The 56,744-nt window shown below is 72.0% G+C and carries 51 protein-coding genes and 1 tRNA gene; 25 read left to right on the top strand and 27 right to left on the bottom strand.

The window, feature by feature from the left end; genetic code table 11:
- Window positions 1-18 precede the first annotated feature (18 nt).
- Window positions 19-1,527, bottom strand: coding sequence for an FAD-dependent monooxygenase (locus AB0I49_RS35030; RefSeq protein WP_363231244.1), 1,509 nt, complete (start codon window positions 1,525-1,527; stop codon window positions 19-21).
- Window positions 1,528-1,600: 73 nt separating this feature from the next.
- Here AB0I49_RS35030 and AB0I49_RS35025 point away from each other — a divergent pair, with 73 nt between their 5' ends.
- Window positions 1,601-2,281 carry a TetR/AcrR family transcriptional regulator C-terminal domain-containing protein gene (locus AB0I49_RS35025; RefSeq protein WP_363231243.1) on the top strand — a complete coding sequence of 227 codons (681 nt, stop codon included), beginning with the start codon at window positions 1,601-1,603 and terminating at the stop codon, window positions 2,279-2,281.
- A gap of 104 nt (window positions 2,282-2,385) precedes the next feature.
- Here the strand turns inward: AB0I49_RS35025 and AB0I49_RS35020 are convergent, their stop codons facing one another.
- From AB0I49_RS35020 to AB0I49_RS35005, 4 genes are all read right to left on the bottom strand, one after another.
- Window positions 2,386-3,954 (bottom strand): hypothetical protein, encoded by a 1,569-nt coding sequence (locus tag AB0I49_RS35020; protein ID WP_363231242.1) that lies wholly within the window; start codon window positions 3,952-3,954, stop codon window positions 2,386-2,388.
- Window positions 3,954-5,993, bottom strand: a complete 2,040-nt coding sequence (locus tag AB0I49_RS35015; RefSeq protein ID WP_363231241.1) for a hypothetical protein — start codon at window positions 5,991-5,993, stop codon at window positions 3,954-3,956. The genes AB0I49_RS35020 and AB0I49_RS35015 overlap by 1 nt, the downstream gene beginning before the upstream one ends.
- Before the next feature lie 314 nt (window positions 5,994-6,307).
- Window positions 6,308-6,535, bottom strand: a complete 228-nt coding sequence (locus tag AB0I49_RS35010) for a DUF397 domain-containing protein (RefSeq protein WP_363231240.1) — start codon at window positions 6,533-6,535, stop codon at window positions 6,308-6,310.
- Complete coding sequence (locus tag AB0I49_RS35005) at window positions 6,519-7,364, bottom strand: helix-turn-helix transcriptional regulator (protein ID WP_363231239.1); 846 nt, start codon at window positions 7,362-7,364, stop codon at window positions 6,519-6,521. The genes AB0I49_RS35010 and AB0I49_RS35005 overlap by 17 nt, the downstream gene beginning before the upstream one ends.
- 214 nt (window positions 7,365-7,578) lie before the next feature.
- On the opposite strand from AB0I49_RS35005, the gene tgmA reads away from it, so the two are divergent.
- The 3 genes from tgmA to AB0I49_RS34990 are packed head-to-tail and all read left to right on the top strand — an operon-like array spanning window position 7,579 to window position 9,906.
- Window positions 7,579-7,806, top strand: coding sequence for a putative ATP-grasp-modified RiPP (gene tgmA, locus AB0I49_RS35000; protein WP_363231238.1), 228 nt, complete (start codon window positions 7,579-7,581; stop codon window positions 7,804-7,806).
- Between the two features lies 1 nt (window position 7,807).
- Window positions 7,808-8,755: an ATP-grasp ribosomal peptide maturase gene (gene tgmB / locus AB0I49_RS34995; RefSeq protein ID WP_363231237.1), complete on the top strand. Its 948-nt coding sequence runs from the start codon at window positions 7,808-7,810 to the stop codon at window positions 8,753-8,755.
- Entirely contained in the window at window positions 8,752-9,906 is a 1,155-nt protein-coding gene (locus tag AB0I49_RS34990; RefSeq protein ID WP_363231236.1) for a methyltransferase domain-containing protein, read from the top strand. Before tgmB ends, AB0I49_RS34990 begins: the two co-directional genes overlap by 4 nt.
- Before the next feature lie 72 nt (window positions 9,907-9,978).
- Here the strand turns inward: AB0I49_RS34990 and AB0I49_RS34985 are convergent.
- The 4 genes from AB0I49_RS34985 to AB0I49_RS34970 form a co-directional block, all read right to left on the bottom strand.
- Window positions 9,979-10,050, bottom strand: a tRNA-OTHER gene (locus AB0I49_RS34985).
- A 39-nt stretch (window positions 10,051-10,089) separates the two neighbouring features.
- The gene (locus tag AB0I49_RS34980) at window positions 10,090-11,250 is read right to left on the bottom strand and encodes an acyltransferase (protein WP_363231255.1); all 1,161 of its coding nucleotides are present in this window, start codon (window positions 11,248-11,250) and stop codon (window positions 10,090-10,092) included.
- A 127-nt stretch (window positions 11,251-11,377) separates the two neighbouring features.
- Complete coding sequence (locus tag AB0I49_RS34975) at window positions 11,378-12,787, bottom strand: polysialyltransferase family glycosyltransferase (protein WP_363231235.1); 1,410 nt, start codon at window positions 12,785-12,787, stop codon at window positions 11,378-11,380.
- Window positions 12,787-13,764: a glycosyltransferase family 2 protein gene (locus AB0I49_RS34970; protein ID WP_363231234.1), complete on the bottom strand. Its 978-nt coding sequence runs from the start codon at window positions 13,762-13,764 to the stop codon at window positions 12,787-12,789. Before AB0I49_RS34970 ends, AB0I49_RS34975 begins: the two co-directional genes overlap by 1 nt.
- Before the next feature lie 187 nt (window positions 13,765-13,951).
- Between AB0I49_RS34970 and AB0I49_RS34965 the strand changes: the two genes are divergently transcribed.
- The 12 genes from AB0I49_RS34965 (at window position 13,952) to AB0I49_RS34910 (ending at window position 28,294) form a co-directional block, all read left to right on the top strand.
- Complete coding sequence (locus AB0I49_RS34965) at window positions 13,952-15,289, top strand: DUF6716 putative glycosyltransferase (protein ID WP_363231233.1); 1,338 nt, start codon at window positions 13,952-13,954, stop codon at window positions 15,287-15,289.
- A gap of 23 nt (window positions 15,290-15,312) precedes the next feature.
- Window positions 15,313-16,608 (top strand): acylneuraminate cytidylyltransferase, encoded by a 1,296-nt coding sequence (locus AB0I49_RS34960; RefSeq protein WP_363231232.1) that lies wholly within the window; start codon window positions 15,313-15,315, stop codon window positions 16,606-16,608.
- 65 nt (window positions 16,609-16,673) lie between these two features.
- The gene (locus AB0I49_RS34955; protein WP_363231231.1) at window positions 16,674-17,600 is read left to right on the top strand and encodes an N-acetylneuraminate synthase family protein; all 927 of its coding nucleotides are present in this window, start codon (window positions 16,674-16,676) and stop codon (window positions 17,598-17,600) included.
- A 110-nt stretch (window positions 17,601-17,710) separates the two neighbouring features.
- Window positions 17,711-18,874, top strand: a complete 1,164-nt coding sequence (locus AB0I49_RS34950; RefSeq protein ID WP_363231254.1) for a hypothetical protein — start codon at window positions 17,711-17,713, stop codon at window positions 18,872-18,874.
- Window positions 18,875-19,099: 225 nt separating this feature from the next.
- On the top strand, window positions 19,100-20,329 hold the full coding sequence (locus AB0I49_RS34945; RefSeq protein WP_363231253.1) for an amidohydrolase: 1,230 nt from the start codon (window positions 19,100-19,102) through the stop codon (window positions 20,327-20,329).
- Between the two features lie 130 nt (window positions 20,330-20,459).
- On the top strand, window positions 20,460-21,488 hold the full coding sequence (locus tag AB0I49_RS34940) for a BMP family ABC transporter substrate-binding protein (RefSeq protein ID WP_363231230.1): 1,029 nt from the start codon (window positions 20,460-20,462) through the stop codon (window positions 21,486-21,488).
- 300 nt (window positions 21,489-21,788) lie between these two features.
- Window positions 21,789-23,399, top strand: a complete 1,611-nt coding sequence (locus AB0I49_RS34935; RefSeq protein WP_363231252.1) for an ABC transporter ATP-binding protein — start codon at window positions 21,789-21,791, stop codon at window positions 23,397-23,399.
- Window positions 23,396-24,502, top strand: a complete 1,107-nt coding sequence (locus AB0I49_RS34930) for an ABC transporter permease (protein WP_363231229.1) — start codon at window positions 23,396-23,398, stop codon at window positions 24,500-24,502. Before AB0I49_RS34935 ends, AB0I49_RS34930 begins: the two co-directional genes overlap by 4 nt.
- A complete protein-coding gene (locus tag AB0I49_RS34925) occupies window positions 24,499-25,785 on the top strand; it encodes an ABC transporter permease (RefSeq protein ID WP_363231228.1) in 1,287 nt (428 codons plus the stop codon). Before AB0I49_RS34930 ends, AB0I49_RS34925 begins: the two co-directional genes overlap by 4 nt.
- The gene (locus AB0I49_RS34920; protein ID WP_363231227.1) at window positions 25,785-26,210 is read left to right on the top strand and encodes a cytidine deaminase; all 426 of its coding nucleotides are present in this window, start codon (window positions 25,785-25,787) and stop codon (window positions 26,208-26,210) included. The genes AB0I49_RS34925 and AB0I49_RS34920 overlap by 1 nt, the downstream gene beginning before the upstream one ends.
- A 115-nt stretch (window positions 26,211-26,325) precedes the next feature.
- Window positions 26,326-27,603, top strand: coding sequence for a thymidine phosphorylase (locus AB0I49_RS34915; RefSeq protein WP_363231226.1), 1,278 nt, complete (start codon window positions 26,326-26,328; stop codon window positions 27,601-27,603).
- Between the two features lie 97 nt (window positions 27,604-27,700).
- Window positions 27,701-28,294: a Uma2 family endonuclease gene (locus AB0I49_RS34910; protein ID WP_363231225.1), complete on the top strand. Its 594-nt coding sequence runs from the start codon at window positions 27,701-27,703 to the stop codon at window positions 28,292-28,294.
- Window positions 28,295-28,368: 74 nt separating this feature from the next.
- On the opposite strand, the gene AB0I49_RS34905 is transcribed toward AB0I49_RS34910, so the two are convergent.
- Complete coding sequence (locus tag AB0I49_RS34905; protein WP_363231251.1) at window positions 28,369-29,538, bottom strand: MFS transporter; 1,170 nt, start codon at window positions 29,536-29,538, stop codon at window positions 28,369-28,371.
- Between the two features lie 284 nt (window positions 29,539-29,822).
- Here AB0I49_RS34905 and AB0I49_RS34900 point away from each other — a divergent pair, with 284 nt between their 5' ends.
- Window positions 29,823-30,809, top strand: a complete 987-nt coding sequence (locus AB0I49_RS34900) for a LysR substrate-binding domain-containing protein (RefSeq protein ID WP_363231224.1) — start codon at window positions 29,823-29,825, stop codon at window positions 30,807-30,809.
- A 107-nt stretch (window positions 30,810-30,916) separates the two neighbouring features.
- Here AB0I49_RS34900 and AB0I49_RS34895 read toward each other — a convergent pair whose 3' ends face one another.
- On the bottom strand, window positions 30,917-32,005 hold the full coding sequence (locus AB0I49_RS34895; protein ID WP_363231223.1) for a YncE family protein: 1,089 nt from the start codon (window positions 32,003-32,005) through the stop codon (window positions 30,917-30,919).
- A 267-nt stretch (window positions 32,006-32,272) separates the two neighbouring features.
- Window positions 32,273-33,097 carry an alpha/beta hydrolase gene (locus tag AB0I49_RS34890; RefSeq protein ID WP_363231222.1) on the bottom strand — a complete coding sequence of 275 codons (825 nt, stop codon included), beginning with the start codon at window positions 33,095-33,097 and terminating at the stop codon, window positions 32,273-32,275.
- 102 nt (window positions 33,098-33,199) lie between these two features.
- On the opposite strand from AB0I49_RS34890, the gene AB0I49_RS34885 reads away from it, so the two are divergent.
- Window positions 33,200-34,354 carry an adenosine deaminase gene (locus AB0I49_RS34885; RefSeq protein ID WP_363231221.1) on the top strand — a complete coding sequence of 385 codons (1,155 nt, stop codon included), beginning with the start codon at window positions 33,200-33,202 and terminating at the stop codon, window positions 34,352-34,354.
- Between the two features lie 134 nt (window positions 34,355-34,488).
- Entirely contained in the window at window positions 34,489-34,914 is a 426-nt protein-coding gene (locus AB0I49_RS34880; protein WP_363231220.1) for an ATP-binding protein, read from the top strand.
- A 35-nt stretch (window positions 34,915-34,949) separates the two neighbouring features.
- On the opposite strand, the gene AB0I49_RS34875 is transcribed toward AB0I49_RS34880, so the two are convergent.
- Window positions 34,950-36,089 (bottom strand): WYL domain-containing protein, encoded by a 1,140-nt coding sequence (locus AB0I49_RS34875; RefSeq protein WP_363231219.1) that lies wholly within the window; start codon window positions 36,087-36,089, stop codon window positions 34,950-34,952.
- A 115-nt stretch (window positions 36,090-36,204) separates the two neighbouring features.
- Here AB0I49_RS34875 and AB0I49_RS34870 point away from each other — a divergent pair, with 115 nt between their 5' ends.
- On the top strand, window positions 36,205-36,603 hold the full coding sequence (locus tag AB0I49_RS34870) for a VOC family protein (protein ID WP_363231218.1): 399 nt from the start codon (window positions 36,205-36,207) through the stop codon (window positions 36,601-36,603).
- Between the two features lie 113 nt (window positions 36,604-36,716).
- Here AB0I49_RS34870 and AB0I49_RS34865 read toward each other — a convergent pair whose 3' ends face one another.
- The 5 genes from AB0I49_RS34865 to afsQ1 form a co-directional block, all read right to left on the bottom strand.
- Window positions 36,717-36,923 carry a PspC domain-containing protein gene (locus tag AB0I49_RS34865; protein WP_363231217.1) on the bottom strand — a complete coding sequence of 69 codons (207 nt, stop codon included), beginning with the start codon at window positions 36,921-36,923 and terminating at the stop codon, window positions 36,717-36,719.
- Window positions 36,924-37,010: 87 nt separating this feature from the next.
- Window positions 37,011-37,574 carry a VanZ family protein gene (locus AB0I49_RS34860; protein WP_363231216.1) on the bottom strand — a complete coding sequence of 188 codons (564 nt, stop codon included), beginning with the start codon at window positions 37,572-37,574 and terminating at the stop codon, window positions 37,011-37,013.
- 158 nt (window positions 37,575-37,732) lie between these two features.
- A complete protein-coding gene (locus AB0I49_RS34855) occupies window positions 37,733-38,455 on the bottom strand; it encodes a hypothetical protein (RefSeq protein WP_363231215.1) in 723 nt (240 codons plus the stop codon).
- A complete protein-coding gene (locus AB0I49_RS34850; RefSeq protein WP_363231214.1) occupies window positions 38,452-40,074 on the bottom strand; it encodes a HAMP domain-containing sensor histidine kinase in 1,623 nt (540 codons plus the stop codon). The genes AB0I49_RS34855 and AB0I49_RS34850 overlap by 4 nt, the downstream gene beginning before the upstream one ends.
- Before the next feature lie 130 nt (window positions 40,075-40,204).
- Complete coding sequence (gene afsQ1 / locus AB0I49_RS34845) at window positions 40,205-40,882, bottom strand: two-component system response regulator AfsQ1 (RefSeq protein WP_363135135.1); 678 nt, start codon at window positions 40,880-40,882, stop codon at window positions 40,205-40,207.
- 298 nt (window positions 40,883-41,180) lie between these two features.
- On the opposite strand from afsQ1, the gene AB0I49_RS34840 reads away from it, so the two are divergent.
- Complete coding sequence (locus AB0I49_RS34840; protein ID WP_363231213.1) at window positions 41,181-41,951, top strand: SigE family RNA polymerase sigma factor; 771 nt, start codon at window positions 41,181-41,183, stop codon at window positions 41,949-41,951.
- 373 nt (window positions 41,952-42,324) lie between these two features.
- Here the strand turns inward: AB0I49_RS34840 and AB0I49_RS34835 are convergent, their stop codons facing one another.
- Window positions 42,325-42,990: an ATP-binding protein gene (locus tag AB0I49_RS34835; protein ID WP_363231212.1), complete on the bottom strand. Its 666-nt coding sequence runs from the start codon at window positions 42,988-42,990 to the stop codon at window positions 42,325-42,327.
- A gap of 127 nt (window positions 42,991-43,117) precedes the next feature.
- Here AB0I49_RS34835 and AB0I49_RS34830 point away from each other — a divergent pair, with 127 nt between their 5' ends.
- On the top strand, window positions 43,118-43,579 hold the full coding sequence (locus tag AB0I49_RS34830; RefSeq protein ID WP_363231211.1) for a hypothetical protein: 462 nt from the start codon (window positions 43,118-43,120) through the stop codon (window positions 43,577-43,579).
- Window positions 43,580-43,724: 145 nt separating this feature from the next.
- Here AB0I49_RS34830 and AB0I49_RS34825 read toward each other — a convergent pair whose 3' ends face one another.
- Together AB0I49_RS34825 and AB0I49_RS34820 are read right to left on the bottom strand one after the other, a co-directional pair.
- Window positions 43,725-45,200: a DHA2 family efflux MFS transporter permease subunit gene (locus tag AB0I49_RS34825; protein ID WP_363231210.1), complete on the bottom strand. Its 1,476-nt coding sequence runs from the start codon at window positions 45,198-45,200 to the stop codon at window positions 43,725-43,727.
- Window positions 45,197-45,700: a MarR family transcriptional regulator gene (locus AB0I49_RS34820; RefSeq protein ID WP_363231209.1), complete on the bottom strand. Its 504-nt coding sequence runs from the start codon at window positions 45,698-45,700 to the stop codon at window positions 45,197-45,199. Before AB0I49_RS34820 ends, AB0I49_RS34825 begins: the two co-directional genes overlap by 4 nt.
- A gap of 98 nt (window positions 45,701-45,798) precedes the next feature.
- On the opposite strand from AB0I49_RS34820, the gene AB0I49_RS34815 reads away from it, so the two are divergent.
- Together AB0I49_RS34815 and AB0I49_RS34810 are read left to right on the top strand one after the other, a co-directional pair.
- Window positions 45,799-46,491: an isochorismatase family protein gene (locus AB0I49_RS34815; protein WP_363231208.1), complete on the top strand. Its 693-nt coding sequence runs from the start codon at window positions 45,799-45,801 to the stop codon at window positions 46,489-46,491.
- Between the two features lie 163 nt (window positions 46,492-46,654).
- Window positions 46,655-47,329 carry an L-threonylcarbamoyladenylate synthase gene (locus AB0I49_RS34810; protein WP_363231207.1) on the top strand — a complete coding sequence of 225 codons (675 nt, stop codon included), beginning with the start codon at window positions 46,655-46,657 and terminating at the stop codon, window positions 47,327-47,329.
- A gap of 780 nt (window positions 47,330-48,109) precedes the next feature.
- Here AB0I49_RS34810 and AB0I49_RS34805 read toward each other — a convergent pair.
- The 4 genes from AB0I49_RS34805 to deoC form a co-directional block, all read right to left on the bottom strand.
- Window positions 48,110-49,048: an NADP-dependent oxidoreductase gene (locus AB0I49_RS34805; RefSeq protein ID WP_363231206.1), complete on the bottom strand. Its 939-nt coding sequence runs from the start codon at window positions 49,046-49,048 to the stop codon at window positions 48,110-48,112.
- 169 nt (window positions 49,049-49,217) lie between these two features.
- A complete protein-coding gene (locus AB0I49_RS34800; protein ID WP_363231205.1) occupies window positions 49,218-50,081 on the bottom strand; it encodes an aldehyde dehydrogenase family protein in 864 nt (287 codons plus the stop codon).
- Window positions 50,071-51,504 (bottom strand): aldehyde dehydrogenase family protein, encoded by a 1,434-nt coding sequence (locus AB0I49_RS34795; RefSeq protein ID WP_363231204.1) that lies wholly within the window; start codon window positions 51,502-51,504, stop codon window positions 50,071-50,073. Before AB0I49_RS34795 ends, AB0I49_RS34800 begins: the two co-directional genes overlap by 11 nt.
- A gap of 7 nt (window positions 51,505-51,511) precedes the next feature.
- Complete coding sequence (deoC, locus tag AB0I49_RS34790; protein WP_363231250.1) at window positions 51,512-52,513, bottom strand: deoxyribose-phosphate aldolase; 1,002 nt, start codon at window positions 52,511-52,513, stop codon at window positions 51,512-51,514.
- Between the two features lie 316 nt (window positions 52,514-52,829).
- Here deoC and AB0I49_RS34785 point away from each other — a divergent pair, with 316 nt between their 5' ends.
- On the top strand, window positions 52,830-53,480 hold the full coding sequence (locus AB0I49_RS34785; protein ID WP_363231203.1) for a PH domain-containing protein: 651 nt from the start codon (window positions 52,830-52,832) through the stop codon (window positions 53,478-53,480).
- A 9-nt stretch (window positions 53,481-53,489) separates the two neighbouring features.
- Here the strand turns inward: AB0I49_RS34785 and AB0I49_RS34780 are convergent, their stop codons facing one another.
- Window positions 53,490-54,674 (bottom strand): mannosyltransferase family protein, encoded by a 1,185-nt coding sequence (locus tag AB0I49_RS34780; RefSeq protein WP_363231249.1) that lies wholly within the window; start codon window positions 54,672-54,674, stop codon window positions 53,490-53,492.
- A gap of 222 nt (window positions 54,675-54,896) precedes the next feature.
- Window positions 54,897-56,555 (bottom strand): phospho-sugar mutase, encoded by a 1,659-nt coding sequence (locus AB0I49_RS34775; RefSeq protein ID WP_363231202.1) that lies wholly within the window; start codon window positions 56,553-56,555, stop codon window positions 54,897-54,899.
- Between the last annotated feature and the right edge of the window lie 189 nt (window positions 56,556-56,744).

Raw genomic sequence — 56,744 nt, 5'->3', positions numbered from 1 at the left:
GGACCGCGCGGAAGCCAGTCAACCCCCGATCGGCCAGTACCCCGTCACATCCCCCGCCTCCTCCGTAGCCAGCCCCACATAGCCGTCCGGGCGGATCAGGAACAGGCCGTGTTTCGCGTACGCGCGCGCCGCGTGGCCGTCCGGGTCCAGGAGGTCCGGGGTCGGTCCGCCGACGCGGTACGTGTGGATCGTCGAGGCCAACTCTGCGTTCAACAAGGGGAGTTCCGTGTTCCCCAGAGCCAGCAGCGTGAAGTGCGGCCCCCGGAACACGTCGAACAGTCGCCTCATCTCGCCCGTACCCGCGTCCTCGCACGGCGCGTCCGGGGCGCGGTCGCCCGCTCGCAGCGCACCCTCCTCAAGTCCCTCCCGCCGCTCCACCGACAGCGGGCTCTCCCGGTAGCCGAGGCCCAGTTGGTGGTTGTCGGGGCCGCGGTGGCCGGAGAGGGGGCCGGCGGTTCCGCCGCGGTGGATGCGGGTGCTCAGGCCCAGGACGCCGGCGGCTACGGGGAGGCGTTCCGCCTCGTACGAGTCCAGGAGGGCGTCCGGCGCGCCCTGCCGCAGCACGGCGGCGATCTTCCAGCCCAGGTTGTAGGCGTCCTGGATGCTGGTGTTGAGGCCCTGGCCGCCGGCGGGGGAGTGGATGTGGGCGGCGTCGCCGGTGAGGAAGACGCGGCCCTCGCGGAAGCGTTCCGCCATCGCCGCCCGCGTGCGGAACACCGATGACCAGTGGACCTTCCCCGCCTTCAGGCCCGTCCGCTCGCCGACCAGGCGCCGCACGGCCTCGGGGTCGGGGTCCGGCTCGCCCGCATCGAAGCGGACGTAGGTCTGGAAGAGGTTCGAGTGCGGCAGCGGGCACATGGCGATGGTGCCGTCGGGGTGGGTGTTCCAGGTGTGCCAGTGAGTACGAGGCAGGTCCGGCACCTCCATGTCCGCGGTCAGCATCGGCGTCGGGTCCACCGTCTCGCCCGTGAACGGCGTGCCGAGCGCCGCCCGTACCGTGCTGCGGCCGCCGTCCGCCGCCACCAGGTAGGACGCCCGTACGCGTTCCGTCGTGTCCCCCGGACCGGTCAGTTCCGCCGTCACGCCGCCCTCGTCCTGCTCGAACTCCGTCAGCCTGACCCCGAACTCCACCTTTCCGCCCAGCTCCCGAAGCCGGTCGCGCAGCACCTCCTGGGTGCGCGACTGCGGCAGCAGCCACGGCTCGGCGTACGGAGTGTTCGGCGTCGGCTCGCCGCGCGTCATCATTTCCCAGTCGCAGCCGGGCTCGCCGTTCTCCCAAGAGGTCATCGGCGGGTACGGGGAGCCCTTGGCGTGAATCGCCTCGATGACACCCAGGTCGTCGAAGACCTCTCGCGTGCGCGGTTGCAGCCCCTTCCCCTTGGAGCCGGGGAAGGGGGCGTCCGCCGCGTCGATCAGGCGGTGCGGGACGCCGCGCCGGCTCAGTTCCAGGGCCATCACCAGGCCGGCCGGGCCTGCCCCGACGACGAGGACAGTTCCGGCGGCGGCTTCGGATATCGCTTCGGGCATGGCTCGCACCTCTCCTTAACGACGTTCAATTTAACGTCGTTAAGGGTGCGCTGAACGCCGTTAAACTGTCAAGGTGGCAACTCGAATCGATCGCGAACAGGTAGTGGGCACTGCCCTGCGCGTCCTCAATGACGTCGGCCTGGAAGGGCTGACCCTGCGCCGCATCGCCGGCGAGCTGGGCGTGCAGGCCCCCGCCCTGTACTGGCACGTCAAGAGCAAGCAGGACCTGCTCGACGAGATGGCCACCGAACTGCTGCGCCGCGCCGCCGCCGACTTCGACGCGGTGCGAGACAGCTCCGACGCCGCGCCAGACAGTTCGGGCCCAGCCGACGCCACCTGGCAGGAGACGCTGAGCGAGGCCATGCGCTCCACGCGGCGCGTACTCCTCCGCTACCGCGACGGGGGGAAGGTGTTCGGCGGTACGCGTTTCCAGGGCACCGAGTACGCGGCGCACCTGAACCGGCAGTTCGCCGCCCTCACGGAGGCGGGGTTCGCGCTGGCCGCCGCCGCGCGGGCGGTCATGACGTCGTACGCCTACACCATCGGGTACGTCGTGGAGGAGCAGTCGACGCGGGGCGACCTGTCCACCGGGGAAGGGGCGTACGACGTGGACGAGCGGGCCGAGCGGCTGCGGGAGCACCCGCTCGCCGCGGCGGCCGGTTATGAGATGTTCGCCGAGTACGACGAGGGGTTCGAGGCCGGGCTGGCCGCGATCGTCGCCGGGGTCGAGGTCACGCTGCTGCGGGGCGACTGATCACCCGGTCACCCGGTCACCCGGTCGCCCGGCCGCCCGGTCATCCGGTCGCCCAATCGCCCAATCGCCCAATCGCTCGGTCATCCAGTCGCCCAATCGCCCGGTCACTCTCCGCTCGCCGTGCAGTCCTCCGGCGGCGGCTTACCGCGCTCCGGCCACGCGTGCCCCACGAAGTCCACGCTCTTCGTGCGCGGGTTGAGCCGGACCACCGGCACCGCCTTGTCGTACGGATTCCCGTAGTTGTCCAGGCAGATCCAGCCGCTCGCCCCCTGCACCTTGTCCGCGCCGTGCAGCCGCAGCCACGCGTTGCGCACCTGGTCCAGGCTGGGGATGTCCGACCCGTTGCGGGAGTTGTTGCGGATCGCCGTGATCGCGGTCCACGCCGCGTCGTGCGTCGTGACGGCCCGCGAATCCGTCAGGTCCACCCGGCCGACCGGCCCCACCGGTTTCCGCGCCGCCTCCGCCGCCAGGCCGCTGAGCTGCTCGTACGCGGCCTTGGAACCGCCCGTCGCGGGCGCGCCCGGCGCGGTCCAGGCGTCGGGATGGGCGACGGACGCGTACTCGACGGTCACACCGTCGCGCAGCGCGTCCCAGTTCAGCTTGGCGTCCGAGGAGAGGGTGGAGGCGGCGTAGCCGGACACGACGCGGTACTTCTTGTCCGTACAGGCCCTGGCCCCCAGCTCGTTGATGAACTGCCGCAGCTGTACGGGGCGCCCGGCGAAGTAGATGTCCTCGGCCGGTGAGTTGCAGATGGTGTTGACCATCTGGTGGAAATCGTTGGACGTGCTTCCCTCCTTGCTGAAGTCCGCGGGGGAGCGGAACTGCTCGGGCGCGCGCGGCGCGCCCTTCGTCAGCTGGTGGAAGGCGCGCTTGAGGGTGACGGTGTAGTTGTCGTCCTGGCGCAGGTCCTCGACGACCAGTGAGTGCGCCGGATCCATGTTTTTGTTGAACGATTTGAGGGCCGCCGCCTGGTCATGGGTGGTGGGCAGCACGCGGACGAAGCCTTTGTACGCGTCCGGGTGCGCGGCGCTGTTGCCGATGTCGCCCGCGGTGACCGCGCCCCCGACCACGGGGATGTGCCGCTCGTTCGTGAGGCGGGCGATGGCCTGCTGGGTGGCGCGGACGCTGACGTTGAAGGCGACGACCGCCCGCAGGTTCTCCTTCGTCGCGGCCCGGCGCGCCAGCTCGTCGGAGACCTCGGGCCAGTACGTATGGTCGCGGCCGGGGTTGGCGAGCAGCAGCCGGATCTTGGGGGTCTGGTCGTTGGAGCGGTGGTTGGCGCGGTACTGGGCGAGATACATGCCCTGCACCTCGGAGAGGACCTTGCGCTGCTCGAACGGCTCGGCCGCGGTCATCGGGATCATGATCGCCACGGCTACGTGCGGCACGCGGGCGACGCTGTCGTTCTCGGTCTTGATCCGCGCGCTGACCTCGTCGAGGTTCCCGGCGAAGCTGAAGCCGCCGTCGGTCACGCCGACGCACTCCCCGCCGCGCCGGTCGACGCCCGACGCGCACGTACGGTCGGGCCGCAGCCAGTCGTACAGCGCCCAGCCGCCCACGGAGAGCACCACCAGCGCCAGCAGCCCGGCCGCGCCCTTCGTCAGCGGACCCCAGGCCCGGAACCCGGCGAACCCCGTCCGCGGGCCCGAGGCCCGGCCCCTCGCGAACCTCATCAGCCTCGACCCTCCGGAATCCGCAGGTCGGGGGCGCGCGTCTGGTTCTCCAACCCCGCGGCCCACTCCTGCGCGGCATGGCGGTACGTGGTGTCCTCGGAGCGCTTGGCCTGGTGCAGCCGCTCCAGCTCCGCCCGTACCGTGCCGATGTCCTCCGGGCGCGGCGCGTACGACAGCGGGTCCGAGAGCCGCCACACCGTCGTCAGCAGCCGACGGATCGCCCAGTGCACATCGTCGGGGCCCTCGCCGGGCGGGCAGGCGGCGCAGGCCGGCGGCTCCGGGAGTTCCGAGGGCTCCGAGGGTTCGGGAGGTTCCGGCGGCTCGGGCGGTACGGCCGGATCGGGCGGTACGGGCGTGAGGGCCTCGCGCGGGTGCGGCGCGGCGCAGATCAGGTTCACGGAGGCGAGCCACCGGGCGGGCGGGGCCTCCGCGAAGCGGCGGTGCATCGCCTGCGCGACCGGCTCGACCCGGCGCAGCGCCAGGGTGTGGTGCAGATACGCGTCACAGTGCCCCGGCGCGTACTCCTCCAGGCCGTTTGGGTTGTAGCCCGCCCGCAGATTCAGGTGCACCCGGAACCACCGCGGGTCCTCCGCGAGCCGGTGCAGCAGCAGCGCCCGTACGGCCCGGTCGTCCTGGAGCCGGGCCGCGGCGAGGTGATCCATCGCCTGCTCGACGCGGGCGGCGGCGTCGCCGTCCGGGTGGAAGGCGGACCACAGCCGGACGGCCGCCGCCCGGTCGCGGGTCGCCGCCAGGAACGTCAGCGCCGCCCGTGCCTCCGCGTCCGGCAGCAGGCGCTCCAGCAGCCGGGGCGCGGCGGCGTCCAGCAGCCGCACCGGGTCCGCGCGCTCGCCGCACCGCCGCAGCCGCACCGCCTCGTCGGCGAGGAGGCGGGCGCTGCCGGTCCGGCCGCCGCTGTACCGCTCGACGACGCCCGGCAGTTCGGCGGGGTAGTCCGGGGTCGCGTTGAGCATGGCCCGGATCGCGGAACCGGTGACGGCCGGGATGCCGAGGGAGATCTTCGGCCACTGCCGGGGGAGGTCCCGCACGTCGGGGTGCGGCGGCGCGTGCTCGCGGCCGTCGCCGAGGGCCGTCACGACGACCGCCGGGCGCTCCGAACCGCCTCCGGCCCGCGCGTACTGCTCGCACAGCAGGTCCAGGAACCGTCGGCCCGCCGGAGTGTGCCCGTTGTCGAGGAGCAGCAGCGGCCGGGGGGCCTTGTTCCACTTCTGCAAGAGCCCGTAGTGCTCGCCGATGTCGTCGAGGAACGCGGCGACCAGCAGCCCCTCGGCCTCCCGCCGCCGCTCCCCGTACCGCCGGAAGTCCCATACGGACGCGAACAGCCGCTGTAGCCCGTCGCCCTGGAAGAACGGCAGATGCTCGCCCCACCAGCGCAGCGCGCCCCGGTCCGGGCGGGTCAGCAACTGGTCGGCGGCGCTCTGGAGAGTGGCGGCGATGACGGCGTCGATGCCGGGGAAGCCGGGTACGAGCGTCCCCAGGTTGCCGACCACCGCGTCCACCCACTGACGCAGCGCGGCGCGCCGCCGCCGGGGGTCGGGCTGGTCCTCCGTGATGAGCCGCAGCAACTCCTCCTGCGCGCGCAGCAGCCCCGGCGGGCCGATGCCTTCGCCGTCCGGCCGCCACGCGGTCACCACCAGCAGCCCGAGATGCAGCCGGGGAAAGCGCACCGGCCGGTGGAACGGGCCCGCCTTCAGCCCCAGTTTGTGGGAGACGAGGTAGAGCAGGTTGCTCACCGGCGAGGCGTTCGGCGCCTCCTGGTCGTGCACGCCCGCCACCAGGCCCGGTTCGCCGTACTTGCTGTCCGCCAAGTCGGCGCGTGCCAGCGGCGCCTGGTCCTTGTACGCGGCGAACAGCGCGTCCAGCAGCGCGCTCTTCCCGGTGTCCCGGCCGCCCACCAGCTCGATCACCGGATTCCCCTCGCGATACGCCAGGCCCCGGATGCCGCCACCGCGCTCGCGGCCCACCAGCCCCGGCACCAGGCCGTCGAGCACCACGTCGAGGCCGTACAGGCTCCGCACCATGGACATCCCCCATCCGCCGCCACGGACGACCACTGCCGGGCGGCGGCGCCGGTCGACCCCTTCGCGCAGGGGGAACCTAGCGGACGAGACCGGACCCGACGGCGCGGTCGCGGAAAGTACCCCTGTGGGGGTGAGGGACGACGGCCCCGGCCCGGCTCCCGGTCAGGGAACGCGAGGGCCCGTCAGGGACTTGCGGAGTATGGGCGTCACGGCTCGACCAGGAGGTTCAGAAGCCACGCCAAGGTGTGTTTCCGTGTGCTCCGCGCTCACAATCGACTGCTCGCATGGGGCTTACTGTCAGTCGACCGGCTGGTTCACGGGCACGAGCCATGAGCCTTGGCGAATTCCACCAGCCCCGCGAAGCTTTCGGCAGTCAGTGTGAGATGCGGGCCATCCGGGCGCTTGCTGTCCCGCACCAGGAACTCACTTGTGGCTGCCGCGTGCTCCGGTGCCCACTCGATGCACTCCGCACCCTGGCCGTTGCTGTAACTGCTCTTCACCCAGCCCAGGGACGACGCGTTCTCGTCAGGAGTCAAAGTCATCCTCATACTCTTTCAGGTACTTGTGGAGCAGAGCCACGCTCTCCCTGGTATCGAGGGCCTTCGACCGGGCGATGTCGAGAAGTGTTGTCAACTCCAGCACATCGGCCGGAGCGTCCACCGACGTGCCGGAGGCGAACGACTCGACGTAAGCGAAGGACACGCCATCCCGACGGGTGAGCAGGCTCAAGCTACCGCCCAACAGGGGGTGAACTCCACGAGAGAAGGGGAGCACTTGGACCCGGACCGCGCTGTTCTTCTCGATCATGCCGAGGGTGTGCTGAATCTGTTCCGCCATGATGGCCGGGCCGCCCACGGGACGGCGTAGGGCCGCCTCATCCATGATCGCCCAGTAAAGCGGGGGCGCTTGCGACTCCAGTACCGCGCGACGGTGCACCCGTGCGTTCACCTGCAATGCGACCTTCTCTGCGTCCTTGCCGGGCATCGACTCGACGAACAGAGCAGACGTGTACGACTCCGTCTGGAGCAGACCAGGCACGACGCTGCTGTTGAAGGTCTGGATGCGGGCGGCGCGCTTCTCCTCCTCCAGCACTTTCCGTCCGTATACAGGGACCTCGGCAGCTATGGCCACTGCGAGAAGGTCGGAGAACAGCCCGTCTGTCCCGTAGAAGTCGTCAAGGGCCTCGGCCAATGCGGCGGAAGGGAGCTGCTCCCCTCGCTCGACGCGGCTCAGGTATGTGTGCGGGTAGCCCAACTTCTCGGCGAGCCCGCGCAGTGAAAGACCTGCCTTCGCCCGTGCTCGTGCCGCTCGGTTGGCGAGCATTCCCGCTGGTGAAGCGGGCATCACGTCAGGTTCCAGCTCTAGCTCCACTCCGCTGCCTCCCCTAAAGAGATTGTGCACTCAGCGTACTTGGTCACGCACATTCCGTGTGCGGCAGTCGATCCTCCGGTAAGACTGAGGCGTCCGAAGTGCACCTCGCAGGTGTGGCCGGGCAGTTGGGGCGGCCGGAGTGTGAACAGCCGAGTTGGATTCCCTCGCGTCCATCCGGATCTGAGGGTTGGCAAGAGCAGAAAACGAGGACGTCATGAGCACTGCGATCGCCCTTCCATTCGGGGTCCGGCACCTGGTGTCACCGCCGGAGAGCCCCGGCGAGGCCCCGGTGATCACCTACAGCGACGCGCTCCAGATGAACGTGTCCGCCGAGGGGAACCCGTGGCACGCGATCACGGCGGAGATGCCCGAGACGCAGACCGAGACCAGCAACGGCGACAGCAGTGCCCCGGGCTCCGACAGCGGAACCGACCTGTACTGACATGGGCTCGATCCTCATCCTCACGGGCCGGGACGACCTCACGGCCGACGCTGTGGTCGAGGAGCTGGCGAAGAGAGGTGAGGAAGTCGTCAGATTCGACACAGCCGACTTCCCCACCGCTTCCCGCCTGGCCGTCTCCCTCACCGGGGACGGCTGGGCGGGGGTACTCGTCGGTTCCCGAGCGGCCGAGCTGGAATCGGTCAAGTCGGTGTGGTGGCGGCGCCCGAACGAATTCCGTACCCCCGACGACTGGCCCGGCCACGCCCGTGCGCTGGCCCTGTCCGAGGCGCGGTCCGGGCTGCTGGGCGTGCTCGGTTCCCTGCCCGTCCGGTGGATCAACCATCCCGCGGCCGACGCCGCGGCGAACTACAAGCCGAGACAGCTCGCCGTTGCCGCACGCGTCGGACTCGACGTGCCCCGGACCGTGATCACGTCCGACCCCGACCATGCCCGCGAGTTCATCGGGGCCGGTCAGGTCGTCTACAAGGGGCTCGGAGGCGGGGTGCTCGGCCCCGGAGGCAAGCGGCAGTTCCTGCCCGTGGCGCTCGTCTCCGCCGGCGAGGTGGACGACGGGGTGGCCGGCACCGCCCACCTGTTCCAAGAGCGCGTGCCCAAGGCGTTCGAGGTGCGGCTGACCGTGATCGGGGGCCGGATGTTCCCCGTCGCCATCCACGCCGGGAGCGAGGCCGCACGGCTCGACTGGCGCTCCGACTACCAGTCCCTCGCCTATGAGCCCGTGGACATGCCCCCCGAGGTGGCGAAGGGCGTCCGCCGGCTCATGGACGAGCTCGGTCTGTACTTCGGTGCTCTCGACTTCGCGGTGACACCTGATGGCCGGTGGGTGTTCTTCGAGGTGAACCCCAATGGCCAATGGCACTGGATCGCCGTAAAGGCTCGTATCCCGCTCGTTGAAGCGATGGCCGACGCGCTACAAGGAGAACCCGTATGACCGCGAAACCCCCGTGGGCCGAAGCCGCGTCGGCGCTCGCCGACGAGGTGACCGTGGGCGCGCCCGACTGGCACGAGGCGGTGAGCAGCACGCCTCGGCATCTGCTGGTGCCCCGGTGGTGGCGGCGCGTCGCCGACAGCCCGACCCAGGAGTGGGGGTTGGTCGATCTTCCCGCGGGGTCCCCGCAGAGCCTGCGCGCCGCGTACTCGGACGAGACGCTGGTGACCCGCGTCGGGCCCCTGCACGCCGACCACGCGAAGCCGGACGAGCGGGGGACCGGTGACCCCACGTCGTCGTCGACCCTGCCGGGGCTCGTCGTGTCGATGGCGGACCGGCTCGGCACCGAGCCCGGTGACCGCGTGCTGGATGTGGGCACCGGCTCGGGCTACTCCGCCGCGCTGTTCGGGCACCGCTTCGGCGACGCGAACGTGACCAGCGTGGACGTCGACCCCTACCTGGTCGGCGCCGCCCGCGACCGCCTCTCCGGCTTCGGGCGCGAACCGCGCATGGAGACGGTCGACGCGACGGGGGAACTGCCTGGCGCCTCCTACGACCGCATCATGGCGACCGTTTCGGTACGGCCCGTTCCCGCGTCGTGGCTCCGTGCGCTGCGTCCCGGCGGGAGGCTGGTGACGACCATCGCCGGCACGGCTCTGCTGATCGTGGCGGACATGGGGGAGGACGGAGCCGCCAGGGGCGCGGTGCGGCCGGAGCCCGCGACGTTCATGGAGGCCCGGCGGGAGGCGGACTACCCGCCCAAGCTGGACGAGGTGTTCGTGGCCGCCCGCGCACGCGAGGGCGACGACGTAAGGGTCCCGTACGGGCCGATCCCGGACCTGTGGCGGGAGTGGCCGCTGCGCTATCTGTTCGAGCTGGACACGCCGGGTGTCGAGACTCGCGCGGCCACCTACGACGACGGGTGCCGCGTCGTCTGGCTGCTCGCCGCAGACGGATCGTGGGCGCGCGCCGAGGACGGCCCCCGCCCGCTCGTTCATCAGGGCGGCCCCCGTCGGCTCTGGGATGCCCTGGAAGGCGTGAGCCGCAAGTGGGAGGAGCGCGACCGGTTTCCCCTGCACACCATGCGGGTCGAACTCGGCGCCGAGCGCAGCACGCTTCGCGCCCCCGGAAACTCCTGGACGTTCGACCTCTGACAGCGGGGGCAGGGGGTCGCGGGTAAGAAACCCCGAAGGCCCGTACTCAGCCATCGAGTACGGGCCTTCGTGTGGAGCGCCCGGCAGGCCTTGCACCTGCATTTCCCGCTGGATGGCGGGCGTCTTGCCTTGGACCACAGACGCGTGACTCCCGCGGCGTGCGCCGGAGTTGCGTAGATGATCTTACATGACGGGAGGGGGTCCGCTCACCGGGCCCGAGGCGGCGGGGGCCGGGCGGCGGGGGCCTGTCAGGGACTTGCGGAGTACTGGTGTCAGGCGCTGCTCGACCAGGCGGTTCAGGAGCCAGGCCAGTACGAGCATCAGGGCGAGGGTGAGGGCGAACGTCGCGTACGAGGGGATGCCCAGCTTGCGGTGGAGGGTCGCGATCACCACCCACCCCAGGTGTTCGTGGACCAGGTAGAAGGGGTAGGTGAGCGCGCCAGCGACGGTCAGCCAGCGCCAATTGGCCCAGTGGAACTTGCCGAGGGCTATGGCGGCCACGGCCGCGTACCCGGCGGCGACGATCGCGATGATGACGTACGGCGAGCGGTAGGAGAAGAAGTGCGGGTTCGGCGCGTGCCACAGGGCGGCGACCGCGTAGTGCTGGCCGATCAGGAAGCTGACGCCGACGATCCCCCAGGCCAGCGCGGAGTGGCCGAAGCGGTGGATCAGATAGAGGCCGACGCCGCCGATGAAGTACGGGGCGTACTCCGGCATCAGCACCGCCTTCAGGAACTCCTGGTGCGAGGCGTCCGCGAGCACCGCGCCCAGCGTCCACACCGCGCAGAACAGCACCACCCGGTGGCGGGTCGCCCCCGGCGCCACGACGAACAGCGCGAAGAGGGCGTAGAAGCGCAGCTCCGCCCAGAGGGTCCAGCACACGCCGAGCACCCGGTGCGCGCCGACCGGCATTTGCAGCATCGTCAGGTTCACCAGGGTGTCGCTGGGCGACACGGTCTTGTATGCGACCCAGGGCAGCGCGAAGACGACGGTGACGAGCAGGATCGCCGCCCAGTAGGCGGGGTACAGGCGCGCGACGCGGGAGGCGAAGAACGAGCGCAGCGGGCGGCCCCAGCCGCTCATGCAGATCACGAAGCCGCTGATGACGAAGAAGATCTGCACGCCCAGGCAGCCGTACGAGAAGGCCGTGGACAGCGACGGGAACTGGGCGCGCGGCGAGCTGCCCCACGCCTGGCCGACCTCGCCGGTCCGGCCGCCGTAGTGGTACAGGGCGACCATCAGCGCGGCGATCAGCCGCAGCCCGTCGAGGGCGCGCAGGCGGCCGTGCGCCCCCTTGCGGGCCGGTCCGGTGCGGGCCGGATCGGTCGGCGGGGGCGTCGGTATCGGGTCGGGCAGCCGCAGGCCCGCGCCCGAGGGGGCGGGCGGTTCCAGGGAGGCGGTGCCGGGGGAGGCCGCGCTCACCGGGCCGTCCCCGCCGCGCGGCCCGCCCGCACTCTCACGTCGTACGCGCTCACCCCAGCGCCGCCGTCCGCTTGACCAGCCGCCGCTGCATCGCCCGCGCGCGCCGTGCGACCTTGCGGACCGTCGGGTTGCGCGGCAGGAAGGCGAGCTGCGAGGGGAGCGCGCCGGGCAGCGCCAGCGAGGTGAGGCGGCGGCGCTTGAAGTACCGCCAGGTATGGGAGTTGAGGTTGGCGGCGAGATAGCGCTCGGCGGCCGGGCGCAGCTCGGGGTAGATCTGGGACTGCATGGCGAAGCCGACCGCCGAGAGCAGGCCGGTCAGCTGCTTGCCGGCGGTCTCCCCGGCCGGCGGGGTCCAGCCGGTGACGGTCTCGGGGCGGTCGAGGTCGGGGAGCAGGGCGTCCGCGATCGTCACCGGCACCCGGTTGCTGTTCTGGTACGGGGTGAGCCGCTCCAGCAGGAGTCCCGTGCCGATCCGGGCGACCGGCAGCCCGTACAGGGCGCTCGCGGTCAGCAGTGCCGTGGAGAAGCAGCCGACGACGAGTGCGGGCCGAAGGCGCTGGTAGACGACCTCTGCCAGAACGGGAGTGTCCAGGACCACCAGCTCGGCGCCGAGCCGTCCGGCCTCCTCCTCCAGCATCCGCGACCAGCGGGCCGGCGCGGTGGGGTGGGGCTTGAACACCACCGCTCGATGACCGAGTTCGACCGCGCCGCGCAGCATTCGCACATGCAGTTCCTCCTCTTCCACCGGCGTGAGGATGTCCAGTGCCGAAAGGTACTGGCCCAGCAGGAGCGCGGATCCTTTCGGTGCGGTAATTTCCGGCGCGGCGCTCTCCAGGCGGGCCAGGACCTCGGTGAACGCGGCGGTGGGGACGATCTCGGCGGGCACCTGGAACTCGGTGAGCAGCAGCGGGCGCAGCCCCGGCACCAGGTCGAGGTGGAGGAGGCGGCGGATGCGGGTGCCGATGAGCGGGTCGAGCTTGCTGCGGGTGGGCCCGTAGCTCATCAGGCCGTCGGCGTAGACCTCCACGGGCGCGTCGGGGAAGAGCTGGGTGAGCGCGAGGGCCGGGTTGACCTGGATGGACTCGACGACGAGCTCGATCTCGTCGTCGCCGAGGTCCCAGAGCATCCGCAGGTGCCGCTCCCACAGGGGGGCGTCGTCCGGCCGGGGCGACCAGCCGCCGGGGTGGAACGGGCGGATCGTCTCGTTCCAGGAGAGCAGCCCGTCGAAGCGGTCGCTCAGCAGCTCGAAGCCGGGGGCCTCCTGGCACGACGGGGTGGTCTCGGGGATGGCCGCGTTGTTGGAGACGAGCAGCAGCCGGCGGTCGGCGGGGGCGAAGCGGCCCGCGTCGAGGGCGGCGGCGAGCGTGGCGGTCCCGTACAGCGTCGAGGCGAGGAAGATCTGGGTGCGGGGGCGGGCGGGGCGGTGCGGCTCGGCACGGCGCTCGGGCTGGGCGGTCATCAGGCCGACACCTCCGCCCCGGCCGTACGGCGCCGGACCCTGCGCAGCCGTGCCGCGCGCTCGTAATCCATGGAATTCAGCGCATCCTTCAGAATGTCCTGCGGCATCCGTTTCATCGCCGCCGCGCTCATCGAGCGCAATGTCTTGGCCACGGCCGGTTCGAACCGTTCGATGGTGCCGAGCTGATGGGAGATAATCGCGCAATACGTGCGCACGGCCTTCGGCAGCAATCGGTCCGCGTCCGCGTCCCGCGCCGTTTCCTCGATGACCTGATCAAATGCGTGGATGAAATCGAGCTGCCGCACATCGCCGATCTGCGTGAGCGAGGACGCGACGCCGCGCCGGTAGAACACGCCGAGAAGTCCGGCCACCGCGAAAGTCCGCGCCTCGCGGTGCAGCCGCCAGATCCACGGCCGGTCCTCCGCGGTGCGCAGCCCGTGCTTGAAATGCAGCAGCCCGTCGTCCAGGAGCCGGCGGTGGTACATGCCCGCCCACGCGTAGGCGTAGTCCACGGACGTGGAGCGGTCGGCGGGCAGGATCGCGTCCCGCGGGTCGAGCACCACGCCGCGCCGGCCCTGCGGCACGCGGTGCACCGAGCGGGCCCGGCCGGAGCACTGGACATGGTCGGCTCGGACGAAGTCGACGCCCAACTCCTCTATGAATGACAGGAGTTCCGCGAAGTATCCGGGCGCGAGCCAGTCGTCGCCGTCGAGGAAGGTCAGATATTCGCCGCTCGCCGCGTCGAGGCCGGTGTTGCGGGCGGTGGCGAGGCCGCCGTTCTTCTCGTGCCGCACCAGCACCGCCCCCGGCAGCTCGCGTACGGCCCGCTCCAGGAGCTCCGGCGTGCCGTCGCTCGAACAGTCGTCGACGAGAATGAATTCGAAGTCCGCACGCGCATTGGCGCGCAGACTCCGCAGTGTGTCGGGGGCGTAGGTCTGCACGTTGAAGAACGGCACGATGACGGAGAGCTTAACCACCCGGGTGACGTTATGGGGCCGCCCGGCATTCGTCTTGACGCCCGGCGGGCGTGAAGGTGAACGAAGTGCGACCAATTGGTGAACCGGCCACGCCGAAAGGGCGGTTCTTCCGCCGTCATCCTGTTGTTTACCGACTGTTGCACTCCCGTTGGGCAACGAAACGGAATGAATTCCTATCGTCGGCGACGTGTCATCACGTACGCATTCCCCGCCGCGGGTAGCCGTCCTCGCCGATTCCGACACCCGGTGGAAATGGGGCGCGCTCACCGCGCACCGCATCGCCCCCGGCGGCCGGCTCGACGGGTTCCTGCTGCGCGGCCGCGCCACCCCGACGGTGCGCCAGCTCGCGGAGGTCGGCGTGCGCGCCGACGCGCTCACCGAGGTCACCGGCGCCGAGTTCGTACGTACGGCCGACCGTACCCGCTACGACGTGATCGTGCTGGCCTGCGTCGGCGGCGCCGTCCAGGCCATGGTGCACGGACTCGCCCGCTCCTGGGCCGGGCAGCGCCGCCGCCCCGCCGTCGTCACCGGCTACGTCGGCGTCGTCTACGAGAAGCTCGCGGACGGCCTCCTGCTGCGGCACGGCGCCGACGTCGTCCTCGCCAACTCCCGCCACGACGCCGAGCGGTTCCGCGACGTCTACCGCGGCGTCGGCGCGAGCGCCGACAGCGTCGTCGAGTGCGCCCTGCCCTTCCTCGGCGGCGACCGCTACGCACCCGCCGCCCCCGGCGAGGTCCAAGAACGCCCGTACACCGTCGTGTTCGCCGCCCAGCCCTCCGTGCCCGACAGCCGCGCCGGGCGTACGTACCTGCTCAAGCGGGCCGTGCAGCACGCGCGCCTGCACCCCGCGCGCGAAGTGCTGATCAAGCTCCGCAGCAAGCCCGGCGAGCACACCACGCACATCGAGGAACTGCCCTACCAGAAGCTCGCCGCCAAGCTCCCCGACGGCCTGCCCGACAACTGCCGCCTCGTCTACGGGCACATGGGCGAGGTCCTCGACCGCACCGACCTGCTGGTGACCGTCAGCTCCACCGCCGCCCTCGAATCCCTGCACCGCGCCGTCCCCACCGCCGTCCTCACCGACCTCGGCATCCGCGAGGCCCTCGGCAACCACCACTTCCTCGGCTCCGGCTGCCTCGCCTCCTGGGACGAGCTCGACGCCGGCCGCCTCCCCGAGCCGGACCCCCGCTGGACCGCGCGCCAGGGCGTCGCCGCCGACGGCTCGTACGACCGGGCCTTCGACACCGCCCGCGACCGCCTCGCCGATCTCGTCGCCGCCCCCGAACTCCCGCCCCTCGCCCCCTACTACACCCCCGTCACCGCGCCCGGCTACCTGCCCGGCATCCTCGCCCGGCACGGCCTCGACCCCACCGGCCACCCCCTGCCGCACGCCGCCGCCGAACCCCGCGAGGTCTCCGCCCTGCGCCGGGCCACCCGCAACGCCATGCGCGACGCCGCCCGCGGCGCCTACCGGCACGGCGTGCAGCGCGTGGCCCCCGTCATCCGCCGCATGGGACAGCTGTGACGACCACACCCCAAGGAGCCGCCATGCCCCCGACCGTCCTGGCCGTCATCCCCGCGCGCGGCGGGTCGAAGGGCGTGCCCGCCAAGAACCTCGCCGCTGTCGGCGGCAGGCCGCTCGTCGCCCGCGCCGTCCACGAGTGCCGGGCCGCCCGCCACATCACCGACGTCGCCGTCTCCACCGACGACCCCGGCATCGCCGCCGCCGCGCGCGGCGCGGGCGCCGTCGTCGTGCAGCGCCCCGGCGACATCGCGGGCGACACCGCCACCAGCGAGGCCGCGGTGCTGCACGCCATGGACGCGTACGAGGCGGCGCACGGCACGGCCGTCGACGTGGTCCTCCTCGTCCAGTGCACCAGCCCGTTCATCGCCCGCGAGGACATCGACGGGGTCGCGGAGGCCATCCTCACGGGCGGCGCGGACACCGCCCTGACCGTCGCCCCGTTCCACGGCTTCGTATGGCGCGCCCCCGACGCGGCGGACGACCTGCCGGCGGAGACCGCGGAGACCGCGGAGACCGCGGAGATCGCGGAGGCTGTGGAGGCCGCGGAGATCGCGGAGGCCGTGGAGATCGCCGACACCGCCGCCGGCGGCGTCGGCGTCAACCACGACAAGTCCTACCGGCCGCGCCGCCAGGACCGCCCCCAGGACTACCTGGAGACCGGCGCCGCCTACGGCATGCGCGCCGACCGCTTCCGCACCGAGAAGCACCGCTTCTTCGGCCGCACCGAGCTCGTACGGACCGACGCCGCCCGCGTCCTGGAGATCGACGACCCGCACGACCTGGCACGGGCCCGCGTCCTCGCCCCGCTGCTCGACGCGGACCGGCCGGGGGCGCTGCCCGGCCGCGCGGACATCGACGCGATCGTGCTCGACTTCGACGGCACCCAGACCGACGACCGGGTCCTCATCGACTCCGACGGGCGCGAGATCGTCGCCGTGCACCGGGGCGACGGGCTCGGCATCGCCGCGCTGCGCCGCGCGGAACTGCCGATGCTGATCCTGTCCACGGAAGTTAACCCGGTCGTCGCCGCGCGGGCCAGGAAGCTCCAACTTCCCGTCCTCCACGGCGTCGACCGTAAAGACCTGGCGCTGAAGCAGTGGTGCGAAGAGCAGGGCATCGCACCCGAGCGCGTGCTGTACGTAGGCAACGACGTCAACGACCTGCCGTGCTTCGACCTCGTCGGCTGGCCCGTGGCGGTCGCCGGAGCGCACGACGTCGTACGCGGCGCGGCGCGCGCGGTGACCTCCGCGCCAGGGGGCGGCGGGGCCATCCGGGAGATCGCCGCATGGATCCTCGGCCCGTCCCTCCAGCCCGTCTAGCCGCACGAAGACCGCACGGCACAACTCACCGCACACTCCCCCCAACAGCAAGGAACCTGCCTTCCATGAGCTCCACTCTCCGCACCCGGACCCTCGGCGCCAAGACCGCGGGCCCCGGCCACCCGGTCTACGTCACGGGCGAGATCGGCATCAACCACAACGGTGATCTGGAGAACGCCTTCGCGCTCATCGACGCGGCCGCCGACGCGGGCTGCGACGCGGTCAAGTTCCAGAAGCGCACGCCGGAGATCTGCACCCCGCGCGACCAGTGGGACGTCGAACGCGACACCCCCTGGGGCCGGATGACCTACATCGACTACCGGCACCGCGTCGAGTTCGGCGAGGCCGAGTACCGCAGGATCGCCGAGCACTGCGCCAAGCGGGACATCGCGTGGTTCGCCTCCCCGTGGGACACCGAGGCCGTGGCCTTCCTGGAGAAGTTCGACGTGCCCGCGCACAAGGTCGCCTCCGCCTCGCTCACCGACGACGAGCTGCTGCGCGCCCTGCGCGCCACCGGCAAAACGATCATCCTCTCCACCGGGATGTCCACGCCGAAGCAGATCCGGCACGCGGTGGAGGTGCTCGGCAGCGACAACATCCTCCTCTGCCACGCCACCTCCACCTACCCGGCCAAGGCCGAGGAGCTCAACCTGCGCGTGATCAACACGCTCCAGGCCGAGTACCCGAACGTGCCGATCGGCTACTCCGGCCACGAGACCGGGCTCCAGACCACGCTCGCCGCCGTCGCCCTCGGCGCCACCTTCGTCGAGCGCCACATCACCCTCGACCGCGCCATGTGGGGCTCCGACCAGGCCGCCTCCGTCGAGCCGCAGGGCCTCCAGCGGCTGGTCCGCGACATCCGGGTGGTCGAGGAGTCGCTCGGCGACGGCGTCAAGAAGGTGTACGAGAGCGAGCTCGGCCCCATGAAGAAGCTCCGCCGCGTCGCGGGCGTCGTCGCCGAGGCCGGCGACCGCGAGCCGGTCGCGGTCTGAGGCGGCCGGGCCCGGTGACACCGACAGCGGGGCCGGCAGGCCCACCCCCGGAGGCGGCGGCCGCTCCCGCCGCGCGCTTCCGGGGGCCACGGGCCGACCCGAGCGGAACCCTGGCTTTCGTGGAGAGCCCGGTCCAGCTCCTGAACGTACTGGAGTGGTCGTACGGCGGGCCGAGCGACGCGGAGGGGCGGGCGGAGGCCCCCGCGCCGGAACTCGCGCCCCCGTCCGTGCCCGCCCTCTACGACGGCGTGCCCCGGCAGCCGTACGAGACGGTGGACGCCGAGCAGGAGCTGCCGGACCCGCAGCGCCCGCCCACCGGCCTCACCGTCGTCGTGCTCGCGCCGCACGACCCCATGACGCGGGGCCAGCTGCGCCGGATGGCCGAGCTGGCGCGGCGCGAGGGGCACACGGTGCGGTGGGAGGAGGCGCGCGGCGGGGCGGGGGCTCCGGCGCAGACGATCGCGGGGCTCGCGCCCCTGCTGCGGCGCGCGAGCCGCGTCGTGATCGGGGACCCGTTCTCGCGCTACGTGCAGCTGCTGCTCACCATCGCCCGCGCCCGCGACGTCGTGGTCGTCGACGACGGCACCGCCACCATGGAGTTCGTCTCCCAACTGGCCCTCGGAACCCGGCTGGTGCGCTGGCACCGGCGCGGCGGACGCGGGGCGCGCGACCTCGTGTTCGCGCCGTTCGCCGCGTCCGCGCGCCGCAGGCTCACGCCGGGCGAGGGCCGCCGCGTGGAGGTGTTCACCTCGATGCCCGTCCAGGCGCCGCCCGGCGTCACCGTCACCGCCAACGACTTCGCGTGGACCCGCTCGGCCTTCGGCCCGCCCCGGCTGACCCGCGGCACCGACCTGGTCGGCACCTCCCTCGTCGAGACCGGCGTCGTGGACCTCGACCACTATCTGACCGCCGTCGCCTCGCTGGCCCGCACGCACGGCGCGACCCGCTACTTCGCGCACCGCCGGGAGTCCACCGACAAGCTCCACCGGATCGGCGGCGAGCTGGGGCTGGAGATCGTACGGCCCGACCTGCCGCTCGAACTGATCGCCCGGCGCGGCCCCATAGGGCGCATGATCCTGAGCTTCCCCTCGACCGTGGTGCACACCCTGCCGCTGGCCCTCGCCGGGACCGGCATCACGGTCGCGGTCTGCGACGTGGACCCCGCCTGGCTGACGGAGACCGCCTCGCCCCGCGCGGAGGACTTCCTCTCCGGCGTCACGGGGACCGCGCGCGGCATCCGCCGGGTTCCGTACGTTCCGGCCTCGACGCTCTGAGGGCGGGGGCCGGGAAGGACGCTCGGGGAGGGGGCGCGAGAGGCCGGTGGGACCAGTGGTACGGAGGAGGCGACAACTCGGCGCGTAGCGGAGTCTTCTACCCCGTATCTCTTGTGGTCATGCGACCCACGGCCTAGTTTCCCTTCCCCTATCGGGCTGAACTTTTGTTGATCGCCAAGCAGTTGCCCCGCCTGTGGCCCTAACCTTCACAGGGTGAACCAACTGATGTCCCGCGAATCCGAGCCCGAGGCAGGTACCGATCCCGAGCTGCCCGGCGCGCTGTCCGCCGGGCTGCGCGCCGAACTGATCGCCTTCCGGCGGGACTTGCACATGCACCCCGAGCTGGGCAAGTGCGAGTTCCGCACCACCGGGGCCATCAAGGCGAGACTGGAGAGGGCCGGGCTCGCGCCGCGGATCCTCCCCATCGGCACCGGACTCGTCTGCGACATCACCCCCCTGGACCACCGCGCCGCGGGGCGCCCCGTGCTGGCGCTGCGCGCGGACATCGACGCGCTGCCGATCCCGGACACCAAGACGGTGCCGTACCGCTCGACCGTCAAGGACATGGCCCACGCCTGCGGCCACGACGTGCACACCGCCGTCGTGCTGGGCGCCGGCCTCGTCCTCGCGGAGCTCGCGCGGCGAGGACTGCTGCCGCACCCGGTCCGGCTGATCTTCCAGCCCGCCGAGGAGGTGCTGCCCGGCGGCGCGCCCGACGTCATCGACTGCGGGGTGCTGGACGGCGTCGGCCGGATCATCGGGGTGCACTGCGACCCCAAGGTGGACGCGGGGCGGATCGGGCTGCGGCCCGGCGCCATCACCTCGGCCTGCGACCGGCTGGAGGTGTCGCTGAACGGCGCGGGCGGGCACACCGCGCGCCCGCATCTGACCACCGACCTGGTCACGGCCGCCGCGAAGGTCGCCACGGAGGTGCCGGCGCTGCTGGCCCGGCGGGTGGACGCGCGCTCCGGGATGGCGGTGACCTGGGGGCGACTGGAGACCGGGCACGCCTGCAATGTGATCCCGCAGCATGCCGAATTGTCCGGTACGGTCCGCTGCCTGGACCTCCAGGCGTGGCGCGAGGCCCCCGATCTGGTGCACGCCGCGATCGACGAGGTGGCCACCCTGCACCGCGCCAAATCGGAGATCGACTACATCCGGGGGGTGCCGCCGGTCGTCAATGAACCGGACGCCACCGACCTGCTGCGCCGCGCGATGACCGCGCGGCGCGGGCCGTCCTCGATCGAGGACACCGAGCAGTCCCTGGGCGGCGAGGACTTCTCCTGGTACCTGGAGCAGGTGCCCGGCGCGATGGCCCGGCTCGGGGTGCGGCGCATTGGCGACACTGTCCGACGTGACCTGCATTGCGGTGATTTCGACGTGGACGAGTCGGCGATCGCGGTGGGCGTGGAACTGTTCACCGCCGCGGCTTTGCTCGATGTCAACCGTCCGTAGGCGGCGAGGTGGGATGGGGTTCGCGACGATCCGATAACGGCTTTCTGCGACCCCTTTATCCCCCATCTACGCGCGTTACGATGCCCGCGAAACCAGCGCCGACCGTGGCGCTTCGAGTGAAGGGGCCCTCGTGCGCCGGGTATCCACAATCGCTGTCGCGGGCATCTGTTCCGCGGCCCTCGCTTTCTCGCTCACCGCGTGCGGTGAGTCCTCGACCGAGTCCGGCGGCAAGGACAAGGGCATCGGCCTGGCCTTCGACGTCGGCGGCCGCGACGACCACTCCTTCAACGAGTCCGCCGCCCGCGGCATGGACAAGGCCATGAAGGAGCTGAAGGTCGGCGGCAAGGCGATGACCGCCAAGAACAACGAGACCGAGGCGGACCGCGAGCAGCGGCTCTCCTCGCTGGCCGAGGCCGGGTACAACCCGGTCATCGGCGTCGGCTTCAACTACGCCAAGTCGATCCAGAAGGTGGCCGCGGACAACCCGAAGACCACCTTCGCGATCGTCGACTCGGTCGTGCCGGGCAAGAACGTCGACAGCATCGTCTTCGGCGAGCACGAGGGCTCGTACCTCGCGGGCGTCGCCGCGGCGCTGAAGTCCAAGACCAAGAAGGTCTCCTTCATCGGCGGCGTGAACAACGCGCTGATCCAGAAGTTCCAGGCGGGCTTCGAGCAGGGCGTGCGCGAGACCGACCCCAAGGTCAAGATCACCTCGCAGTACCTGTACCCGAACAACGACAAGGGCTTCAACGACCCCGCCGCCGCCAAGGACAAGGCGAAGGGCATGCTCGACGCCGGCAACGACGTCATCTACACCGCCGCCGGCCTCTCCGGCAGCGGCTCGATCGAGGCCATCGCGGCCCAGAAGGGCGCCTGGGCGATCGGCGTCGACTCCGACCAGTACCTGCAGTCCGGTCTGGAGAAGTACAAGTCCTCGATCCTGACCTCGGTCGTCAAGAACGTGGACGTCGCCGTCTTCGACCTGGTCAAGTCCGTCAAGGACGGCAAGCCGCTGTCCGGCACGCACCGCTACCTGCTCAAGGACGGCGGCGTCTCGCTGTCCACCTCGGGCGGCAACATCGACGACCTCAAGGACAAGATCGCGGAAGCGAAGCAGAAGATCGTCGACGGCAAGGTCAAGGTCAAGGAAAACCCGTGAGCCGAGAGCCCGCGCTCTAGGCGGCCCGGTCCGTTGCGACCAGGGGCGCGGCGCGGGCTCCGCGGCCGGGACGGCTCCCCGGCCGGTACGGAATCGGGCTCGGCGCGACGGTGTGCGGCCGCCGCGTCGGGCCCGTACGAATGAGCCAACGCTACGCGCGTAGCGACGAGTTGGCGCGGTACGTTCGCCTGTGAGGCGCGTGGACCGCCCGCGGGCAGCCCGCCGGCCGCTCGCCGTACGCTCCTCGACCCCAGCCCAGCCCGTCTCCCCAACCGCTCCCTTCCCCGAGGAGAGTGCGCCATCAAAGCGTCCACCAACAGCCCCCCGACCGCCGGCGCGCCCAGCGCCCCCGCCGTCCAACTCCGCGGCATCACCAAGCGGTTCCCGGGAGTCGTGGCCAACCACGACATCGACATCACCGTCCGCCGCGGCACCGTGCACGCCCTCGTCGGCGAGAACGGCGCCGGCAAGTCGACCCTGATGAAGATCCTCTACGGCATGCAGAAGCCGGACGAGGGCACCATCGAGTCCGACGGCGAACAGGTCAGCTTCGCCGGCCCCGCCGACGCCATCGCCCGCGGCATCGGCATGGTGCACCAGCACTTCATGCTGGCCGACAACCTCACCGTGCTCGAGAACGTCGTGCTCGGCGGCGAGAAGCTGCACGGCATCGGCAACCGGGCCCGCACCCGCATCAAGGAGATCTCCGACGCGTACGGGCTCGGCGTCCGCCCCGACGTCCTCGTCGAGGACCTCGGCGTCGCCGACCGGCAGCGCGTGGAGATCCTCAAGGTCCTCTACCGCGGCGCCCGCACGCTCATCCTCGACGAGCCGACCGCCGTCCTCGTCCCGCAGGAGGTCGACGCGCTCTTCGACAACCTCCGCGAGCTCAAGGCGGAGGGCCTCACCGTCATCTTCATCTCGCACAAGCTGGGAGAGGTCCTCTCCGTCGCCGACGACATCACCGTCATCCGGCGCGGCACGACCGTCGCCTCGGTGGTGCCGAGCGAGACGAGCCCCAAGCAGCTCGCCGAGCTGATGGTCGGCAGCGAACTGCCCTCGCCCGAGACCCGCGAGTCGACCGTCACCACCACCCCGATGCTGACCGTGGACGGGCTGCGGCTCTCCGCCGTCGACTCCGACGGCGCCGTACGGGCCGTCCTCGACGACATCGCCCTCACCATCCACAAGGGCGAAGTCCTCGGCCTCGCCGGAGTGGAGGGCAACGGCCAGGCCGAACTCGTCGAGGCCGTCATGGGCATGCGCGACCCCGACAGCGGCACCGTCACCCTCGACGGCGCCGACGTCACCCACGCGCCGACCCGCGCCCGCCGCGAGGCAGGCGTCGGCTACATCCCGGAGGACCGCCACCGGCACGGACTGCTGCTGGAAGCACCGCTCTGGGAGAACCGCATACTCGGCCACGTCACCGAGGAGCCCAACAGCAAGGGCGCGCTGCTCGACCTGAAGGCGGCGCGCGCCGACACCGAGCGGATCGTCGCCGACTACGACGTGCGCACCCCCGGCATCGAGGTCACCGCGGCCTCGCTGTCCGGCGGCAACCAGCAGAAGCTGATCGTCGGCCGCGAGATGAGCCACCGGCCCAAGCTGCTGATCGCCGCCCACCCCACGCGCGGCGTGGACGTCGGCGCGCAGGCGCAGATCTGGGACCAGATCCGCGAGGCGCGCCGCGAGGGGCTGGCCGTCCTGCTGATCTCCGCCGACCTGGACGAGCTGATCGGGCTCTCCGACACCCTACGGGTGATGTACCGGGGCCGGCTGGTCGCGGACGCGGACCCCGCCACCATCACCCCGGAGGAGTTGGGCTCGGCCATGACCGGCGCCGCAACCGGCCACCTGGAGCACGTCGACGAGAGTGCCCACGGCGCGGAAGGGGGCGAGGGAGCGTGAAGAAGCTCGACAAGAACAAGCTGATCCTCGCGGTCGCCGCGCCGCTCCTCGCCATCGTCGCCGCCCTGGTCATCACCTCGGTGATCATCGCGGCCACCGGCAAGGACCCCTTCCACGCCTACCAGGTCATGGTCGACTTCGGCTCGAAGAGCGACAGCCAGGTCTGGATCATCAACAAGGCGACCCCGTACTACCTGTCCGCGCTGGCCGTCGCCATCGGCTTCCGGATGAACCTCTTCAACATCGGCGTCGACGGCCAGTACCGCATCGCGGCCTTCTTCGCCGCCGTCGTCGGCGGCTCGCTCACCCTCCCCGGCTTCGTACAGATCCCGCTGATCATCCTGGTGGCGATGGTCGTCGGCGCGATCTGGGCGGGCATCGCGGGGCTGCTGAAGACCACCCGCGGCGTCAGCGAGGTGATCAGCACGATCATGCTGAACTCCATCGGCGCCTCGGTCATCGGCTACTTCCTCCAGGACGGGCGGCTCGCCATCAAGGAGGGCAACCTGATCCACACGCCCTACCTGCCGGACTCCTCGCACTTCTTCGAGATCCCCACCACGCCCAAGCCCGTCTACGGCTTCGTGATCATCGCGGCGCTGGCGGGCCTGGTCTACTGGTTCGTCCTCAGCCGCACCCGCTTCGGCTTCGACCTGCGCACCGTGGGCCGCTCCGAATCCGCGGCCCACGCCAGCGGCGTCAGCGTCAAGCGCATGGTCATCACCTCCATGGTGCTGTCCGGCGCCGTCGCCGGGCTCGTCGGCATGCCGACGCTGCTCGGCGTCTCGTACAACTACGGCACCGACTTCCCCGCCGGCATCGGCTTCACCGGCATCGCCATCGCGCTGCTCGGCCGCAACCACCCCGTCGGCATGGCGCTCGGCGCGCTGCTCTGGGGCTTCCTGGAGCGCACCGGCACCCAGCTCGAATTCGAGGGCTACGCGCAGGAGATCGTCGGCGTCATCCAGGGCGTCATCGTGCTGTGCGTGGTCATCGCGTACGAGATCGTGCGCCGGTACGGGCTCCGGACCCAGCAGCGCAAGGTCGGCGAGGAACTCGCCGCCCAGGCCCGCAAGAGCGACAAGGCGGAGGTGTCCGCGTGAGCAGCAACCTCACTGCCGTGCTCTCGAAGGGGCTCAGCGGCAGGAACAAACCCGAGCGGCGCAAGCTCACCTACCCGGTGGTGCTGCTGCTCCTCGCGGGCGCGCTGCTGCTGCTCGCCGTACTGCGGGTGATCACCGGCGCCGAGGACCTCACCTCCTCCGGCCAGTTCAGCGGCGCGCTCGGCGCGGCCGTGCCGATCGGGCTCGCGGGCCTGGGCGGGCTGTGGGCGGAGCGGGCCGGCGTCGTCAACATCGGCCTCGAAGGCATGATGATGCTCGGCACGTTCTGCGCCGGGTGGATGGGCTGGCAGCACGGGCCGTGGATCGCGGCGCTCGCGGGCATCGTCGGCGGCGCGGTCGGCGGGCTCATCCACGCGCTGGCCACCGTCACCTTCGGCGTCGACCACATCATCTCCGGCGTGGCGATGAACATCCTGGCCCTCGGCGTCACCCAGTACCTGGCCAAGCTGTGGTTCGGCGCGGACGGCAGCGCCGCGCAGCGCGCGGGCGGCAACGACAAGCAGTCGCCGCCGATGAGCGACATGCCGAACTTCTCGATCCCGGGCCTCTCGGACTGGCTGGCGTCCGTCGAGAAACACCACTGGTTCCTCGTCTCGGACCTCGCGGGCATCCTGGACGGGCTGGTCACGGACGTGTCCTGGCTGACGATCGCGGCGGCGGCGCTGTTCGTCGGCACGTTCTTCGTGCTGTGGCGGTCCTCCTTCGGGCTGCGGCTGCGGTCCTGCGGCGAGAGCCCGGTGGCCGCGGAGTCGCTGGGCGTCAACGTCTACACGTACAAGTACGCGGCCGTGATCGTCTCGGGCGGGCTGGCCGGGCTCGGCGGCGCGTTCCTGGCCATCGGCACGCACATGTACTCCGACGGGCAGACTGGCGGACGCGGCTACATCGGCCTCGCCACCATGATCTTCGGCAACTGGCGGCCGGGCGGCGTGGCCATGGGCGCCGGCCTCTTCGGCTTCATGGACAGCCTCCAGCTGCGCGGCGGCGGCGAGACCGTGCACGCGCTGCTGCTGCTCCTCGCGGTGCTGCTGGCCGCGCTCGCGCTGTGGAAGCTGCGGGCCAAGCAGCGCCGTATCGCGCTGATCAGCGGGGTGTTCGCGCTGCTGCTGATCCTCTGGTACGCGTTGACGGCGCGGGTGCCGCTGGAGTTCGTGGACGCCACGCCGTACGTGGTGACGCTGCTGGTGCTCTCCGTCTCCGCGCAGCGCCTGCGGATGCCCAAGGCGAACGGCAAGCCATACCGGAAGGGCCAGGGGAAGTAGTGAGCGAGACCAACGACGGGCAGTCCGCCGAACGGCAGGCCATCGCCTGGGAGGCGCTGCGGACGCGGGCCCGGGAGGCGATGTCCCGCGCGTACGCCCCGTACTCCCGGTTCCCGGTCGGCGCGGCGGCCCTCGTCGACGACGGCCGCACCGTATCCGGCTGCAACGTGGAGAACGCCGCCTACGGCGTGGCGCTGTGCGCCGAATGCGGGCTGATCTCCGAACTGTTCGCCACGGGCGGCGGCCGGCTCACGGCGTTCACGTGCTGCGGGCGGGACGGCGGGGTGCTGATGCCGTGCGGGCGGTGCCGCCAGCTGCTGTGGGAACACGGGGGGCCGGAGCTGCGGATGGACACGGCGTCGGGGGTGCGGCCGCTGTCGGAGCTGCTGCCGGATGCTTTTGGTCCGGAGGACCTGGGGCGCTGACGCGCCCGGGGGCGCGGGCGGGCGAACGCGGCCGGCCGCGCGGTTCCCCGCGCCCCCGGGCTCGGTCCGGGGGCACCCTGGCCGACACGAAGAACGAAACGAGGAAAGCGAGCCCATGGACGTCATCTCCGTCATCCGCACCAAGCGCGACCGGGAAAAGCTGAGCCCCGAGCAGATCGACTGGGTCATCGACGCCTATACGCGCGGCGAGGTCGCCCACGAGCAGATGTCGGCGCTCGCGATGGCGATCCTCCTCAACGGCATGGACCGCACGGAGATCGCCCGCTGGACCGCCGCGATGATCAACTCGGGGGAGCGGATGGACTTCTCGTCCCTGCCCCGCCCGACGGCCGACAAGCACTCCACCGGCGGCGTCGGCGACAAGATCACGCTGCCGCTCGCGCCGCTGGTCGCCGCCTGCGGCGCGGCCGTACCGCAGCTCTCGGGCCGCGGCCTCGGCCACACCGGCGGCACCCTCGACAAGCTGGAGGCCATCCCCGGCTGGCGGGCGCTGCTGAGCAACGCCGAGATGATGGACGTCCTGCGCGACGTCGGCTCCGTCATCTGCGCGGCGGGCGACGGCCTGGCCCCCGCCGACAAGAAGCTGTACGCGCTCCGGGACGTCACCGGCACCGTCGAGGCCATACCGCTGATCGCCTCCTCGATCATGTCGAAGAAGATCGCGGAGGGCACCGGCTCGCTGGTCCTGGACGTGAAGGTCGGCTCCGGCGCGTTCATGAAGAACATCGAGGACGCCCGCGAACTCGCCTCCACCATGGTCGAACTCGGCACCGACCACGGCGTACGGACCACCGCCCTGCTCACCGACATGTCCACCCCGCTCGGGCTGACCGCGGGCAACGCCCTCGAAGTCCGCGAGTCCGTCGAGGTCCTGGCGGGCGGCGGCCCCGCCGACGTCGTCGAGCTGACCCTCGCCCTGGCCCGCGAGATGCTGGAGGCGGCCGGGCTCGGCGACGTCGACCCGGCCAAGGCGCTCGCCGACGGCTCCGCCATGGACCACTGGCGGCGCATGATCCTCGCCCAGGGCGGCGACCCGGACGCCGCGCTGCCGGTCGCCCGCGAACAGCACGTCGTCCACGCCGCCGCCTCCGGCGTCCTCACCACCCTCGACGCCTACGCCGTGGGCGTCGCAGCCTGGCGGCTCGGCGCGGGCCGCGCCCGCAAGGAGGACCCGGTCCAGGCGGGCGCGGGCGTCGAACTCCACGCCAAGCCGGGCGACACCGTCGCCGCCGGCCAGCCCCTGCTCACCCTCCACACGGACACCCCGGAGAAGTTCGCCTACGCCCTGGAGGCACTGGACGGCGGCGTCCTCGTCGCCCCGGAGCACACGGAGTACGAACCGAACCCGATCATCTTGGACCGCATCGCCTGACCTGCGGTTTTCTCGTTTGGGTGAACGGGATCGGTGGACCATCGCCGGTCCCGTTCGGCATGCTGGGATCGGTGACGTACCGATAGAGGAGCACACCATGGCAGCAGGCATCGCTGCGCGCCCCCACCGAATTGAGGAATCCGTCTGGGACGAGGCACTCCGACTCTGGGAGCAGACGTCTCCTCCGGAGGGCTGCAAGGTGGAGATCATCGAGGGGATCGTCACCGTGGCACCACCGCCGGAGAGCGACCACAACGACACCGCGGACGAGCTTCAGCGTCTGCTGTACACGGCCATCCCACGGGACTGGGGGATCTACCAGACCCAGGGGCTGACCGTCCCGGGCAAGCGGGGGCTGTATGTTCCCGATCTCGCCGTCATTCCCAAGAAGCTGCTGCCGCGCCGCCAAGAGCGGCAGACAGCTGACGCGGCCCAGCTCGTCGTCGAGATCACCTCCTCGTCCAACGCGAACCACGACCGCATCGAGAAGCTGCACGGATACGCCGCCGCCGAGGTCCCCCTGTATCTGCTGCTGGACCCGTGGCATTCCGGGAAGCCGACGGCCACGCTCTACGGAGAGCCGAAGGGCGGCTCGTACCGCGTGCTCGCCTCGGTGGCGTACGGCGATGAACTGCACCTTCCCGAGCCGTTCGACGTCACGATCGACACCGCGCGCTTTCCCGTCAGCTGACCTCGCCGACAGCAGAGCGAAGGGGCCGCCCCGCCACGGCAAGTGGCGGGGCGGCCCCTTCGCCGCGTTCGGGGCTACGCGCCTGTCGCGAGGCGCCGTGCCGCCACCGCCTTGCGCGTCGCGTACAGCGTCACGGCCGCCGCTGCCGCCATCGCCAGCAGGCCCAGCGCCACCGTGCCGTTCCAGCCCATGATGTGGAAGGCGAGGGCGCCGAGGAGGGCGCCCAGGGAGCTGCCCAGGTAGTAGGTGGTCTGGTAGAGGGCGGAGGCTTGGGCGCGGCCTGTGGTGGCGGTGTGGCTGACGGAGGACGAGGCCACCGAGTGGCCTACGAAGAAGCCCGCGGTTATCAGGACCAGGCCCAGGAGCACCGCGACCAGGGAGTCGAGGACGCTGAGGAGGAGGCCGAGGGCCGCCGTGCCGATCGCGAGGTACAGCGCGCCGCGCCGGCCCACGCGCTCCACCAGCTTGCCGGCGGCGGCCGAGGTGACGGTGCCGACGAGGTAGACGAGGAAGACGGAGCCCACGATGCCCTGCGGCAGTTCGAAGGGCGCGGCGGTCAGGCGGTAGCCGATCACCGTGTAGACCGCGCCGAAGACGACCATGAAGAGCGCGCCGAGCGCGTACAGGCGGCACAGCAGCGGGTCGCAGAGGTGGCCGCGGACCGTACGGGCCAGGGAGCGCGGCGAGACGGGGCGCGGCGTGAAGTGCCGGGCCCGCGGGATCGTCGCCCGGAAGATCACCGCGCAGATGACCGCCATGAGGCCGACCACGCCCAGCGCGACCCGCCAGTTGGACGCCTGGGCGACCCAGCCCGTCACGATCCGGCCGGACATGCCGCCGATGCTGTTGCCCGATACGAACAGCCCGATCGCGGCGACCAGCGCCTTGGGGCGAACCTCCTCCGCCAGGAACGCCATCGCCGACGCCGGCAGCCCGGCCAGCGCGGCGCCCTGCACCGCGCGCAGCACGATCAGCGTCGCGAGGTTCGGCGCGAACGGCGCGGCCAGCGCCACCAGCGCCGCGACAATCAGCGAGCCCGTCATCATGGCCCGCCGCCCGTACCGCTCGGAGAGCGCGCTCAGCGGCACGACGGCCACGGCCAGCGCCCCGGTCGCCGCGGACACGGTCCAGCTGGCCTGGTCCGGGCTGACGTGGAGGTCGGCGGAGATCGCGGGGAGCAGCGCCTGGGTGGAGTAGAGGAGCGCGAAGGTGGAGATCCCGGCGGAGAAGAGCGCGAAGCTCATCTTCCGGTAGCCGGGGCCGCCCGGCGTCAGCTTGTCGGCGTCGGCCGCGGCGGCCTCGGCCTCAGTGGCCTCGGCGGCTGCGGCTGCTTCTGGGGCGGTGGACGGCTGCTGGTCGGCGTCCGCGCGCTGCGTCGCGGCGGACGCCCCCGTATCGGCAGGAGGCATGTACCGACCGTATGCACGTACCTTTCATGCGTCCAATGCATGAAACGGTCATAATTCATCCTATGGAGCATGAGCACAGGCCAGCGCCGTCCCTGTCACCTCCCCGTAGCGAAATCGACATGTCGGCGACAGCGACAGCGACAGCGACAGCGGCAACAGCGGCAGCGGCAACAGCGGCAGCGGCCACTGCCGACCTCGACGCCGACTCCTGGGCGGCGACCCTCACCCCGCGGCTCGCCCAGTTCGCCGCCGTCGCCCGCCAGGAGCACGTCACACGCGCCGCGCACCAGCTCGACGTCCCGCAGTCGACGCTCAGCCGCGCCATGGTCCGGCTCGAACGCGACCTCGGCGTCGCGCTGTTCGCCCGGCACGGCCGTACGGTCTCGCTCACCCCCGCCGGCCGTACGTTCCTCGCCTCCGTCGAACGGGCGCTGGCCGAGGTGGACCGCGCCGCCGAGTCCGTACGCTCCGACGCCGACCCGGCGGCCGGCAAGGTCGCCTTCGGCTTCCTGCACACCCTCGGCCCCGAGACCGTGCCCGGCCTGCTGCGCGCCTTCCGCGCCGACCACCCGCGGGTCCGCTTCCAACTCGTGCAGAACTACGGCGAGGCGATGATCGCCGGACTGCGCGCCGGCGAACTCGACCTGTGCCTGACCGCGCCGATCCCGGACGCCCCGGACCTCGTCGCCCGCCGCCTCGACGAGCAGAGGCTGCGCCTGGTCGTCCCCGACGACCACCCCCTCGCGGGGCGGAAGCGGGTGCGGCTGGCGGAGGCCGCGGCCGAACTCTTCGTCACCCTCGAACCCGGCTACGGACTGCGCCGCATCACGGACACCCTCTGCGCGGAGGCCGGGTTCACCCCGAAGGTCGCCTTCGAGGGCGAGGAGGCCGAGACGCTGCGCGGACTGGTCGCCGCCGGGCTGGGCGTCGCGCTGCTGCCGCCCCCGGCGGTGCCCCGGCCGGGCGTCGTGGAGCTGACGGTGACGGCGCCGCGCGCGGTCCGCGAGATCGGCGTGGCCTGGCTCGACGGGCACCCGGACTCCGCGCCGGTGGCGGCCTTCAAGCGGTTTCTGCTGTCGCGCCGGGGGCAGTTGCTGCCGCGCTGAGCGGCGGAGCCACAGGAGGTCGGGAAACCCCGATCGCCCCCACGGTGCCGGCCGTGGGGGCGATCAGGATGGGGGCGTGGCTCGGGTCAGGGGCCGCCCGCCGGGTCTCAGCGCTCGGCGCTGATGCGGTGCACGGAGTCGAGGAGCTGCTCGCCCGCCGCGGCCTTGTCGACCACGAAGGCCGTACCGCGCGCCACGGTCACGTGGTTGGGGTTCGGGCCGGTGGCCAGGGTGGCGACGACGGCGCCCTTGTGCGGGTCCACGACGGTGGTGTTGCCGGGGCCGCGGTTGGCGACGAAGACGTTGCCGGAGCGCGGGTCGGCGGCGACGGACAGCGCGCCCTCACCGGTCTTGACGGTCCGCGTCACCTTGCCCTTGCGCAGGTCGACGACGGAGAGGGTGCCGCCCTTGTTGTCGGCGGTGTAGGCGGTGCGGCCGTCGCGGGAGAGCGCGATGGAGATGGGGCCCTGGCCGGTGGGGATCAGCTTGGGCTCGTCGGAGTAGCGCGACACGGCGATGATGTCGCTGTTGGTCAGGTCGGTCGCGTACACCGTGCCGGTGCGCTTGTCGACGGCGAGCCCGGTGGTGCCGGCACCCTTGACCGTCACCCGCTTCTTCTCCTTGAAGGTGCGGGTGTCGAAGCCGACGATGCTGCCGTCGCCGAAACCGCTGGCCCAGGCCGTGTTGTGGCGCTCGTCCACGACGATCTCACGGGCGTGCTTCACGCCGGGCACCGTGGCGAGGTGCTTGCCGGTGCGCTGGCTGTAGACGGCCACCGAGTCGTTGCGGGTGTTGGTGGTCCACACCGTGTTGTGCTCGTCGTCCACGGCCACGCCGTACACCGCCTCCACGGCCTTGGTGTCGGCGTCCGTGACCGGCGGGGTGTAGGCGGCCTTGGTCTTCAGCGACTTGGGGTCGACCTTGAGCAGCTGGGACTGGGTGACCGGCGGGCGGCCGACGGCCGTGGTCGCCCACAGCACGTGGTTCCGCTCGGAGTACGAGGACTGGTAGAGGCCGCGGGCCAGCTGCGCGGAGTCGACCTTGTACGAGGCGTGGTGGTGCGGCCGGTGGTGCGCGGGAGCGGCGGGGGCCGCGGTGGCGGCACCGGCGGCGCCGAGGACGGTGCCCGCGGCGAGGACGACGGCGGCGGACCGGCGGACGAGCGTGTGGGCGGCGTGCTGGTGTCTGACGGTCATCGTCACTACTCCCCAAAGAACAGGCATGGACGCCGAAGAAGGCAGGCGTGGACGGCATCCGGGCGGTGTCGCCCCGGACGATCGTCAGCTTAGCTTAGGGTTACCTAAGTAGTCAGGGGGGTGGGTGTGACGGAAGTGACGAATCCGGTTGCCGGGGTGGGTGGGTGGATGGGCGGGTGGCCAGGTAGTCGGGCGGTCGGACCCGTACGGGCCTCGATGCTCACGTACGGGAGGCTCGGTGCGTACGGGGCTCAGTGCGTACGGGCCTCAGTGCCGCAGCGACGAACCGAACCCCGCCGCCAACGGCATCCGCAGCCCCAACGGCGGCGGCGCCGCCAGCGCGTCGGCGACCGGCCGCGAATACCCGCGCGCGAACAGCGACCCCAGCATGAAGTCCACGGCCAGCGCGGTGACTTCGGAGCGGTGCTGATGCAGGCCGTGCCCGTCCGAGTGGACCTCGAAGCGGCAGACGTCCCGGTTGATCTTCTTGGCGCGCTCCGCGAGCCGGTAGGAGAGATCCGGGTCGGTGCGCGCGTCATTGGTGCCGTGCGCGATCAGCACCTGCCGGCCGGCCAGCTGCCTGACCGGATCGGGGCCGAGGCCGGGGTCGGATTCGGGGTTGGATTCGGGGTCGAGTCCGGGGCCGAGATCGGGGCCGAGATCGGACTCGGGCTTGGGCTCGGGCAGCCAAGGCCCCAGTGCCAGCACGGAGTTGACGGCCGGATGGCCCGCGGCGCGCAGCGCGGCACGCGCGCCCATGCCCGTACCGATCAGGCAGACCGGCACATCGCCGTAGCGGCGCACGACCTCGTCGGCGGCCCACTCGGCGTCGTGCGCCGGATGCGCCGCGGCGCCGTTCCACCCGCGGAAGCGGTAGCGCACGACATGGGTGACGAGCCCCTCCGGGCGGCCCGCGCGCGCGATCCGCCGCGCGAGCGGGCGCATGGCGACGGACGGCAGGGGAGAGGGCCGACGGGTGCCGGACGCTTCGCCAGTGGGAAGTAACAGGGCGACGCCGTGCACGGTGCCGGCCGTTCCGACGGGCTTACCGAGCCGAGCTGCACCGCGCTCCGGCAGAGCTTCCTGAGCCATGCAGAAACGATGGCAGAAGGAGCGCGGGAGTCCACCCCGGCGACGGGTCACCGTTACGTATCGTTCGCCGATGTCTACGCGCGTAGGCGCTAGAGTGCCCGGATGACGAGCCAGCCCGCACTTCCCACCCCCGAGCAGATCCGCCGTGCGCCCAAGGTGCTGCTGCACGACCACCTCGACGGCGGCCTGCGCCCCGGCACCCTCATCGACCTCGCCCGCGAGACCGGCTACGACGGCCTCCCCGAGGGCGACGCCGACAAGCTCGGCGCCCTCATCCGCCAGGCCGCGGACTCCGGCTCCCTGGAGCGCTACCTGGAGAACTTCGCGCACACCTGTGCCGTCATGCAGACGCGCGAGGCGCTGGTCCGCGTCGCCGCCGAGTGCGCCGAGGACCTCGCCGCGGACGGCGTCGTCTACGCCGAGGTCCGGTACGCGCCCGAGCAGCACCTGGAGCGCGGACTGACCCTCGACGAGGTCGTCAAGGCGGTCAACGAGGGCTTTCGCGAAGGCGAACGGCGAGCCAGGGAGAACGGCCACCGCATCCGCGTCGGCGCGCTGCTGACCGCCATGCGGCACGCCGCCCGCGCCCTGGAGATCGCCGAACTCGCCAACCGCTACCGCGACCTGGGCGTCGTCGGCTTCGACATCGCGGGCGCCGAGGCCGGGTTCCCGCCCACCCGCCACCTCGACGCCTTCGAGTACCTCAAGCGGGAGAACAACCACTTCACCATCCACGCGGGCGAGGCGTTCGGCCTGCCGTCCATCTGGCAGGCGCTCCAGTGGTGCGGCGCCGACCGGCTCGGCCACGGCGTGCGGATCATCGACGACATCGAGGTCGCCGAGGACGGCGCCGTGAAGCTCGGCCGGCTCGCCTCGTACGTACGGGACAAGCGCATCCCCCTGGAACTGTGCCCGTCCTCGAACCTCCAGACGGGCGCGGCCGATTCCTATGCCGAGCACCCGATCGGGCTGCTCCGGAAACTGCGGTTTCGCGCGACAGTAAATACTGACAATCGTCTGATGAGCGGCACGAGTATGAGCCGCGAATTCGAGAAGCTCGTCACCGCGTTCTCGTACACGCTCGACGACATGGAATGGTTCACCGTCAATGCGATGAAGTCCGCTTTCATTCCTTTCGGTGAACGACTGGCGATGATCAACGATGTCGTCAAGCCGGGCTACGCCGAGTTGAAGTCCGAGTGGCTGTTCCGTCAGACGGCCGCGGAACCCGTGGTGAGCAGTGGTTTCACCGACTAGAGCGCGAGCGCCCAAATAGCCGAAGAAGGGCCGGGATTTCAAGTCCCGGCCCTTTTTCGGTGCTTGCTACCCCCCTGGCCGCATGACTACGTTGCAGTGCCGCTCCATACCCCCGTCATGAGGACAGAATTCAGATGAAGCAGGGAACCATCAAGACCCTCGGCGTCGCCGCTCTCGGCGCCGCGTTCGCCGCCACGGCCGCCGGCACCGCCAGCGCGGCCGGGCCCGTCGAGACGGTCGCCCCCACCGTCGCGGGCGCCGTGCAGGCCCTCCCCGCCGAGACGCTCGGCCAGTTCGTACCGGGCGGCGCCCAGGCCCTGCCCGCCGCCCAGGGCGCGGTCGGCACGGTCGCCACCACCGTCCCGCCGGTCGCCGACCAGGCGCTCGCGACGGCGGCCGACCGCGGCGCGCAGGAACTGCTCGGCGGCCTCCCCGCCACGCGCCACGCGGCGGGCAGCCTGCCGACGGGCGCCATCGCGAAGACCCTTCCCGGCACGGTCGGCAGCGCGGCCATGGGCGCCGTCCCCGGCGCGGGCCTGCTGGGCGGCCTGCCGCTCTGACCTCGCCGGTCCGGGGGCTCCGCCTCGCCGATCTCTCACGCGGGAGGCGGGACCCGCCGGGCCGAGGCCGCGAGTCGTTCGGCGAACTCCCCGACCAGGGTGCGGAGTTCATCCGGCCGGTCGATGACGAACGGCCGGTCGAGCGAAGCGAGTACGGCGGGGAGCCAGTCGAGCCGCTCCACGCGCAACTCCGCACGGCACCAGCGCCCGCCCTCCGCCCGTCCGCCCTGAGAGCCCCCGCGCCCCGGGCCCCCGCGCCCCGGGCCTCCGCCTTCCGGCGGCTCGCCCTTTGAGGGCTCCTCCGCGAGGGGCAGCTCCTCCACGATCGCCACGCTCGCGGGCAGCCGGGCGCGGATCTGCTCGACCGTTCCCTGGATGCGTACGGATACCTCGTGCCGGTACGGGGCCGTGGCGAGGCTGGTCAGGAGGCGTTGGGCCGGGTCGACGTCGGCTGGGGGTTCGAAGGAGCCGGGGAGGGCGCGGACGTCGGTGATGCGGTCCAGGCGGAAGGTTCGGTCCTCGCCTGCCGAGGGGTCTGTGGCCGTCACGTACCACTTGCCCGAGTGGGCGACGACCCCGTACGGATGCAGGGTCCGTTCGCTGCGGCGGCCGTCGCCCGCGGTGTAGCGGACCGAGACCGGCCGATGGTGGTGCACCGCGTCGGCAATCGGGAGGAGGACCGCCGGGTCCGGGGCGGCGGCCCTGCCGGGCGGTTCCGTGAAGGCCAGGGAGTCGAGCACGGCGTCGAGCCTGCGGCGCAGTCGCTCCGGCAGCACGCGCCGGATCTTGGCCGCCGCCGTCACGTTCGCCGTTTCGTTCGCCGTTTCGTTCGCCGTCTTTTGTGCCGTCGTGCCCGCGGCGCCCGCAGTTCCCGCGGTCCCCGCAGCCGCCGTCAGCTCCGACCGGCGGCTCATGGCCAGACCCAGCAGCACGGCGAGCGCCTCGTCGTCGCTCAGCATCAGCGGCGGGATGCGGTAGCCGGGGGAGAGCCGGTAGCCGCCGTAGCGGCCGCGCACCGATTCGACGGGGATGTCGAGATCGACGAGGTGCTGGGCGTAGCGCCGTACGGTGCGCTCGTCGACGCCGAGCCGGCCGGAGAGTTCGGAGACGGTCCGGGTGCCGCCCGATTGCAGCAGCTCCAGCAGGGACAGGACGCGGGCGATGGGTCGGGGCATGTCGAAAAGTCTGCCGCATATACCGGGCGGGTTCCGTCCGGTATTGGTCGTAGCGTCGTCGTCGCAAGCACCGAACGGCACAGCCGTGAGCACCTAACGGCACAGGAGAAAACCCATGGACTTCGTCTCCGTCCGCGTCATCACGGGCGACGTCGCCCGCCTCGTCGACTTCTACGAGCGCGTCACCGAGGTGTCCGCCGTCTGGGGCACCGAGGACTTCGCCGAGATCAGGACCGGCTCGGGCACCCTCGCGATCGGGAGCACCCGCACCGTCCCGCTGTTCGCGCCCGGCTCCGCCGAACCGGCCGCGAACCGCAGCGCCATCCTCGAATTCCTCGTCGACGACGTGGACAGCGTGTACGCGAACCTGAAGGAAACCGTGTCGGACTTCGTCAACGAGCCCACCACGATGCCCTGGGGCAACCGCGCGCTCCTGTTCCGCGACCCCGACGGCAACCTCGTCAACTTCTTCACCCCGGTCACGCCGGCCGCCATCGAGAAGTTCCGCCGCTGAGGCCGAGGGGGACAGCACGGGCGCGCGGCACGCGGCACGTGCGGCTACGACTTCGGGCCGCACCCCACAGGGGATGCGGCCCGCAGTCAGCTACGGAGAGTGACCGTGGTCATTCACCACGCCGTCTTGCGGTACTCGTCCTCGGAGGGCAGCAGCACCCAGAGCGCGAGGTAGATCAGGAACTGCGGGCCGGGCAGCAGACACGAGACCAGGAAGATCACGCGCATCGTGGTGGGCGTGGTGCCGAAGCGCCGGGCCAGACCCGCGCAGACACCGGCGATGACCTTGTTCTTGCGGGGGCGGACCAGCGGAGCGGACATGATGGCGACTCCTTGTCGTCGGTGGAACGTCGGGAGCGTTCTCCCATGTCTCCACGGTATGGCCGTGACCTGCGCGAAGCCGTCCCTCTACGGGGCCGTCTTGACCCTGGGGATCGTGGGGGCAGAGGTATGGCTCCCCTCCTCCCGGGGGAGGGGACGCCGCCGGGGGCGGTCATACCGGCGGCGGAGCCTGGCCCGTACCAGCGGCACCACCGCCAGATGGGCGACGGCGACGCCCGCCGAGTTCAGCAGCAGCTCGTCCACGTGCAGCACCTGGCCGGCGACGCCGCTCTGCACCAGTTGCAGTGTCAACGAGATCATGACCCCGGCGAACACCGTCCGGGACAGCGACATCAGCGGCGCCACCGCCAGCCGCCCGCCGGCCAGCGGCAGCAGCACGCCCAGCGGCGCGAGCAGCAGCATCGATCCGCCGATCGCGCACGTCGCCTCCCAGGCGCCGAGCGCCAGATCGGCCCGGATGGTGGCCAGCGGCTCAGGGCTCGTGGCGGTCACCCAGGGCGCGGTCAGCGGGCGCAGGGTCAGCCAGCCGACGACGAGGAGGTGGGCGGCCACGAGGACGAACCCCACGGCGCGGTAGCGGTATCGGAGGGCGGTCGAACCGCCGTAACCATGACCCTGCACGCCACACATGACGCGCGGTGCGGTGGCCGCGGTTCCGTCCGCCGCCACAGAGAGTCAGGACGCGACCGGCGGGCCGGGGCGCGATCGACGAGCTATGACGTGATCGGAGAGCCGGGACGTGACCGAGAGCCGGGACGCGACCGGCGAGCCTTGAGGCGATCGGAGAGTCAGGGCGCGACCGGCGAGCCCGTCGGCGCGGACTGCGGGCGGGAGCGCATCTCGTCGGTGCACTCGAAGCGCCGCGGCCGTTCGTCGTCCGGACCGCCCAGCACCACGCCCCGGCCGCCGTCGGCCGCCGCGGTCCCCGCGAAGGTGCATACGAGCTGACCCAGCGCGGACGGCGGCAGCTCGTCCGGCGACCGGCTCAGCCGCAGCGCCGCCGACGGGTCGCGCTCGCGCGGGCCCGAGACCGACAGCCCGGCGGGCACGTCCGTGGAGAACCCCGCCTCCTCCTCCGCGGCCAGCGGCGGCTGCCGCAACTGCTCCAGCAGCACACCGGCCACCCGTACCGGGTCCTCGGCGGCGTCGCCCTCCGGGAGCCGCACCGTGCGGGTCACCGGCAGCAGCTGCGACGCGCACACCAGGTACACCGAGACCGCCTGGCCGTCGTCCGGCGCGCTCTCCCCGCCGCCCGGCCGTACAACGCACGTCGCCCGCGACGGGGCGCTCCCCGCGTCCACGGGCACCGACGTGCCGCGGATGCCGCACCCGGCGAGCAGCAGGGCGGCGACGCCGACGGCCGAAGCCCCGGCCGCCCACCCCTTGGCCCGGCGGGGCGCCGCCGGGCCCGTACGGGCGGCAGTACGGGCGCTACTCGCGGCGGGGCCGCCGGAAGCGCCGCTACGAGCCGTATGAGCAGTACGAGCCGCACGGGCTGTGCCCAGCCTCATCGGTCGCCGCCCTTTCCCGAGCCCTCGCCCGGCCCCTCGCCGTCCTTGTCCCTGTCCCTGTCCCCGGACCTGCCCCCAGCCCCGTCCCCGGCCCCGTCCCCAGCCTCGGACCCGCCGTCGGCAGCCGCCGGGTCCGGGTCCGGGCTCGCCGCCTCCTCGTCGCCGTCGTCCTCCGGCGAGAGCCGCGACGCGTCGCGCGGCAGCGTGAGCGTGAACACCGCGCCGCCCAGCGGCGAATTGGCGGCGGAGATCTCGCCGCCGTGGATGTGCGCGTTCTCCAACGCGATCGACAGGCCCAGGCCGCTGCCCTCGGACCGGGGCCGGGACGCGCTCGCTTTGTAGAAGCGGTCGAAGACGTGCGGCAGCACCTCTTCGGGGATGCCCGGCCCGTGGTCGCGTACCTCGATGACCAGGTCGTCGCCCTCGGTCCGTACGGCGACCCGCACCGGGGAGCCGCCGTGCTTGAGGGCGTTGCCGATCAGGTTGGCGAGGATCACGTCGAGGCGGCGCGGGTCGAGGCGCGCGATGATGCCGCGCTCCGCGTCCAGCTCCACCGCGTCCAGCCAGGCCCGCGCGTCCACGCAGGCCGTGACCTGGTCCGCGACGTCGACGGAGTCCAGGACCAGGCGGGCGGTGCCCGCGTCGAAGCGGGTGACCTCCATTAGGTTCTCGACGAGGTCGCCGAGGCGGCGGGTCTCGCTCACCACCAGTTCCACGGCGGGCCGGATCATGGGATCGAGGGACTCCGCCTCCTCCTCCAGGACCTCGGTCACGGCGGTGATCGCGGTCAGCGGGGTCCGCAGCTCGTGCGACATGTCCGCGACGAACCGGCGGCTGGCCGCCTCCCGCGCGCTCAGCTCCTCGACCCGCTTCTCCAGCGACTCCGCGGTCTTGTTGAAGGTCCGCGACAGGTCGGCCAGTTCATCGGTGCCCGAGACCCGCAGCCGGGTGTCGAGCTTCCCCTCGCCGAGCCGCCGCGCCGCGTCGCCGAGCCGCTGTACGGGCCGCAGCACCGTGGAGGCGGCGGCCTGCGCGAGCAGCGCGGAGCCGACCAGCGCCAGGCCGGTGGCGATCCCCAGCGACCAGGCCAGCGAGTTGAGGTCCTGCCGCTCGTTCTCCAGGGACTTGAGCAGATAGCCGGTCGGGCCGCCGCCGATCACCTTCGCGCCGCCCACCAGGTACGGCGTGCCGTCGAGCGTGATCCGCTGCCAGTACAGGTGGTACGGGTACCGGTTGGACTCGTCCACCGGCCGCTCCCGTACGACCGCGGCGCGCAGCGACTTCGGCACGACCTTCAGCGTGAACAGGTCGCGGTTCGAGGGCGCGGCGCAGTCCCGGCCGCCCTGCGTGGAGCCGATCAGCAGCACCTCGTACTTCTGGGTGGTGTCCGCCATCCGGTCCGCGGCCTGCTGGAGCTCGGCGCAGGTCGGCGTCGGCGGCAGGGCGGCCGTGTTGTCCTGGAGGGACTTGCGGAAGTCGTCGAGCGCGGCGTCCTGGGTACGGGTGAGGACCGCGTCGCGGTTGAGCCAGTACGCGATGCCGGACGCGGAGACCGCGGCGGCCAGCGCGACGAGCGCGAAGACCAGCATCAGCCGCAGCCGCAGACTGAGCCAGCGCATGCTGCGCCGTACGAACCTACGGGCGGCCCCCCGGCCCCGTACCCGGCCGGGCTCCTCCGTCACCGTGCTCAACTGTCCGTCCCACCGCGGCATCGGCGGCCGGCGCGGTCGGCCGCGGGCGCCATCCCTGTCACGAAGGTGTGTCCAACCGGTAGCCGACCCCCCGGACCGTACGGATCAGCGTCGGGGACGACGGCACGTCCTCGACCTTGGCGCGCAGCCGCTGCACGCAGGCGTCGACGAGCCGCGAGTCGCCGAGGTAGTCGTGCTCCCACACCAGCCGCAGCAGCTGCTGGCGGGAGAGCGCCTGACCGGGCCGGCGGCTCAGCTCCAGCAGCAGCCGCAGCTCGGTCGGGGTGAGCTGGAGGTCCTCGCCGTTCTTGGTGACGGTCATGGCCGACCGGTCGATGACCAGCGTCCCGAACGACGCGGAGTCGCTGGACTCGCGCTCCCCGCGGCGCAGCACCGCGCGGATCCGGGCGTCCAGCACCCGCCCCTGCACGGGCTTCACCACATAGTCGTCCGCGCCCGACTCCAGGCCCACCACGACGTCGATGTCGTCGTTGCGCGCGGTGAGCAGGATGATCGGCAGCTGATCGGTGCGCCGGATGCGGCGGCACACCTCAAAGCCGTCGATGCCGGGCAGCATCACATCCAGCACGATCAGGTCCGGGCGCTGCTCGCGCAGCAGTTTCAGACCGTCCTCTCCCGTCGCCGCGGTCACCACACGGTGACCCTGGCGTGACAGGGAGAGTTCGAGGGCCGTGCGGATGGCGTCGTCGTCCTCGATCAGCAGCAGGTAGGGCACGTTGGTCATTCTGGCCTACGAGTGGCCGGTAGTTCGACCGTAGAAGCGCTCCCATACCGGCCCTCCCCTTGTGGTGCGCGGGTGACGGACGGCGGACGGGCCGGTTCCGTGCGCCCCCGTGTCGGGTGAATTCCCGGTGTCCCGGCCGCGCGTACCCCTGCCGGACGCCCTTGTGACGCGCCTGTGACAGACGCCGGACAGCGCGATGAAACTGGCCCGGCATTGTTTTGGCCATCGGACAGAACGACCGTCCGATACACCGACTGACCGAGCTGGCTCCAACGACGGGGGGCGCGACATGAACACACTGCACAGCACCACGACCAGCGCAGTCATTCGCACGCGCCTGCACGACGCCGTACGGAGCCCGGAGAAGTCCGGTGCCGTGAGCGGACGGGGGTGCGCTCGCGGCACCGGACGCGGACGGCCGCCTTACATGGTGGCCATCGACGCGACCGCGTACGGGGAGGCCGCGGGGGAACCGCGGGGGACCGGGACCGAGCGGGCTGCTCAGGCCGATCAGGCAGGGAAGCCTGAGCAGTCGGACGCCGAAACGGCGTTCACCGCCTACGTCCAGGAGCGCCGGGCCTCCCTGTACGCGACCGCGTACCACCTGACCGGCGACCGCTTCGAGGCGGAGGACCTGCTCCAGAGCGCGCTGTTCTCCACGTACCGCGCCTGGGACCGGATCACCGACAAGGCCGCGGTCGGCGGCTATCTGCGCCGCACGATGACCAATCTGCACATCAGCGCCTGGCGGCGGCGCAAGCTCAACGAATACCCGACCGAGGAGCTGCCGGAGACGCCGGGCGACCACGACGCGATGCGCGGCACCGAGCTGCGCGCCGTGCTGTGGCAGGCGCTGGCCCGGCTGCCCGAACTGCAGCGCACGATGCTCGTGCTCCGCTACTACGAGGGCCGTACGGACCCGGAGATCGCGGAGATACTCGGCATCAGCGTCGGCACGGTCAAGAGCAGCATCTGGCGCTCCCTGCGCCGGATGCGCGACGACGAGGCGCTGAGCCTCGGCCGTGACGAGGAAGAAGCCTTCGGCGAGCTGGTGGCCTGAGGAGAGAAAGAAGAGAAAGAGGAGAAAGCGGGGACCGGAGGGGGTACGGGGGCTCCGGGTGCTCCGGGGGAAGTACGGGTTACGGGGCTACGGGGCCTGCTCGTCGGGGGACGGCAGGTGACGCGGGTGTCGGGGGACGCCCGTACAGCCCGTACGGCAGTACAGCCGTAAGGCCCGTGCGGCAGGACCGACGGGGGTAGTCGGGGGAAACGGGAGCGGGGCCGGACAGCCGGGGGGTCTGTCCGGCCCCGCTCTCTTGGTGTCTTCCTCTTCCGCCGGGCTTCAAGCGGCTTCGGCCCGGCCGGTTCGCGGACGGGGGCGATTTCGGGCCGGGTGCGGCGGGGTCGATTTCACGCCGGGGACTGCCGGGCGCTCACGCCGTCTCCTTCATGTCTTTCATGTCTTTCACGTCCTTCATGCACGCCTTCTCGCGCCGCCCCGCCGCGGCGGACGCGATGCGTCCCATGGCCGCGTCCTTCCCGCAGGCGTACGCGCCGAGCGCCGTGTGCCGGGCGACGATCGAGCGCTCGGCGCGCAGCAGCCGCAGGCCGCGCCGGATCAGGTACGGGACGGGCTTGCGGCCCTCGCGCAGATCGCGCAGCAGCCGCCGCCGGAAGGTGGTCGAGGGGTGCCCGCGCAGGCAGATGGCGTCGGCCAGCAGCCCCAGTTCCCGGCAGGCCCCGATGATGTCGGCGGCGAAGATGCCCTCCGCTATGAACAGCGGCGTACGGCCTATGTCGAGCTGCTCCTCGCCGCGCCGCGAGCTGGTGGCGATGTCGTACAGCGGTACGGACGTACGGGACGTGCGGCACAGCTCGGCGATGGCGGCGACGGCCGCGGCCGAGTCCCAGGACCGCGGGGAGTCCCAGTCGGCCCCCGCGCCGCCCGGCAGTTGGGGCAGCGTCGGGTCGCCGGCCTCCTTGTAGAAGTCGTCGAGGTTGAGCACGGGCAGTCCGGTGCGCGCGGCCAGGGACGACTTGCCGGAGCCCGAGGGGCCGGTCAGCAGGATGACGCGGGTGCGGGGCAGGTGGGGGGTCACGGGTCACCAGTGTGCGGCATTGGGCCGGTCGGGGGACCCCTAGGGGCGGGTAAGTGCGGGGGTCGGCGTGTCTCAACTACGTTGGGTGCGCGATTGATTACAAGCTCCTACTTTCCGGCAGGTATTCATGGCCTCGTACGCCCGTCACCGCGCCCGTCCCGCCCGTTCCCCGCAGCCCCTCCTGCCACGCGTACTGCTGCGCGCCGGGCTGGGCGTGACGGCGGGCGCGGCGTGCGTCGCGGCCGGCACGACAGCCGCGAACGCCGCCGCCCTCCCGGACGCCGCGCCGCCCGACCTGCGGCCCGCGAACACCGCGGACGCGGGCACGGTACTGGCGGCGGCGGTGCCGACCGGCCCGGTCACCCGGGCCCTGGGCACCTCCCTGGACGGCGGCATCGGCCCCGTGAAGAACCTGCGCCTCGACCCCTTGGCCCGCACGGGCGCCGACCCCCTCGACAACGGCGTCGGCACCCAGATCGCCGACTTCAAGCCGATCGGCACCGACCTCGTGACGAAGCCGGTGACGGACGGCGGCAACCTGAAGGGCCTGCCGGTGGCGGGACCGGTGGTGGGGTTGCTGCCGGGGTGAGGAGCCAGTTCTGCGGGTGGTGGGTACAGGGGCCAGCGGTGGGTGTGGCCGGTTGAGCTCCCGCCACAGCTGGTGGGCGCGCTCGACTGGCTACTGGCAGGAAGGGTGCGGTTGACGCCGGCGGCGGCCTGGTGGGCGGCGGGGGTCAAGGGGTGGGGCGGTCGGGGCCTCGGTTGAGGGAGGCTATGAGGCCCAGGGCGCAGGCGGCGGCGAGGGTGAGCAGGGCCCAGCGGTAGCCGCTGGTGAGGGCGTTCATGGTGTGGGGGGCGAGGCCGTGGACGGTGCCCGCGTAGGCGGCCTCCTTGACGGGGCCCGGCAGTTGGCTGGTGGCGATGGCCAGGGCCAGGGCGGTGCTGACGGCGTAGCCGGCGTTCTGCGTGGTCTGGCGTACGCCGTTGGCGATGCCGCGCCGCCGCGCGGGGACCGAGCCCATGATGGCGCTGGTGTTGGGCGTCATGAACAGGCCGACGCCGGCGCCGACGGCCAGCAGGCAGGCGGCGAGGGCGGCGCTGTTCATGGCCGGGCCGATCAGCGCGGCTAGGGCGGCCAACCCGGCGGCGGTCAGGGCCAGTCCGGTGCTGGACAGGGCGCGTGCGCTGAAGCGGACGCGGAGCCGTCCGGCGGCGGGGGAGACGACGGCCATGGCCAGGGCCACGTACAGGACGTGCAGCCCGGCCCGGTACGCGGGCATGCCGGAGGCGGCCTGGAGGTAGAGCGACATGAGCAGGACGACGGCGAAGTACGCCATGGCCATGAGGAAGAGCGCGAGGTAGGCCATGGCTCGGGCCCGGTCGGCGAACAGACCCAGGTCGATGAGCGGGTGGCGGCGGCGCGCCTGGACTGCCACGAAGAGCGGGGTGAAGACGGCGAAGAGACCGAGGCCGGTGAGGACCACGGGGCTGGTCCAGCCGAGCGCGCCGCCTTCGTTCAGGGCCAGGACGAGGCCGCCGAGGGCGAGGGTGGACAGGCCCGCGCCCAGGTAGTCGAAGGGCTCCCGGACGGAGGCGACGGGGTCGCGGCGGAGGGTGAGCGCGGCCCAGAGCACGCCGATGACGCCTATGGGCACGTTGAACCAGAACACCGCGCGCCAGCCGAACCCGGAGGCCAGCGCCCCGCCGAGCGCCGGGCCCGCGACCTGGGCGAGGGCGGCGACGGTGACGTTGACGCCGAGGGCCGTGGGCAGCCGGCGGGCCGGGAACGCGTCGGTGATCAGGGCGGTGATGTTGCACAGCAACGCGGCGGCGCCGACGGCCTGTACGCAGCGGAAGACGATCAGCCAGGTGATGGACGGCGCGAAACCGCACAGCAGGCTGCCGCCGGTGAGCAGGGCGATGCCCGTCAGGTACATGCGGCGGCGGCCGACCAGGTCCGCGACCCGGCCGAAGACGAAGACCAGCACGGTGGTCACGAGCATGTAGGACAGCAGGGTCCAGGACGCGGCCGAGGCGGAGGCGCCGAAGTGACGGCTGACGGTGGGCAGGGCGACGTCCATGGTGGACGTGTTGACCCCGGCGAGGAAGCCGCCGAGCCCGGCGACGACCTGCACCTGCCACAGCCGCGGCGTCGGGCCCCGCGCGGGCTCACCGGCTTCGGCCGTCGTGCGGGTCAGCGGGGTGGTCATGGTCTTTCCTCCTTGTCTGCGGCGCCGGGCAGCGCCTCGGGGTCGAGACGGGCGAGGAGCGTTTCGCCGATGGCCGTGAGCTGGTCGCGGGCCTGGCCGGTCAGGGGGTCGAGTACGTGCTCGCGCACGCTCGCCGCGTACACGGGGGCCGCCTGCTCCACCCGCCGCAGCCCTTCGTCCGTGAGGACGGCCAGCCAGCCGCGACGGTCGCCCGGCGGAACCTCGCGGCGTACCAGCCCGTCCGCCTCCAGCCGGCCGACGGCGTGGGTGATCCGGCTGGACTTGGAGTGGGTGATCTCCGCCAGCCGGCTCATCCGAAGGGACCGTTCCGGCGCCCTGCGCAGCCGCCACAGGATGTCGAAGTAGCTGCGCGGCAGGCCCGCCGCGCGTTCCATATCGGCGTCCAGGCGGGCCGTGGCCGCCTCCCAGGCGCGGTTGAAGGCGCGAAAGACCCGCAGTTCGTCGGGGCTGAGCCAGCCGACTTGTTCGTCGCTCGTCATGTTTACTACAGTACTGGATATTACAGCGCTGTAATAAATCCTCGCACGGTGGCCCGCGACACCGCGAGCGGCCCGCCCCCACGACGAAGGAGCCCCACGTGACGAGCACGATCCCCGCCCTGACCCCCGGCCGGACGGCGCTGCTGCTCATGGACCTCCAGCCCTCCCTGCTGCATCCCCTTCCCGAGCCGGACCGCCTCTTGGAGAACGCCCAACGGGCCCAGCGCGCCGCCCTCGCGGCCGGCATCCGCGAAATCCACGTCCGCGTCGCGTTCACCGACGACGACCGCGCGGCCGTACCCGCTCACAACAAGGTGTTCGCGCCGGTGGCCGGGGCGGGCGGCCTGGCTGCGGCGGACCGGGACAACGACATCCATCCCTTGCTGCGTGAGGGGCGTGAGGGGCATGAGGGGCATGAGGGGAGTGAAGGGCGCGGGGGGAGTGGTGGGCGCAGGGAGAGGGGAGAGTGCGAGGGCCGCGGGAGTACGGGCGTGCATACGGTCACCAAGACCCGCGTCGGCGCGTTCAGCACCACCTCGCTGGACGCGTTCCTGCGCGAACAGGGCATCGACACCCTGGTCCTGGCCGGCATCGTCACCAGCGGCGTGGTCCTGTCCACCGTGCGCGAGGCCGCCGACCGCGACTACCGCCTGTTCGTACTCGCCGACGCCTGCGACGACCCCGATCCGCAGCTTCACCGCACGCTGATGGAGTCCGTCCTGCCGACCCAGGCCGACGTCATCGACATCGCCGCCTTCGAGGAGGCCGCGCGCCGGGTGGCGGCCCGTTGACGGTACGCGCCGACGCCACGCGCCTGCCCCACGCGCGGACCCCACGGCCCCTGTGCCCCGCTACCGGCTGACGCGGTGACGCTGCCGCCTCGCCCCACCCCGCCCCGCCCCGCCCCGCCCGTTGAGTGAACCCCCTCGCCTCATCCCGCAGGAGCCGAACACCATGCAGGTTTACGACTGCCGGACCCGGGCCGACGCCCAGCAGACCGGAATCGCCCACGCCACCGACGCCCTGCGCGCCGGAAAACTGGTGGTCTTCCCCACCGACACCGTCTACGCCATCGGCGCGGACGCCTTCGACCCGCAGGCCGTAGCCGCCCTTCTGGCCGCCAAGCGGCGCGGCGCGGACAAGCCCGCCTCCGTCCTGGTCGCCGACCTCGCCACGGCCGAAGCGCTGGTCGAGTCCCTGCCGCCAGACGGCCGACGGCTGACCGAAGCGTTCTGGCCCGGGGCCCTCTCGCTCATCCTGCCCGCAACCCCCTCCCTGGCCTGGAACCTCGGCAACACCGCCGGAACCGTCATGGTCCGCATGCCCGACCACCCCCTGGCCCTCGCCCTGCTGCGCGGCGCCGGCCCCATCGCCCAGTCCAGCGCCAACCTCACCGGCCACCCGCCCGCCACGCATCTCTCGGAGGCCAGTGCCCAGCTCGGAGACACGGTCCACACCTACCTCGACGGCGGGCCGAGCGGGAACGCGCCGTCCACCATCGTCGACTTCACCGCCGGTGGCACCGGCGGCACCGATGGCACCGGTGGCGCCCCCGCCGTTGTGCGTACGGGCGTGATCCCCCGCACCGCGATCGAAGAGGTCCTGGGCCGCTCCGTGCCTGCCGCATGAAGACAGCCGCATGAAGCCATGGGCAGGAACAGCACGGGGCGGACGGACCATTCGGCTCGGGTGCCTTCCGACGACGCGACGAACGCGTACGGTTCACCGGCCTTGAGCCGCATGACCGCGTCCCACTGGCCGTGGTCGAGCCACCTGAGTGCGCGCGTGAAGTCCTCGGGATCGAAGGTGATCAGGGCCGTACGCACGTCGCTGGTCGCTGGTCGGTGGGGTCGTCGGTCTACGGCAACGCTGGCAGGGGGTGGGTTGGCTGTTGCGTGGGGCGGTATTGCCGGTGGGTGGGTGCGGGTTTCGTCTCGGACCCTGCGGGTCCAGAGCGCCGGCAGCGGGAGGAGAGGGGGCGGGCTGACCCCGGTGCACTGCCTGCGGCCCGGCTCGTGGCCGGGGTTAGGACTGGCTCCGCTGCGCTGCGCCGCTGGCTGCTGCCGCGATGTGGTGGCGGCGGGTTCTTCGGGTGCGGGTGCGTTTCGGGCCTGCGGCCCGCCGCAGGCGAAGCGAGGCGGCGGGGGCCGGGCCGGGCCGGTGGTGGCGCGCTGTGCGCTGCGCCTTGGTGCCCCTTTCCGCCCGGGGGCAGTTGTCGCCCGCTAAAAGGGGGGCCACGGCTGCGGAAACGCAACTCCGGAGGCAAGTGTGCCCGGTATGCCCGATGCGCCGGGTCCGCTGTTCAACAGAGTGCGGTTGCCGCCCGATTCAGTGCCCCTAAAGGCGCTTTTGTCGGGCGGCAACCGCACCCTACCTACCAGTAGCTGGCTGCGGAGCGCAGCGGAGCCTCTAGCGGTCCCCACCCGCGTCGACGTCCAGCACGATCTTGCCGCGGGTGTGGCCTGCCTGGACGGTTCGCCAGGCGTCTGCTGCCTCGGCCAGGGGGAAGGCGCGGGCGACGGTGACGGACAGTTCGCCGGAGTCCGCGAGGGCGCACAGTGCGACGAGGTCGTCCGAGTTGGGGCGGGCCCACACGTGGTGGCCGCCCTTTTCGGTGATGGTGGCATCGACGATGGAGGCGACCCGGTTCGGGTTCTTGAGTACGTCCTGGGAGACGGCCACCGCGTCACCGCCGACGAAGTCGAGTGCCGCGTCGACGCCGTCGGGGGCCAGCTCGCGCACCCGCCCGGTCAGGCCGTCGCCGTAGGTGACGGGCTCGGCGCCGAGCCCGCGGAGGTAGTCGTGATTGTGCTCGCCGGCGGTGCCGATGACGCGCGCTCCACGAGCGACGGCGATCTGCACGCCGAACGAGCCGACGCCGCCGGACGCCGCGTGGATCAGGACAGTATCGCCCCTGCCTATGTCGAGCCGCTGGGTGGCCTGATAGGCCGTCAGCCCGGCCAGTGGCAGCCCGGCGGCCTGCAACCAGTCGAGGGACTGGGGCTTGCGAGCGAGCGTACGCACCGGGGCGGACACGAGTTCGGCGTAACCGCCGTTCTGCGCCCAGTCCTTCCAGATGTAGCCCACGACCTCGTCGCCGACCTCGAACTCGGTGGCGTCGAAGCCTCTGGCTTCGACGACGCCGGAGACCTCCCAGCCCGGGATGAAGGGGAAGTGCGTCTCCATGACGCTGTCGAGGTAACCGGCGGCGATCTTCCAGTCCCCCGGGTTGACGCCCGCCGCCTTGACTCGGACGAGGACCTCGCCAGGGGCGACCTTCGGGGGCGGCAGCTCCCTGAGCTCCAGGTCTTCCGCTCCCCCGTACTGCTGTAGTGCGATTGCCTTCATGGTCCGTGGCAACGGGCAGTAACGGAGGGGTATTCCGTATCTTCCGCCGGGGCTGCTTCGGAACCTTGTGGGCGCCCTGCTTCACGTGGTGACCTGCGGCCACCGTCTCTTCGTCAGTCCACACGACTCACGATGATGAACGGTGGCCGCACCTGGAGTACTGGGCCCCCTACGCGCCCATCGGGTGCCACACCGTCTTCGTCTCCAGGAAGGCCAGCAGGCGCTCCGTGCCCGGGTCCGCCGACCAGTCGGCCGGGCGCGGGCGCAGGACGCGCTTGAGGTTGTCGGCGGCGGACACTTCCAGTTCCTTGGCCAGGTCCGCACCGGCACCCGTCAGATCGATGGCGTTGACGTCCTGGTGGGCGGCCAGTGAGGGGGCGATTTCGCTCGTACGGCCTGAGAGGACGTTCACGACGCCGCCCGGTACGTCGGACGTGGCCAGGACCTCGGCCAGCGACAGTGCGGGAAGCGGGGACTTCTCGCTCGCCACCACGATCGCCGTGTTGCCGGTGACGATCGCCGGGGCGAGGACGGAGACCAGGCCCAGGAAGGAGGAGTCCTGGGGGGCCAGGACGGCGACGACGCCCGTCGGCTCGGGGGTGGAGAGGTTGAAGAACGGGCCTGCGACGGGGTTGGCGGAGCCGGCGATCTGGGCGACCTTGTCGGACCAGCCCGCGTACCAGACCCAGCGGTCGACGGCCGCGTCCACCTGGGCCGCGGCCTTGGCCTTGGGAAGGCCCTCCGCCTCGGCGACCTCCGCGACGAACTGGTCGCGGCGGCCCTCCAGCATCTCGGCGACGCGGTACAGGACCTGGCCGCGGTTGTAGGCCGTGGCGCCCGACCAGCCGCCGAACGCCTTGCGGGCCGCGACGACCGCGTCCCGCGCGTCCTTGCGGGAGGAGAGGGGGGCGTTGGCGAGCCAGTTGCCCTTGGAGTCCGTCACCTCGTACACCCGTCCGCTCTCGGACCGGGGGAACTTGCCCCCCACGTACAGCTTGTAGGTCTTGAGAACGCTCAAGCGATCAGCCGACATTGAGGTACGCCTCCAGACCGTGACGGCCGCCCTCGCGGCCGAAGCCCGACTCCTTGTAGCCGCCGAAGGGCGAGGCCGGGTCGAACTTGTTGAACGTATTGGCCCACACGATGCCCGCCCGGAGCCGGTCGGCCATCCACAGGATTCGGCTGCCCTTTTCCGTCCAGACGCCGGCCGAGAGCCCGTACGGCGTGTTGTTGGCCTTCTCCACGGCCTCGGCGGGCGTACGGAAGGTCAGGACCGACAGCACCGGGCCGAAGATCTCCTCGCGGGCGATGCGGTGGGCCTGCGTGACGTTGGTGAAGAGCGTCGGCGCGAACCAGTAGCCGGTGGAGGGCAGTTCGCAGGCGGGGGCCCAGCGCTCGGCGCCCTCCGCCTCGCCCGCGTCGGCGAGGGAGCGGATACGGGCCAGCTGCTCGGGGGAGTTGATGGCGCCGATGTCGGTGTTCTTGTCGAGCGGGTCGCCGACGCGCAGGGTCTGCATCCGGCGCTTGAGGGCGTTCAGGATCTCGTCCGCGACGGACTCCTGGACGAGCAGGCGGGAGCCCGCGCAGCAGACGTGGCCCTGGTTGAAGAAGATCCCGTTGACGATGCCCTCGACGGCCTGGTCGACGGGTGCGTCGTCGAAGACGATGTTGGCGGCCTTGCCGCCGAGTTCGAGCGTGAGCTTCTTGTCCGTGCCCGCGACCGTACGGGCGATGGCCTTGCCGACCTCGGTGGAGCCGGTGAAGGCGACCTTGTCGATGCCGGGGTGCGCGACGAGCTCGGCGCCGGTCGTGCCGTCGCCGGTGATGATGTTGACGACGCCCTTGGGGAGCCCGGCCTGGCGGCAGATGTCCGCGAAGAAGAGCGCGGAGAGCGGGGTGGTCTCGGCGGGCTTGAGGACCACCGTGTTGCCGGCGGCGAGCGCCGGGGCGATCTTCCACGCCAGCATGAGCAGCGGGAAATTCCAGGGGATGACCTGGCCGGCGACGCCCAACGGGCGGGGGTCCGCGCCGAAGCCCGCGTAGGGGAGCTTGTCGGCCCAGCCCGCGTAGTAGAAGAAGTGCGCGGCGACCAGCGGCAGGTCGGAGTCGCGGGACTCGCGGATCGGCTTGCCGTTGTCGAGCGTTTCGAGGACGGCCAGCTCGCGCGAGCGCTCCTGGATGATGCGGGCGATGCGGAAGAGGTACTTGGCGCGCTCGGCGCCCGGCAGCGCCGACCACTTCTCGAACGCCTTGCGGGCCGCCCGTACGGCCCGGTCCACGTCCTCGGCGGCGGCCTGCGCGACCTCGGAGAGGACCTCCTCGGAGGCGGGGGAGACGGTCTTGAAGACCTTGCCCTCGGCGGCCTCGGCGAACTCGCCGTCGATGAACAGCCCGTAGGAGGGCGCGATGTCGACGACGGCGCGGGACTCGGGGGCGGGTGCGTATGCGAAGGTCATGGGTGCCTCAGTCCACCGTCACGTAATCGGGGCCGGAGTAGCGGCCGGTGCTGAGCTTCTGACGCTGCATCAGCAGATCGTTGAGCAGGCTCGACGCGCCGAAGCGGAACCACTCGCCGGTCAGCCACTCCTCGCCCAGGGTCTCGTTCACCATCACCAGGTACTTGATCGCGTCCTTGGTGGTGCGGATGCCGCCGGCCGGCTTCACGCCGACCTGCACGCCCACCGCGTCGCGGAAGTCGCGCACGGCCTCCAGCATCAACAGGGTGACGGGCGGCGTGGCGTTGACGGCGACCTTGCCCGTGGAGGTCTTGATGAAGTCGGCGCCCGCGAGCATCGCGAGCCAGGAGGCGCGGCGCACGTTGTCGTACGTCGACAGCTCGCCCGTCTCGAAGATCACCTTCAGGTGCGCGGCGGTGCCGTCCTCGCGCCGGCAGGCGGCCTTGACCTGCTGGATCTCCTCGAAGACGGAGAGATAACGGCCGCTCAGGAACGCGCCTCGGTCGATCACCATGTCGATCTCGTCGGCCCCGGCGGCCACCGCCTCGGCGGTGTCGGCCAGCTTCACCGGCATCCCGGCGCGCCCGGAGGGGAAAGCCGTCGCCACCGAGGCGACGTGGATGCCCGAGTCGCCCAGCGCGGCCTTCGCCGTGCCGACCATGTCGGGATAGACGCAGATCGCGGCGACCTTGGGGGTGCCGCGGTCGGTGGGATCGGGGTTGACGCCCTTGGCGCACAGCGCCCGGACCTTGCCGGGGGTGTCCGCGCCCTCCAGGGTGGTCAGGTCGATCATCGAGATCGCCAGGTCGATGGCGTACGCCTTCGCCGTGGTCTTGATCGAGCGGGTGCCGAGGGCGGCGGCGCGGGCCTCCAGCCCGACCGCATCAACGCCCGGCAGTCCGTGCAGGAAGCGGCGCAGCGCGCCGTCGCTGGCGGTCACATCCGCCACCGAGGCCAGTCGCTCCGCGGCGTCGTTGCCGTGTGCGGGTACTACCGCAGGGGGTGCCATGGTCACCAGCTGAGCATATCTACGCGCGTAGCGACCTGTCACCCCCTGGGGACGACCGTGTGACCGACGCGCGCCGCCCGGCGGGCGTGCCCGGCCCGTGCCCGATAGACGTGCCCGGCCCGTACCCGACGGGCGTGCCCGGCCCGTACCCGACGGGCGTGCCCGGCCCGTACCCGACGGGCGTGCCCGGCCCGTGGCGCGTACGGGCCCCGCTCCCGTCGCCCGGGCGGGGCCCGTCGCCCGGGCGGGTGCTGTGGCCCGTATCGATGCCGTACCGCAACGTCCGGTTTCCGGACCGTCAGGCAGAATCGGGCGCATGACGAGCCCGGACCACGCCCCCAAGCCCTCGGACGACCAGCGGGAACCCGCTTACGCCGAGCGCTGCTACCGCTCACCGGCCGCGATCGGCGCCGGGGTGCTGCTGCTCGCGCTCGGGGCGTGGCTGGGGATCGACGCGGTGGTGCGCGGATCGGGGCGTACGCCGTGGCTGGCCGTGGCGGGGCTGGTGTTCCTGGTGCCGCTGGTGGCCGCGTACACGGTGCGGCCCGCGGTGTGGGCCGGTCAGGACCGGATCCGGGTGCGCAACCCCTTCCGTACGATCACGCTGCCGTGGGCCTCCGTCGAAGGGGTGCGCGCCGGGTACTCCAGCGAGATCTTCGCGGGCGGCGCCAAGTACCAGATGTGGTCGATCCCGGTCTCCCTGCGCGCCCGCAAGCAGGCATCCAGGCGGCAGGTACGGGCCTCCCTCGACGACACGTCGCAGCAGACCTCCCCGCACGCCCCGGCCGGCGGCAAGTCGCTGCGGGCCCCCGCCGACCAGGCCATCGACGAGATCCGCGAACTGTCCGAGCGCAACGCCGGGCGCGAGAGCGCGCAGGGTTCTCCGCAGGTGAAGTGGGCCTACGAGGTCATCGCCCCGGCCGCCGTCGGGTTCGTGGCCCTGGTGATCGTCTACCTGGTCGGCTGAGACCGGCCCTTATGGCGCGCTCGGCCAGACCAGGGCCATGTACGCCCCGAAGTACGCCGAGAACAGCGCCGCCCCGCCCAGCACCAGCAGCGCCGTCCGGCGTCTCGCGCGGGCGATGGCCAGGGCGAACGGCAGCAGCAGCGGGAACGCCGGCAGCAGGAACCGGGCGCGTGGGAAGTACACGCCGCCGCTGCACACCACGATCACCAGCAGCGCGCCCGTGAAGATCAGCAACGGCGGCGGCTGGCGCTGCGCCACGCACACCGCGTACAGCGCCGCCGACAGCATGATGACGATCGAGACGACGACCAGGAACAGTTCCGGGCGGGCCTGGTAGGTGAGCGTCTCGCGCAGCGAGCGCAGCGTCTCGACGCCGCCGTCGAGCTGGTTCGTCCACGTCCGCTGGACCGCGAAGTAGCCGTCCCAGCGGCCGAGCCGCACCGCGACCCAGACCAGGTAGCCGAGCCAGCCGAGCGGGGCCAGGGCGCCGCCGGCGGCGATACGGGCCGCGGAACCGGGCCCTCTGCCCCCTCCGGTTACGCCAGTCCCCTCGCGGCGGGCTGTGCGCAGCGCCAGCACCGCGCTCACGGACACCGCCGCCGCCAGTGCCACCCCCGTGGGGCGGGTCACCCCGGCGAGCAGCGACAACGTTCCGGCCCAGACCCAGCGGCCGGTCAGCACCGCGTACAGCGACCACGCGGCCAGCGCCGTGAACAGCGACTCCGTGTAGCCCATCGACTGGACCAGCGCGACCGGCGTCACGCCCCACAGCACCGCCAGGACCACCCCCACCCGGCGCCCGTACAGCCGGTCCCCGACCGCGAACACGCCCCACGCCGCCAGCAGCGACGCCGTCACGGACAGCGCCAGGCCGGTGCTCGCCCGGTGGCCCGGCGGCAGCGGATGCGAGAACACCTTGACCAGAAACGGGTACAGCGGGAAGAACGCCAGATTGCAGCTGTTGCGGACACCGGTCAGGACATCGTCGTACCCCCGGTTCGCGATCCCCAGGTACCAGCGCGAATCCCACTGATTGGCGAGCTGCGGCCAGAGCCCGTGGCCCTTGAGATGCGCCCACTTGGCGAGCACCACGACGCCGAGCAGCCGTACGGCCGCGTAGCCGACCAGCGCGGGCGCCGCCCGCCGCAGCGCCCGGCGCAGCCGGTGCTTCGCCCCGTCCCGTACGGGCCGCAGCGCGACGGCCTCCGCCGCCGGGGCCGCGGACGGCGCGACGGCGGGCGGCGGCACCGCGGCGGCTCCTGGCGGTGGGCTTGACGACACCTGCCCAGACTTTCGCCCACCCCTCGCGCGGTGCCGGGCCGGGTGCGACAGGTGCAGTACGGATATCACCCGTACGGGCGGAAGGCCCCTGGTTTGAGAACCAGGGGCCTTCTTAGGGAGCGACGGTACGGAATCTCAGATACCGGCCGCCCCGGAGAGGTCCGCCTTGATGGCCGCGAGAGTCGTCTCCGCCGTCGTACGGGCCTGGTTCAGCGCCGCCGCCGAGTCGACCGGGACGACGACCTCCAGGTAGCACTTCAGCTTGGGCTCCGTACCGCTCGGCCTCACGACGACGCGCGCCGCGTCCACTCCGGCGTCACCGGCCAGGTGGTAGCGCAGCCCGTCCGTCGGCGGCAGCGACGCCGTGCCCTCGGCCAGGTCCTCCGCCGATGCCACCGTCAGCCCCGCCAGGGCGGCCGGCGGCTGCTCGCGCAGCCGCCGCATGGCCGCCGTGATCAGCGACAGGTCCTCCACCCGTACGGAGAGCTGGTCCGTGGCGTGCAGGCCGTACCGTACGGCGATCTCGTCCAGCAGGTCGGTGAGCGTGCGGCCTTCCTCCTTCAGCTCGGACGCCAGCTCCGCGATCAGCAGGGCGGCCGTGATGCCGTCCTTGTCCCGTACGCCCTCCGGGTCCACGCAGTAGCCCAGCGCCTCCTCGTAGGCGTAGCGCAGCCCCGGCGTGCGGGCCAGCCACTTGAAACCCGTGAGCGTCTCCTCGTACGGGGTGTCCGCCGCCGCCGCGATCCGTGACAGCAGCGACGACGAGACGATCGTCGTCGCGAACGTGCCGCGGGCCCCCTTGCGCACCAGGTGCTCCGCCAGCAGCGCGCCGACCTCGTCGCCGCGCAGCATCCGCCAGCCCGCCGCCGCGGAGGGCGCCGGGACGGCCACCGCGCAGCGGTCCGCGTCCGGGTCGTTCGCGATCACCAGGTCCGGGGCGGCTCGGCGGGCCGCGGCGAAGGCCAGGTCCATCGCGCCGGGCTCCTCCGGGTTGGGGAACGCCACGGTCGGGAAGTCTGGGTCCGGGTCCGCCTGCTCGGGGACGACGGTGGGGGCCGGGAAGCCGGCGCGGGCGAAGGCGGCCGTCAGGGTGGTGCGTCCGACGCCGTGCATGGGCGTGTAGACGACGTTCGCGCCGCGGGGGGAGCCGGGGGTCAGGACCGCGTCCGTACGCCTCAGGTACGCCTCCACGACGTCGTCGCCGAGCACCTCCCAGCCGGACTCCGGGCGGGGGACGTCGGCCAGGGCGCCGACGGCCGCGATCCGGTCCGCGATCTCCGCGTCCGCCGGCGGGACGATCTGCGAGCCGTCGCCCAGGTAGACCTTGTAGCCGTTGTCGCGGGGCGGGTTGTGGCTCGCGGTGACCTCGACGCCGGCGACGGCTCCCAGGTGCCGTATGGCGAAGGCCAGTACCGGGGTGGGGAGGGGGTGGGGCAGCAGGGCCGCCTTGAGCCCCGCTCCGACCATCACGGCCGCCGTGTCGCGGGCGAAGTCGGCGCTCTTGTAGCGGGCGTCGTAGCCGATGACGACGGTGCCGTCGCCTTGGCCCTGGTCCTTGAGGTACGCGGCGAGGCCGGCGGCGGCGCGGATGACGACGGAGCGGTTCATGCGCATGGGGCCGGCGCCGAGTTCGCCGCGGAGGCCGGCGGTGCCGAACTGGAGGGTGCCGCTGAAACGGGCGGCGAGTTCGGTGAGGTCCTCGGCCTCGACGAGCTTGGCCAGCTCGTCGCGGGTGTCACGGTCGGGGTCCTCGGCGAGCCACGCCTTGGCTCGCGCGATGAGGTCTGTCTCCACGGGGCTCCTCCGGAGTGGGTTGGGTTGGTGTGCTGCCGTTGCTCGGACTTCCGATGCGGAGGTGCGGTGCCGGGCTGGGTTTGCGGGGGTGTCGGGTCGGGGGCGGGGCGGTGGGGGCCCTCCGGGGCTGCATGATTTACGGGCCCGTGCGAGATGTTGCCCCAGGTGCCCTCATCTTGGGCCCGCAAA

The sequence above is a fragment of the Streptomyces sp. NPDC050617 genome, from assembly GCF_040654795.1.
Lineage (GTDB): Bacteria > Actinomycetota > Actinomycetes > Streptomycetales > Streptomycetaceae > Streptomyces.
This window is presented reverse-complemented; position numbering and strand designations above follow the sequence as displayed.

Coding starts and splice junctions, on each gene's coding strand:
- AB0I49_RS34805 (WP_363231206.1), bottom strand. CDS start 49,048: ATGAAGGCAATCGCACTACAGCAGTACGGGGGAGCGGAAGACCTGGAG.
- AB0I49_RS34820 (WP_363231209.1), bottom strand. CDS start 45,700: ATGACGAGCGACGAACAAGTCGGCTGGCTCAGCCCCGACGAACTGCGG.
- AB0I49_RS34800 (WP_363231205.1), bottom strand. CDS start 50,081: ATGTCGGCTGATCGCTTGAGCGTTCTCAAGACCTACAAGCTGTACGTG.
- AB0I49_RS34870 (WP_363231218.1), top strand. CDS start 36,205: ATGGACTTCGTCTCCGTCCGCGTCATCACGGGCGACGTCGCCCGCCTC.
- tgmA (WP_363231238.1), top strand. CDS start 7,579: ATGAGCACTGCGATCGCCCTTCCATTCGGGGTCCGGCACCTGGTGTCA.
- AB0I49_RS34885 (WP_363231221.1), top strand. CDS start 33,200: ATGACGAGCCAGCCCGCACTTCCCACCCCCGAGCAGATCCGCCGTGCG.
- AB0I49_RS34825 (WP_363231210.1), bottom strand. CDS start 45,200: ATGACCACCCCGCTGACCCGCACGACGGCCGAAGCCGGTGAGCCCGCG.
- AB0I49_RS34785 (WP_363231203.1), top strand. CDS start 52,830: ATGACGAGCCCGGACCACGCCCCCAAGCCCTCGGACGACCAGCGGGAA.
- AB0I49_RS35020 (WP_363231242.1), bottom strand. CDS start 3,954: ATGAGGTTCGCGAGGGGCCGGGCCTCGGGCCCGCGGACGGGGTTCGCC.
- AB0I49_RS34810 (WP_363231207.1), top strand. CDS start 46,655: ATGCAGGTTTACGACTGCCGGACCCGGGCCGACGCCCAGCAGACCGGA.
- deoC (WP_363231250.1), bottom strand. CDS start 52,513: ATGGCACCCCCTGCGGTAGTACCCGCACACGGCAACGACGCCGCGGAG.
- tgmB (WP_363231237.1), top strand. CDS start 7,808: ATGGGCTCGATCCTCATCCTCACGGGCCGGGACGACCTCACGGCCGAC.
- AB0I49_RS34860 (WP_363231216.1), bottom strand. CDS start 37,574: ATGTGTGGCGTGCAGGGTCATGGTTACGGCGGTTCGACCGCCCTCCGA.
- AB0I49_RS34895 (WP_363231223.1), bottom strand. CDS start 32,005: ATGACCGTCAGACACCAGCACGCCGCCCACACGCTCGTCCGCCGGTCC.
- AB0I49_RS34975 (WP_363231235.1), bottom strand. CDS start 12,787: ATGACCGCCCAGCCCGAGCGCCGTGCCGAGCCGCACCGCCCCGCCCGC.
- AB0I49_RS35010 (WP_363231240.1), bottom strand. CDS start 6,535: ATGACTTTGACTCCTGACGAGAACGCGTCGTCCCTGGGCTGGGTGAAG.
- AB0I49_RS34915 (WP_363231226.1), top strand. CDS start 26,326: ATGGACGTCATCTCCGTCATCCGCACCAAGCGCGACCGGGAAAAGCTG.
- AB0I49_RS34850 (WP_363231214.1), bottom strand. CDS start 40,074: ATGCGCTGGCTCAGTCTGCGGCTGCGGCTGATGCTGGTCTTCGCGCTC.
- AB0I49_RS34795 (WP_363231204.1), bottom strand. CDS start 51,504: ATGACCTTCGCATACGCACCCGCCCCCGAGTCCCGCGCCGTCGTCGAC.
- AB0I49_RS34875 (WP_363231219.1), bottom strand. CDS start 36,089: ATGCCCCGACCCATCGCCCGCGTCCTGTCCCTGCTGGAGCTGCTGCAA.
- AB0I49_RS34830 (WP_363231211.1), top strand. CDS start 43,118: ATGGCCTCGTACGCCCGTCACCGCGCCCGTCCCGCCCGTTCCCCGCAG.
- AB0I49_RS34990 (WP_363231236.1), top strand. CDS start 8,752: ATGACCGCGAAACCCCCGTGGGCCGAAGCCGCGTCGGCGCTCGCCGAC.
- AB0I49_RS34865 (WP_363231217.1), bottom strand. CDS start 36,923: ATGTCCGCTCCGCTGGTCCGCCCCCGCAAGAACAAGGTCATCGCCGGT.
- AB0I49_RS34955 (WP_363231231.1), top strand. CDS start 16,674: ATGAGCTCCACTCTCCGCACCCGGACCCTCGGCGCCAAGACCGCGGGC.
- AB0I49_RS34960 (WP_363231232.1), top strand. CDS start 15,313: ATGCCCCCGACCGTCCTGGCCGTCATCCCCGCGCGCGGCGGGTCGAAG.
- AB0I49_RS34910 (WP_363231225.1), top strand. CDS start 27,701: ATGGCAGCAGGCATCGCTGCGCGCCCCCACCGAATTGAGGAATCCGTC.
- AB0I49_RS35030 (WP_363231244.1), bottom strand. CDS start 1,527: ATGCCCGAAGCGATATCCGAAGCCGCCGCCGGAACTGTCCTCGTCGTC.
- AB0I49_RS34880 (WP_363231220.1), top strand. CDS start 34,489: ATGAAGCAGGGAACCATCAAGACCCTCGGCGTCGCCGCTCTCGGCGCC.
- AB0I49_RS35015 (WP_363231241.1), bottom strand. CDS start 5,993: ATGGTGCGGAGCCTGTACGGCCTCGACGTGGTGCTCGACGGCCTGGTG.
- AB0I49_RS34905 (WP_363231251.1), bottom strand. CDS start 29,538: ATGAGCTTCGCGCTCTTCTCCGCCGGGATCTCCACCTTCGCGCTCCTC.
- AB0I49_RS34855 (WP_363231215.1), bottom strand. CDS start 38,455: ATGAGGCTGGGCACAGCCCGTGCGGCTCGTACTGCTCATACGGCTCGT.
- AB0I49_RS34840 (WP_363231213.1), top strand. CDS start 41,181: ATGAACACACTGCACAGCACCACGACCAGCGCAGTCATTCGCACGCGC.
- AB0I49_RS34900 (WP_363231224.1), top strand. CDS start 29,823: ATGTCGGCGACAGCGACAGCGACAGCGACAGCGGCAACAGCGGCAGCG.
- AB0I49_RS34890 (WP_363231222.1), bottom strand. CDS start 33,097: ATGGCTCAGGAAGCTCTGCCGGAGCGCGGTGCAGCTCGGCTCGGTAAG.
- AB0I49_RS34945 (WP_363231253.1), top strand. CDS start 19,100: ATGTCCCGCGAATCCGAGCCCGAGGCAGGTACCGATCCCGAGCTGCCC.